Source organism: Streptomyces xanthophaeus (assembly GCF_000725805.1).
In the GTDB taxonomy this organism is placed as follows: domain Bacteria; phylum Actinomycetota; class Actinomycetes; order Streptomycetales; family Streptomycetaceae; genus Streptomyces; species Streptomyces xanthophaeus.
Genome location: NZ_JOFT01000043.1, coordinates 1 through 50,458, shown reverse-complemented (window position 1 = coordinate 50,458; position 50,458 = coordinate 1). Strand labels below are relative to the sequence as shown.

Sequence of the window (50,458 nt, the reverse complement as noted above, 5' to 3'; positions counted from 1 at the left end):
ACCTCACCGGCATCTACGACCTGACGCTCCTGAACAAGGTCCTCAAGGCCGCCGGCAAGCCCGAGGTCTCCGACGCCGGCCTCGGCGCCAAGTAATCCCCAAGTCCAGCAACCCAGGAGGTGACGACCATGGCCACGACGCTTGCCAAGGCTGCCGAGGGCACCGTAGCGGAGCAGCACGCGTACGCCGCGCGCATCGAGCACGTCTCGAAGTCCTTCTCCGGCCCGGCCGGATCGCAGCTCGTCCTGGACGACATCAGCCTCGATGTCGCTCCCGGAGAGTTCGTCACCATCCTGGGGGCCTCGGGGTGTGGCAAGTCCACGCTGCTGAACCTGGTCGCCGGCCTGGACAAGCCGTCCGCGGGGTCCATCGCGACCCCCGGCGGCCGTCCGGCGCTCATGTTCCAGGAGCACGCCCTCTTCCCGTGGCTGACCGCGGGCAAGAACATCGAACTCGCCCTGCGCATGCGCGGGGTGCCCAAGGCCGAGCGCCGCCCGGAAGCCGAACGTCTGCTGGACCTCGTCCGGCTCGGCGGCGCCTACGGCAAGCGCGTCCACGAGCTGTCGGGCGGCATGCGCCAGCGCGTGGCGCTGGCCCGGGCGCTCGCCCAGGACAGCCAGCTGCTGCTGATGGACGAGCCGTTCGCGGCGCTCGACGCCATCACGCGGGACGTGCTGCACGGCGAACTCACCCGCATCTGGGCCGAGACGAACCTGTCGGTCCTCTTCGTCACCCACAACGTGCGCGAGGCCGTCCGCCTCGCCCAGCGCGTGGTCCTGCTCTCCTCGCGGCCCGGCCGGGTCGCGAAGGAATGGACCGTGGGCATCCCGCAGCCGCGCCGCATCGAGGACGCGGACGTCGCCGAGCTGTCCCTCGAGATCACTGAACACCTGCGTGGGGAGATCCGCCGCCATGGCCAGCACTGACACCACCCCGAAGGTCGCGGCCACGGGCAAGCAGGACGACCTGGCCGGCCTGGAGGCGGGCCTGGACGCGCTCGACGCGGTCCAGACCCACCGCACCCCGGTCCGCGAGGTCCTCGTCAAGAAGGTCCTGCCCCCGCTCCTGGCCGTCGGCCTGGTGCTCCTGGTGTGGCAGGGTCTCGTCACGGCGAAGGTCGTCGACGAGACCAAGCTGCCCGCCCTGTCCGCGGTGTGGGACAGCCTGGCCGACATGTGGGCCAAGGGCACCCTGCTGGAGGTCATCTGGACCAGCGTGTCGCGCGGCATGCTCGGCTTCCTGCTGGCCCTGGCCATCGGCACCCCGCTCGGCCTGCTGGTCGCCCGGGTGAAGTTCGTGCGCGCCGCGATCGGCCCGATCCTCCAGGGTCTGCAGTCCCTGCCGTCGGTGGCCTGGGTGCCGCCGGCCGTGCTCTGGTTCGGCCTCAACGACGCCATGATGTTCACGGTCATCCTGCTCGGCGCGGTGCCGTCCATCGCCAACGGGCTGGTCTCCGGCATCGACCAGATCCCGCCGCTGTTCCTGCGGGCCGGACGCACCCTGGGCGCCACCGGCCTGCGCGGCGCCCGCCACATCGTCATGCCGGCCGCGCTGCCGGGCTACCTGGCCGGCCTGAAGCAGGGCTGGGCCTTCTCCTGGCGCTCCCTGATGGCCGCCGAGATCATCGCCAGCTCCCCCGACCTCGGACTGGGCCTGGGCCAGTTGCTGGAGAACGGCCGCAACAACATCGACCTGCCGGGCGTGTTCCTCGCCATCATCCTGATCCTGGTGGTCGGCATCGCCATCGACCTGCTGATCTTCAGCCCGGTCGAGCGGTGGGTGCTGCGCACCCGCGGTCTGCTGGTCAAGAGCTGAGTCCCGTGTACAGCACACCTGCCCTGCTGGTCATCGCCCACGGCAGCCGCGACCCGCGGCACGCGGCGACCGTGCACGCCCTCACCCGGCGTGCCCGGTCGCTGCGGCCCGGGCTGCGGGTGGAGACGGCCTTCCTGGACTTCAACACCCCGACGGTGGGACAGGCGCTGTCCTCCCTGTACCTCTCCGGCGTACGGGAGGTCGTGGCGCTGCCGCTGCTGCTGACCCGCGCCTTCCACGCGAAGTCCGACATCCCGGCCGCCCTGGCCGAGTCGGCCTCGCGGCTGCCGGGCCTTTCGGTGCGGGTGGCGGACGTGCTCGGCCCGTCCCCGCTCCTCCTCTCGGCCCTTGAGCGCCGGCTCGCCGAAGCCGGGCTCTCCCCGGCGGACCGCTCCACCACCGCGGTGGTGCTCGCGTCCGCCGGATCCACCGACCCGGAGGCGATCGCAGTGATCGCTGAAACCGCGCGGGAGTGGCGGCACACCGGTTGGTGCGCCGTGCGGCCTGCGTTCGCCTCCGCTGCTCTGCCCCGTACCGAGGACGCCGTACGGGCCCTGCGCGCCGAGGGCTTCGAGCGGGTGGCCGTGGCCCCGTACGTCATCGCCCCCGGACGCCTCCCGGACCGCATCGCGGCCGGCGCGCACGCCGCGGGCGCGGACGTCGTGGCGGACGTCCTGGGCCCGGCCCCGGAACTGGCCACCCTGCTCCTGCGCCGCTACGACACGGCGGCCGAGGCCCCTGCCCGCCTGACGGCCCTGACTGCTTAGGGACCGCCCGGGCGCGGGCGACGGCCTCCTTATCCCTGGCTGCGGCCCGCGTCAGTCCTCCTGCGGGGGCCCGATGACCTGCTGTCCGAACTGCTCGGCCAGCCACTGCGCGTAGCGCTCCTCGTAGCCGTCCCGGTTGCGGCGCCGGACGTGGACGAGGACCAGGTGCGTGGCGGCGCGTTCGCCGAGCTCCCGGGAGTCGCAGTTGAGCAGGAGCGTCACCTCGGCGTGTTTGTACTCGCCGCGGAGGTCGCGTTCGGGCGCCGGCGGCCATTCCAGTGCGGACCAGTGGATCTCGGCGGGGTGCGGGCCGACCGCTGCCGCGAAGTGGGCTTCGACGCTCCCCACGGGCTGGTCCAGCATGGACACGCTGAAGGGCAGGTGCTCCGCCACGCCGGCGAGGTCGTCGGGAAGCTCACCGGCACGGACCGACCTGGCCAGGTCCGGCTCGACGCCGGTCCCGAACGGCGCGGTGTCGCTCCTGAACCAGGCCTCGGGCAGGGCGTCACGCAGCCGCCCCACCTCGGCCAGGGTGGGCACCTCGGCCTCCACCGACACCTCGGAGTACGGCCGGACGCCGAACTCCACCAGCTGACGGGCCACGCTCAGGGCTGCGTCCGGGTCGGGCGTGCGGAAGACGGGGTAGGCAATGCTGTTGGACATGGCGCCGACCCTGGCACAGCCGCGCGCCGGCCGTCCCCCTTATTTCTGGCTGCGGGCCGCGGCCTCGTCGGCCAGGGCCGTCAGGTCCGCGACCGGCATCGCGCCCGGCGGGAGGGATTCGCGGGCGAAGATGTTCGCCACGTGCCGCAGGACGTCGTTGACCGGGGTCGGTACCCCGTGCAGGCGGCCCAGCAGGCAGACCTCCCCGTTCAGGTAGTCCGCCTCCACCGACCCCGTGCCCCGGGCCAGGCTCTGCCACGAGGAGCCGCCCCGGACGCCCGCCGGCTGCTCGACCCTGCCGTCGCGCGCGGCGGCCTGCTCGGCCTCGGTGGCGCAGTCGATGCCCGCGGCGGCGAACGCGGCCTTCGCCTCGCGCACGGCCCGCAGCAGCAGCGCCGCCTTCGCCGGGTCAGGCTCCGGGCCGGTGGTGGCCTGGACGGCGTTGCCGAGGTTCCCCAGCAGCTTCGCGTACTTCCAGCGCATCACGTCCTCGACGACCGGCGCGCCGAAGCCGGCCTTCTCCAGGTCGGCCGCGATCCGCCGGATCCGGTCGTCCGCGCCGCCCGCCGCCCGGCCCAGGTGCAGGATGCCGGTGAGCGGCGCGCACAGCGCCGAGACCGCGCCCGGTTCCAGGAAGGTCGCGGGCAGCCACACGCACACCCCGTACACGCGGGCGAAGCGGCGCAGCGCCAGCCGTTCGCTCTCCACGCCGTTCTGCGCGCACAGCAGCGGCAGCCGCTGGGCCGCCGTACCGCCGCCCGCGACCTCCGCGTCGCCCCACGCGTCGAGCGCCGCGATGGCGTCCTGCGTCTTGACCGCGAGGAGGAGCACGTCGTCGGGGCGCAGTTCGCCCAGTTCGGCCGGTGCGGACACGACGGGCAGCCGGTGCACCCGGGTCCCGTCGGCCGTGGTGAGCTTCAGGCCGTCGGCCCGCAGGGCGTCCGCGTGCGCGCCGCGGGCGACGAGGACGACCTCGCCGCCCGCCTCCGCGAGCCGTCCGCCGATGGTGGCGCCTACCGCGCCCGCGCCGATGATGATGTACCGCATGCCACGAGCCTGGCACACGCGGGGGCCTGCGTTACCGTCGGGGCATGGTGCACACGACGTTCGCTCTCGGTGGGGACCTTCCCGTACGGCGCCTCGGCCTCGGTACGGGGGGTCTGGTCGGCCCCGGCTACTGGGGTCCGCGCGGCGGGCGCGCCGAGGCCCGGGCGCTGCTGCGCACGGCGGTGGAGCGCGGGGTCACCCTCATCGACACCGCCGACAACTACGGCCCCGACCTGGCGGAGGAGCTGATCTCAGAAGCCCTCCATCCGTACGGGGAGCACCTGGTCGTCGCCACCAAGGGCGGGGTGGTGCGCACCGGGCCGGACCGGTGGCACCTCGCGGGCCGTCCGGAGCAGTTGCGGCAGATGTGCGAGGCGAGCCTGCGCAGGCTGCGGGTGGAGCGGATCGGCCTGTACCAGCTGCACCGGTTCGACCCCTCGGTCCCGATGGCGGAACAGCTGGGCGCGCTGGCCGAGTTGCGGGCGGAGGGCAAGATCCGGCACATCGGGCTGGACACGGTCACGGCGCAACAGCTGCGCCTGGCGCGGGAGTCGGTTCCGGTGGCCTCGGTGCAGAACCCGTTCAACCTGCTGGACCGGAGCTCGGCGGAGGTGCTCGCGCTGTGCGAGGCGCACGGGATCGCCTTCCTCCCGTACTACCCGCTGGGCAGCGGTTCCCTGACCCGGGAGAGCGCGGCGGCGGTCACGGCGGTGGCCGCGGCCCATCGTGCGGGGGCGGGTCAGATCGCCCTGGCGTGGCTGCTGCACCACTCCCCGGTGCTGTGTCCCGCCCCGGGTACGGGTTCCCTCACGCACCTGGCGGAGAACCTGGACGCGGCCAGCGTGCACCTGACCGCTGCCGAGCTGGCCCTGCTGGACGCGCTCGCCTGACCGGGGCCAGGCAGGCCTACTATGGGAACATGCGTACGAATGACGGCGATCCCGGCGCCCCCCGCCCCGCACTGACCCGCGAACTGAGCGGGACCGAGCTGGTGCGCTGGTACTGGACACTGGCCGAACTGACCGCGTTCGCCCGGCAGCTCGGCCTCTCCCCCGCGGGCGGCAAGGCCGCCCTCACGGACCGCCTCGCCGCCGTGCTCGACGGGCGCCCCGAGCCGCGGCCGGTCCGCACCGCCCGGCGCGGCGGAAGGCAGCTGGCGGCGCCGGTGGACGGTGCCACCGTCATCCCCGAGGGCCAGCGGTGCAGCCAGGTGCTCCGGGCGTACTTCACGCAGGAGATCGGGCCCGCCTTCCACTTCGACGCCTTCATGCGGGACTACGTCGCCCAGGGCGCGGGGCGCACCCTCGCGCAGGCCGTCACCCACTGGCACGCCACCCGGGAGCGGGCCGCCGAACCGCAGGAGGTCGGCGCCCAGTTCGAGTTCAACCGCTTCCTGCGCGAATGGCACGCCCGCCACCCGGACGCCACCCGTACCGAGGCCCTGGCCGCCTGGCGGGCCCACCGCGCCCGCCCCAAGGACCGGCGCGACTGAAGCCGGCCGTCCGCGGTCAGCTCCCGGTGAGCTCGACGAGCTTGACGACGGTGTTCCAGTTCCGGGTGGTCACGTCGATGCCCTTGACCACGGCGGGCCTGGCCAGGGCCTCGCCCAGCTTGGAGCGGCCCAGGCCGTCCGGTGCGTACAGGTAGAGGACCCGGTCGCCGACCCGGTACTCCTCCGGGAGGAACGCGGCGGCGTCGAGCGCGGCGAAGCGTTCCGCGCCCGGCTGCTGCGAGAAGAACGTGGCGTGGAGCTGCTTGCCCTCCAGTTCGGCGGCCGGGAAGGGGCAGGCCCGCACGACCGCGCTCAGGTACTCCCCGTCCACCACCAGGCAGGGCACGCGGAAACCGAAGTGGTCCTCGATGGCCGCCTCCAGCTCCCGGGCCAGGGCCGTCGGATCCGCGGCCGCGCTGCTGAAGACGGCGTTGCCGCTCTGCAGGTACGTCTGCACCTCGCCGTGGCCGAGCCCCTCCAGCACGCTCCGCAGCTCCGCCATGGGGACCTTCTTGTTCCCGCCGACATTGATCCCGCGCAGCAGCGCGGCGTACTTCTTGGTCGCTGCCTTCTTCGTCATGGCGGCACCTTAGGGGCTGCCTATGACAGTTCGGCCTCGATGAGGTCGGCGGCCCGCCGCGTGCCCCCCTCGGCAGCCATCTGGGCGCGCAGGGCCCGGCCGCGGGCGGCCACCTCGGGGTCGGCGACGAGCGCGAGGACGGCCTCGCGGAGGGTCCCGGCATCGGCCTGCTCCATCGGGACGTGCCGGGCTACGCCGAGGGAGACCAGCATGTCGGCGTTGCCGAACTGGTCGACGGCCTGGGGGACGGCGACCATCGGCGTGCCGGTGGCGAGGCCCTCCTGGCTGCCGCCGGCGCCCGCGTGGGTGATGAAGGCGTCGGCCTGGCGCAGGATGTCCAGCTGCGGGACCCAGCGGTGGACCTCGACGTTGGCGGGGACGGCGCCCAGTGCGGCCTCGTCGGTGAACTTGCCGATCTGGAGCACGACGTGCCAGTCGGGGAGGTCGCCGAAGGCGTCCGTGCAGGCCCGGTAGAAGGCGGGCTGCTTGGTGAAGGCCGAGCCGAGCGAGACCAGCAGGACCCGCTTGCCCGCGGCGGCCGCGGGCCGCTGCCAGCCGCCCTGCTCCGCCCGCTCGCCCTGGCAGGCCCCGACGAAGGTGTACACGGACGGGTCGACCCGGTCGGCCTGGGGCTGGAGGGCCCTGGGGATCAGGACGAGGCTGCGGCGCGGGCGGCCCTGGAAGCGGTCGACCTGGTCGCCGAGGCCGTTCTCGGTGAGCCACGCGGCGAACTTCGCGTAGTACGCCTGCCCGCGCTCGGAGGCCTTCAGTCCGGCGAACATGGGCTCGGCGACCTCTTCCTCGTACCCCTCCCAGGCGACCAGGTTCGGGGAGAGGGAGACGGCCGGGACCCCCCAGCGGTGGGCGAGGACGGGCGCCGGGTAGGAGGTGATGTCGTGCAGGACGAGGGCCGGCTCGTCCCCGTCGAAGGCGGCCGCGAGCTGGGGCAGGGCCTGGACGGCGTCGTTCAGGAAGGGTTCGAGGTGGTCGATGAGTTCGGTGCCCCAGGCCTCGGGCTCGTCGTCGGTGGGCAGGGTCGAGGTGTAGATCACCGGGGTGGCGCCGGTCTGCGCGACCTTCTCGGCGAAGGCGGCGGGGATGGCGTAGCTCACCCGGTGGCCGCGGGCGACGAGTTCCCGGATCACTTCGATGCTCGGATTCACGTGCCCGTGGGCGGCGATGGAGAACATGGCGATGTGCGCGGGCTTGGCTGAGGTCATGCCACGACCATAACGAGACGATACGTCTCGTGCAAACCAATACCTCGCCCCCTCCCTCAGCGCTGGTACCGGGCCAGGACCCGGTTCCCGTCCCTGACCAGGCGTTCCTCCAGCTCCGCGAGCCCGATCGCACCGCTGTAGAACTCCTGGAGTGCCGGGGTCGCCACCTTGTCCTTCCACTCCGGGTAGCCCCGCACCGCCTGCGCGGGCGCCGGGCGCAGCCCCTGCGCGAGCGCCGCGCCGGTGGCCCAGCCGTGCTCGGCGGTGCGCAGCGCGGGATCGGCCAGGGCCTGCGTCCCCGTCGGCAGCATCCAGTCCCCGAGGGCGAGGCGGACGGTGTTGGCCGGTTGCAGCAGGAACTCCAGGAAGGCCGCGGCCTCCTTCGGGTACGGGCTGTCCCGCGCGATCGACAGGGTCTGCGGGCTCACCCCCTGGAGCAGCCCATCGGGCCCGTCCGCCCCGGCCGGTGGCGGCAGCACCTGCCAGTCGAAGCCGGGCGGTGCCTGCTGCACGATCTGCTGGCGGTAGGAGAACCCGAGCGGGACCATCGCGTACTTGCCGCCGAAGAAGCCGGGCAGGGTGTCCGAACCGCCCGTCCCGAGCGTGGCCGGGGAGGCGCTGCGGTCGGTGTGGATCTGGGCCCGCACGGTGGCGGGGACGACGGAGTCCCCCTGGTCCCAGCGGATCACGGCCTTGCCGTCGGCCGCGCGGTGGAAGAGCCGGCCGCCCGCGGACAGACCGAGGTTGAGGGTCGCGGAGACGGGGTCCTTGAGCGGCCAGGCCACCCCGAACCGGCCGTCGGCGGTGAGCCGCTGGGCCGCGGTGCGGAACTCGGGCCAGCTCCAGGGGGCTTCGGGCGTGGGCACGCGGACCCCGGAGGCGCGCAGGAGGGCCGTGTTGGCCATCAGCACCCGGGGTTCCTGGAGGAAGGGGACGCCGTACACGCCGCCGTCCGGCCCGAAGGTGGTGCTCTCCCAGCTCCGGGCCGGGATGTCGGCCCGGAGCCGGTCGGAGAGCAGCGGCCGCAGGTCGGCGAGGAAGCCGCCGTACGCGAAGTCGGCGAGGTCGTCGGAGGCGTCGTGGATGACGTCGGGGGCCTCGCCGCCCTCGAAGGAGGTCAGCAGCTGGTCGTGGACGCTGCCCCAGGAGCCCTGGACGTACTGCACCTGGACGCCGGGGTGGGCGGCGTTCCACTCGGCGACGAGGGCCTTGGTGGCGTCGACGGACTCCTTCTGCCAGGCGAGGGACTGGAAGCGGAGCCGCACGACTCCGTCCGGGGCACCGCCGCGCGGCGCGGAGCAGGCGGCCAGCAGCCCCGCCAGCAGGGCGAGCACGGTGGCGGCGCGCGCGCAGGCCCGTACGCGGGCGGACCGCCTCGCCGCCATCAGTTCTTCACCGCCCCGGCCAGCATGCCGCCGGTGATCCGCTTCTGTATGACGGAGAAGACGACCAGGGACGGGAGGGTCGCGAGGAAGGCGGCGGCGGCCAGCGGGCCGAGGTCGGCGGCGCCCTCCGCTCCCAGGAAATGGGTCAGGACGACCGGCAAGGTCTGCTGCTCCGGAGTCTTGAGGAGGACCAGGGCGAAGAAGAACTCGTTCCAGGCGGTGACGAACGCGAAGAGCGCGGTGGCCACGATGCCCGGCGCCAGCAGGGGCGCGACCACCGAGACGAGGGTGCGCAGCCGCCCGGCCCCGTCCACGGCCGCCGCCTCCTCCAGCTCGGGCGGCACGGCCCGTACGTAGCCGGTCAGCATCCACAGGGCGAAGGGCAGCGACCATACGGCGTAGACCAGGACCAGGCCCGGCACCGAATTGACCAGGTGCAGGTTCTTCAGCACCAGGAACAACGGGATGATCACCAGCACGAAGGGGAAGGCCTGGCTGATCACGACCCAGCCGCTCACGGCGGTGGACAGCCTCCCCCGGCGGCGGGCCAGGACGAAGGCCATCGGGGTGGCGAGGACGACCGCGATCACGGCGGCGCACAGGGCCGCCACGAGGCTGTTGAACGCGGCGTGCAGCAGGGGCTGTTCGGCGAAGGCCTGGCGGAAGTTGCCGAGGGTCGGGTCCTCGGGGATCCAGGTGGGGTGCAGGCTGCCGAGCTCGCGCGGGGGCTTGAAGGCGGTGGACAGCAGCCACAGGAAGGGGAAACCGAGGAAGACGAGGTAGCCGGCGAGCGCGGCGTACTGCCCGGTCCGCACGGCGCGCCGGGTCCGGTTGCGGCTGCGGCTGTGGTTGCGGCTGCGGCTGCGGCTGCGGCTGCGGCTGCGGCTGGCGTTCATCGGTCCTCCCCTCCCCTGAGCCGTCCGGCCAGGAACACGGCGAGCAGGACCGAGATCACCGCGACCATCACACAGCCCATGGCGGCGGCGTACCCGAACTGGCCGTACCGGAAGGCCTCCTCGTACGCGAAGAGCATCGGCAGCCGGGTGCGGCCGCCCGGCCCGCCGTTGGTCAGCACGTAGACCAGGGCGAAGGAATTGAAGTTCCAGATGAAGTTCAAGGCGGTGATCGCCAGCGCCACCGGCCGGAGCGCGGGCCAGGTCACCGCCCTGAACCGGCGCCAGGCCCCGGCGCCGTCGAGCGCTGCGGCCTCGTGGAGCTCGCGCGGGGTGTTCTGCAGTCCGGCGAGCAGCGCGACCGTGGTCTGCGGCATGCCCGCCCACACGCCGACCACGATCACGGCGGGCAGGGCGGTGGCCAGCCCGCTGAGCCAGTCGGTGTCCCCTGCCAGGCCGAGGCCGGACAGGGTCTCGTTCAGCACGCCCGCGTCGGGGTGGTAGACCAGGCGCCACATGACGGCGACGACCACCTCGGGCATCGCCCAGGGGATGATCGCCAGGGTCCGGGCCAGCCACCGGAACCGGAGCTCCTGATCGAGCAGCAGGGCGAGGCCGAGGGCCAGCAGGAACTGCGGCACGGTGACTCCGGCCGCCCACAGCAGGCCGATCCGGAAGGACTCCCAGAACAGCCGGTCGTGGAGCAGGTCCTGGAAGTTGAGGAGCCCCACCCACTGGGTGGGCGAGGTCCGGCCGGACTGGGAGTCGGTGAAGGCGAGGGCGAGGCCGTAGAGCAGCGGCCCGACGCTGAGCAGCAGGATCGGCAGGAGTGCGGGCAGGACCAGGAACCAGGCCCCGTGATCGGCCCGGCGGCGCGCGGGGGCCTTACCGGCCGAGGTCACGTGCACCCGCCTTCCGGGTGGATCGTCCGGATCCGCCCCCGGCCATCGTGCGGAGGCCCTGATGGCGCGTCAAGGCACTGCGCACCGGGGTGCGAGACTTGGCGGATTCACGACGATCCGGCGAAGGACGAGACGAACGGCATGGACGAGGCGCAGGCCAGGGACGTACTGACGGCAGCGGGCCTCGGCGCGGGGGCGGGACGGGAGCCCGAGCTCCTCGCCTTCGGCGAGAACGCCGTCTTCGCCGTCGGCGAGCTGGTGGTGAAGGTGGGCCGGGAGGCGGAGCTGCTGGCGCGGGCCGACCGGGAGCTGGCGGTGGCGGGCTGGCTCGCGGATTCCGGCGTCCCGGCCGTCCGGGCGGCCGAACCGGCCCCGCGGCTGGTGGACGGGCATCCGGTGACGCTGTGGCACCGGCTCCCGGACGCGGTCCGTCCGGCGGGACCCGCCGATCTCGCGGGGCTGCTCCGCCGCCTCCACGCCCTGCCCGCCCCGCCGTTCGCGCTCCCGGCACGCGATCTGCTGGGCGGGGTCGAGCGCTGGCTGCGGCTGGCCGGGGACGCCGTCGACCCGGCGGACGCGGCGTACCTGCGGGCCCGGCGCGACGCCTACGCGGGCGAGGTCGCCGCCCTGACCCCGCACCTGCCCCCGGGGGCCGTCCACGGCGACGCCCTGCCGCGCAACGTGCACGTGGGACCGGACGGTCCGGTCCTGGTCGACCTGGAGACCGTGTCGGCGGACCTGCGCGAGCACGACCTGGTGGTGATGGCCCTGTCCCGCGACCGGTACGGCCTGCCCGCCGAGGAGTACGGGGCCTTCGTCGCGGCGTACGGCTGGGACGTGCGGGACTGGGAGGGCTGCGCGGTCCTGCGCGGCGCCCGGGAGACGGCCAGCTGCGCCTGGGTCTCCCAGCACGCCCCGGCCAACCCGAATGCACTGGCCGAATTCCGCCGCCGGGTCGCGTCCCTCCGGGACGGGGACCGCGAAATGCGCTGGCACCCCTTCTGACCGGCCCGTAGCATCCGCTCGCCGGAGCCGCGCACGAGCCGCGCCGGAGCAAGGCCAGCCAGGGAGCAGCGTGCCGTCCTTCGTCCACCGCATCACCAAGTACGATCCCGCCGACCGCGACGAGCGCGGCCACTACAACGGCCCCGAGGACACGACCTGCGACCACGGGCCGGTCGAGGCCGCGTACCTGGCGGCGATCGCCGCCTTCGCCGGGGCCACGGGCATCGAGCGGCTGGAGATCCGCGAGCCCGCGGTCTGCGGCCCCGTCAACTTCGGGCTGGAGCCCACGATCGAGGGCGACGGTCTCGCCGGGCTGTTCCCGGCCGGTCCCGACGGCTACCACGACGGGGCCGAGGTGTCCCTCCCCGTCGCCCTCGAACTGGTCCGGGCCATGCTCCGCGACAACGGCGCCTGGTGCCGGCTGGAGGCGGGGGACGCGTTCACCGTGCACGTCGGCTGGGACCAGTACGTGTTCGTGGGCAGCGAGGGGCCCTGTGAGGACGCGGTGGCCCGCACCCGGGAGCTCGGACTGTTCGCGGAACCGCTGTCGGCCTCGCCCTACGCGCCCGACTTCGACGAACCGGGCGAGCAGCGGCCCGCCGACGAGGAGTTCTGGGAACTCGTCCGCGAGAGCGTCACTGCGCGCCAGGCGGTGCTCCTGGAAGAGGGCTACGTCCACAACGCCACCCGCTGGCACCGCGTGACCGAGGACTCCCTCGGCGCGGTGCGCACCCGGCTGGCCCCGCGTGCCCAGCTGCACGTCTGGCCCGACCTGTCCACGGACGTCGCCGCTGTCCTCGCCGGCCTGCCCGAGGAAGGCCTGGTGGAGCTCGTCTGGGAGGCACAGGACGGGACGATCACCAGCACGGAAGCCGACGCGGACGAGTACGGTGAGCTGGCCGCGCTGGTGGCCGGGGCCCGCGCCGCCTCCGCGCTGTCCATGTACGCGGAGGAACGCCTCCCCCTCTTCACCGCCGTCCTGCCCGACGCCGACGGGGTGCTGCGCGCCCGGTGGCGGACGGACCCCACGCCGAGCGACCTGGAGTGGTCCCGCCGGCGCGGCCCCGCGGTCAGCGCGGGCGGGGAATGAGCGGCCACGCGGGCTCGACGACGGCCGCCGGGTCCGCGGTGCGCCGCAGGTAGCGCTGGAGCGAGACCGACTGCTCGGCGGCCGCCCGTATCTGGAGCTCCTGCAGTTCGGCCAGGGCCATCCCCCCGACGGGCCGGTGCCGCTCCGCGAGGCTGCGCACCACCCGGGCGGCGGCCACGGCGTCCGCCCGCGCGTCGTGCGCGTCGTCGAGCTGCACCCCGTAGTGGGCGCACAGCGCGTACAGGGCCCGCTTGCCCTTGCGGTACTTGTCCACGTGCTTGTCGATCACCAGCGGATCGATGACGGGCGCGGGTACCCCGCCGAGCCGCTCGCTGACCGAGGGCACCCCGTGGCGCCGGCACTCGCGGTCCAGCAGGGACAGGTCGTACCGGGCGTTCATCACCACCAGGGGCGTCCCGGAACCCAGCTCCTGGGCGATGGCCCGGGCGATCTCCTCGACCGCCTCGGCGGCCGGGACGCCGTGCGCGCGGGCGTGCTCCGTGGAGATGCCGTGGATCGCCGAAGCCTGTTCGGGTATCGCCACCCCGGGGTCGAGCAGCCAGGTCCGCTCCTGGGCGACGCTGCCGTCCGGTTCCAGCCGCACGACGGCCGCCGTCACGATCCGGTCGGTCTCGACGTCGGTCCCCGTGGTCTCCAGGTCGAAAGCGGTCAGCGGGCCGCTGGTCCAGCTCATCGCACGGCCCCCGGCCGCCCGTGGCCGGTCACGGCCCGCGCCGCCCCGCCCTCGGCCCCGAAAGCCCCACCGCCGTGCAGGTCCCCCATGTCGCGCCCTTCCCCCCGTACCGTTCGGTCAACGGCTTTCAGCCTGCCACGGGGCACTGACAAGCCGGAAGACGCCCCCCTCCAGGGCCGCCGGGGAGCGGCTGGGGACCTGCTGGGGGAACGGTCAGGAGACCGGCCGGGAGTCGTCCCACACGGACTCGAACTCCTCGCGGTACGTCGTGAACAGGCCGTGGTCCGCGTCCTTGGGCACGCCGCGCCCGCCGCCGCGCAGCACGAGCACCGGCGCCTCCATGCCCCGGGCTCGCCGCAGGTACGACTGCACCACCGCGATGCCCGAGGACTCGCCCTCCACCAGGTAGGCGGTGAAGCGCGGGGTCTCGTCGAAGACGTGGATGTCGAAGCGCGAGGGGTCGCGCAGCCCCGCCCGCACCCGGCGCACGTGCAGGATGTTCATCTCCACGGACCGGCTCAGCTCGCCCTTGCGCAGTCCCAGCTCCCGCTCGCGCCGCTTGACGGCACTGCTCGCCGGGTTCAGGAACAGCAGCCGGACCCGGCAGCCCGCTTCCGAGAGCCGGACGAGTCTTCGCCCCGAGAAGTTCTGGACCAGCAGGTTGAGGCCTATGCCGATGGCGTCGAGGCGGCGCGCACCGCCGAAGAGGTCCTCCGCCGGGAGCTGGCGCTGGAGCCGCACCCGGTCCGGGTGGACCGAGATGACGTCCGCGTACCGGTCGCCCACCAGGTCCTCGACGGCGTCGATCGGCAGCCGGTCCGCCGACGGGCTGCCCGCGCCCCCGCCCAGTACCTCCAGCAGCCGCGCCGAGGCACGCTCCGCCTGCTCCAGCACCGCGCGCGACAGCGCCCGGTTGCGGGAGACGACGTTGCGGGTGACCTCCAGCTCGTCGAGGGCCTGCTCGATCTCGCGCCGGTCGTCGAAGTACGGCTCGAAGCAGGGCCAGTGCTGGACCATCAGCTCCCGCAGCTGCGGGAGCGTCAGGAAGCTCAGCACGTTGTCGTCGGCCGAGTCGAGCAGGTAGCCCTTGCGGCGGCTGACCTCGCGCACGGCGACGGCCCGCTGCACCCATTCCTGCCCGGCGGGTCCCGCGGCGGCGACCACCCAGTCGTCGCCGCCGTGCACCGGCTCGTAGATCGGGCGCAGGACCGCCCCGACGACCGACCGCAGCCGTTGTTCGATCAGATTGAGCCAGATGTAGGCCCGTCCGGCCCGCTGCGCCCGGGTGCGGACCTCGCTCCAGGCGTCCGCTCCCCAGTCCAGCTCGGCGCCGGTCCGTGCGCCCGTGGCGCCTGTGGCCGTCGCCGGCCCGCCCGCCAGGGAGACCGCTCCGGCCGGAACCGTCCCGGAGCCACCTCCTGGGGCGTCCGCCGGGCCGCCCTCGTGACCGCTGTCACCAGGGGGCAGCTCCAGACCTCCCGAGCTCACCCGTGCACCGCCTTCTGCGTCTGGACGCCCGTCTCCAGTGATCACGGAAGGGTACTCCGCGCGCACGTCCTGGTGCAGCCCGATGGCCCGTACACCGGCTGTCCGTTGACCCATTATCCGATGCGCACACAGTCCGCTGACCCGCCTATCAGCTCTCCGGGTCACCCGGGAGGAGCATTGCAAGTCCACGCGTGGGGCCCCTCTTTCGGGGAAGATCTGCCAAAGACGTGGTCCACGCCGGATCAGCCGGGCCATCCTCCGACACCGAGGGAAGAGTCGTTGTCTATGCAGGTCTGGCCAGGACAGGCATATCCGCTCGGCGCCACCTACGATGGCGCGGGCACCAATTTCGCGGTCTACTCCGAGGCCGCCCGACGTATCGAGCTGTGTCTCCTGCACGACGACGGCTCGGAGACCGCCGTCGAGCTGCGCGAGACGGACGCCTTCGTCCGTCACGCCTACCTGCCCGGCATCATGCCGGGCCAGCGCTACGGGTTCCGGGTCCACGGCCCCTACGAGCCCGAGCGCGGGATGCGGTGCAACGCGGCGAAGCTGCTGCTGGACCCGTACGCCCGGGCCATCAGCGGCAAGGTGGACTGGAGCGAGGCGGTGTACGGCTACCACTTCGGCCGTCCCGATTCGCGCAACGACCTCGACTCCGCCCCGCACACCATGAGCTCGGTCGTGGTGAACCCGTACTTCGACTGGGCCAACGACCGCCCGCCGCGGCACGAGTACCACCACACCGTGCTGTACGAGGCCCACGTCAAGGGCCTGACCATGCGCCATCCCGACCTCCCGGAGGAGCTGCGCGGCACGTACGGGGCGCTCGCGCACCCGGCGGTCATCGGGCACCTCACCAAGCTCGGGGTGACGGCGCTGGAGCTGATGCCGGTGCACCAGTTCGTCAATGACCACCGGCTGGTCAACGACGGCCTGAGCAACTACTGGGGCTACAACACCATCGGCTTCTTCGCCCCGCACAACGGCTACGCCTCGGGCGACCGGGGCCAGCAGGTGCTGGAGTTCAAGTCCGCGGTGCGGGCCCTGCACGAGGCGGGGATCGAGGTGATCCTGGACGTGGTCTACAACCACACGGCCGAGGGGAACCACCTGGGCCCGACGCTGTCCTTCCGCGGGCTGGACAACGCCTCGTACTACCGGCTGTCGGACAACCAGCGGCACTACACCGACACCACCGGCACCGGGAACTCGCTGCTCATGCGGTCCCCGCACGTGCTCCAGCTGATCATGGACTCGCTGCGCTACTGGGTCACCGAGATGCACGTGGACGGCTTCCGCTTCGACCTCGCGGCGACGCTGGCCCGCCAGTTCCACGAGGTGGACCGGCTGTCGTCGTTCTTCGACCTGGTGCAGCAGGATCCGGTGGTCAGCCAGGTCAAGCTGATCGCCGAACCGTGGGACCTGGGCGAGGGCGGCTACCAGGTGGGCAACTTCCCGCCGCTGTGGACCGAGTGGAACGGCAAGTACCGGGACACCGTACGGGACCTGTGGCGGGGGCAGCCGCGGACGCTGGCGGAGTTCGCCGGGCGGCTGACCGGCTCCTCCGACCTCTACCAGGACGACGGGCGGCGCCCGCTGGCGTCCATCAACTTCGCCACCTGCCACGACGGTTTCACCCTGCACGACCTGGTCTCGTACGACGAGAAGCACAACGAGGCGAACCGCGAGGGCAATCGGGACGGGGAGACCCACAACCGGTCCTGGAACTGCGGGGCCGAGGGGCCGACGGAGGACCCGGAGATCGTGGAGCTCCGGGAGCGCCAGATGCGCAACTTCATCGCGACGCTGATGCTGTCCCAGGGCGTGCCGATGCTCAGCCACGGCGACGAGTTCGCCCGGTCCCAGGACGGCAACAACAACGCCTACTGCCAGGACAACGCCCTGTCGTGGGTGAGCTGGCCGGAGCCGGGCAAGCCGCCGCCCTCGCTGCTGGAGTTCACCCGGCGGATGGTGTGGCTGCGGCGCGACCACCCGGTGTTCCGGCGGCGCCGGTTCTTCCACGGCCGGCCGGTGGAGGGAACGCACGACGAGCTGTCGGACATCGCCTGGTTCACCCCGCACGGCGAGGAGATGCGGGCCCGCGACTGGCAGGCGCAGCACGCGCGGGCGCTGACGGTGTTCCTCAACGGGGAGGCGATCTCGGAGCCGGGGACCCGGGGGGAGCGGATCACGGACGACTCGTTCCTGCTCATGTTCAACGCGGGCGCGCATCCGCAGGAGTTCACGGTCCCGGCGGGGCACGGGGCCCAGTGGCGGATGGTCGTGGACACGGCGCGGCCGGAGGTGCTGCCACCCGGTTCCGGGTCGCAGTTCGCGGCCGGGGACCGGGTGGCTCTGACGGGACGGTGTCTGGTGGTGCTTCAGCGCCCGGCGTAGGCGGTGCTGCCGCCCACCGCCGGTGCGGCGGGCGGCTGCGCGGGGACGGGTGCCGCGGCGTGGGCACGGGTGGCGGGCACCCGGGTGACCAGGGCGAGGGTCAGGCTCAGCGCGGCGGCGCCGACGGCCACCGCGAAGGCCCCGGCGGGCCCGTACCACTCGGCGAGGCGTCCGGAGACGGCGAGGGCGAGGGCCTGCCCGGCGACCAGGGAACTGGCGGCGAAGGCCATCGACTCGGCGAGCCGGGCCGGTTCCACGGCGCGTTCGGTGAGGGCGAAGGCGGTGATCAGGTGCGGGGCGTAGGCGGCCCCCAGGACGGTGACGACGGCGTACAGCGGCCAGAGGCTGTCGGTGAACAGCAGCGGCACCGAGAGCACCAGCGCGGCCGCGGTGGCGGCCCGCCAGCGCAGCCGCAGGCCGAAGCGTTCGGGCAGCGCGCCGAGGGCGAGGCCGACGGCAGCGCTGACCACTCCCATCGAGGCGTAGACGATCCCGGCCTGGCCGGGGACGCCCAACTGGTCGGTGAGGGCGGCGATGCCGGCCTGACAGGCACCGAACATGGCGCCCTGGAGGGCGAGGGAGCCGCGCACGGCGTGCACCACGCCGGGCTGCCGGCCCCGGCCCTTGCCGGCGCGGCCCGCGTCGCCCCGGCCCTGCCGTCCGCGCCCGCCCGCCGGGGACCCGGCCGTGACGGCGGCTGTCGGGTGCAGGGCGTAGGCGCTGGCGAAGACGGCGACGAGGGCGGCGGCTCCGCCGAGGGCGACGGCGGGGTGTGCGACGAGCGCGGCGAGTCCGACGAGGGCGGGGCCGAGGACGAACGAGACCTCGTCGAGGGTGCCTTCGAGCGAGTGGACGGCTCCGACGACGCTCTCGTCGGCCCGGGCGCGGTGCGCCAGCGCCACGGAACGGGTCCGGGCGAGGGGGCCGATCAGCGGTACGGAGGCGCCGGTGACGGCGCCGATCGCGGCGAGCGGGACGGTGGCCAGGCCCCCGAGGGCCCCGGCGACGAGGGCGGCGGTGGCGACGGCGTTGACCGCGGCGGCGGTCAGGACGACGGGCCGCTGCCCGTTGCGGTCGGCGAGCCGGCCCAGGACCGGTCCGAAGACCACCTGGCCGGCCGAGAGGGTGCCACCGACTATGCCGGCGGTGGCGAGGGAGCCGCTGGTCTGTGCGACCAGCAGGACGCTCCCGAACTGGGACATCGCGACGGGCAGTCGGGCGAAGAACGAGATGAGGGGGAGTAGGGGCCCGGTCAGGGCGATGACTCTTCGATAGGTGTTGACGGTTCCAACCACTTGAGGCACCTTAACCCGGTGCAGTCACCCGGATGCATTGGGTAATGGCACGGAATCCGGCAGGCTGGGTACGTACGTTCTCATGAGCCAGTCGCTGTCACGCACGCAATCGGAATCTGATGTTCCGACACCTGTCATTCCGGCGTCGACCTACCGTCTCCAGCTCGGCCCCGACTTCCCCTTCCCGGCGGCCGGGGCGGCCGTTCCGTACCTGGCCTCCCTCGGCGTCTCCCACCTGCACCTGTCCCCCGTGCTGGAGGCGGTGCCCGGGTCGGCGCACGGGTACGACGTCACCGACCACTCGCGGGTGCGCGCCGAGCTCGGCGGCGAGGAGGGCCTGCGGGAGCTGGCCCGCCGGGCCCGGGCGCACGGCCTCGGCCTGGTCCTCGACATCGTGCCGAACCACATGGCGGTGCCGACCCCTCTGCGCCTGAACCGGCCGCTGTGGGAGGTGCTCCGCGACGGGCCGGACTCCCCGTACGCCCGCTGGTTCGACGTCGACTGGGAGGCGGGCGGCGGACAGCTGCTGCTGCCGGTGCTGGCCGGCCCGGCGGAGTCCTGCGAGCTGAAGCCCGACGGGGAGGTCCTGCGCTACGGGGAGCAGGAATTCCCGCTGCGGGAGGGCACCGGCGCCCTGGACCTGCCCGCGCTGCTGGCCGCGCAGTGGTACCGCCCGGCCTGGTGGCGGGAGGCCGGCACCTCGCTCAACTACCGTCGCTTCTTCACCATTTCGGAGCTCATCGGGGTACGGGTGGAAGATCCGGAGGTGTTCACCGCCACCCACGCGAAGGTGCTGGAGCTGGTCCGCGACGGGGTCGTGGAAGGACTGCGGATCGACCACGTGGACGGCCTCGCGGACCCCGAGGAGTACCTGCGCCGGCTGCGGGCCGCGGCGGGCGAGGGCTGCTGGGTGGTCGTGGAGAAGATCCTGGCCCGCCCGGAACGGCTGCCGCCCGCCTGGCCCGTGGCGGGCACCACCGGGTACGACGCGCTGCACCGGGTGGACGGGGTGTTCACCGACCCGGACGGCGCCGCCGAACTGGCCCTGAGCTACACCGCCAGGACCGGAGTCCCCGCGTGGGAGCACACCGCCGACGCCTGCGCCCGCGAGGTGCTGACCGGCGACCTGGCCTCCGAACTCGCCGCCCTGGAACGCCGCGCCGGGCCGGAACTCGCAGGCGCCGTACGGGAACTGCTCATCGCCTACCCCGTCTACCGGCCCTACCCCGGCGACCCGGAGCCCGACCCGCAGGCCCTGGAACGGGCCGCCGCCGCGGCCGGGCCGGCCGCGGCGGCGGGCCTACGGGAACTGCTGCTGCGCGACCCCGCCTTCGCCGCCCGCTTCGCCCAGACCTCGGCCGCCCTGCGCGCCAAGTCCCTGGAGGACCGGGCCTTCTACCGGTACGCGCCCCTGCTGTCGGCCACCGAGGTCGGCGGGGACCCCGGGAGTCCCGCGGTGCCCCCGGCCGAGTTCCACGCCTACTGCGCCGCCCTCGAACGGGACTGGCCGGCCTCCGGGACGGTCCTGTCCACCCACGACACCAAGCGCAGCGCGGACGCCCGGGCCCGCATCTCGGTGCTCTCCCAGGCCCCGCACCTCATGGACGGCGCCACCGGCCCCGATCCCCAGCTCGCCTGGGTGGCCCGGCAGACCGCACTGGGCCTCGGACCGGTCCCGCAGGCCGCGCCCCGGCTGGCCGGGGCCCTGCTCAAGGCGGTGCGCGAGGCCGCCCTGCACACCCGCTGGACCGACCGCGACGAGGCCTACGAGGCGAGCGTGCCCGGATACGCCCCGGCCCCGCTGGACCTCCCGCCCGAGCTGGCGCCGGCCGCCCGGGCCAACCTCCTCGGCATGACCCTGCTGCACCTGGCCATGCCGGGCGTCCCCGAGGTGTACCAGGGCGCGGAGACCGAGTACCGGGCCCTGGTCGACCCCGACAACCGCCGCCCGGCCGAATTCCCGCAGGGGGCGCTGGCCCGGCTGGACGCGGGGGCCGCGCCGGGGGACGCGGCCGAGGAGAAGCTGGCCCTGACCCGCGCACTGCTGCGGCTGCGCCGGGACAGGCCGGAGCTGTTCAGCGGCTACGCCCCGCTGTCCGCCCGGGGCCCGGCCGCCGGGCACTGCCTGGCCTTCGCCCGGCCGCCGGGGCTGGTCGCGGTGGCCACCCGGCTCTCGCACCGGCTGGCCGCAGCGGGGGGCTGGCGGGACACCGTGCTGGCGCTGCCGCCCGGCCGGTGGACGCCGCTGGCGGTGGCCGGCGGGGCGGACGGGGCCGACGGGGCCCCGTACGAGGGGGAGGTGGCGCTGAGCGCCCTGCTGGACGCCCTGCCCGTGGCCGTCCTACTCCGGGAGGAATAGCGCCGCGAAGGCCTCCGCGGCGCCGGTCAGCGCCACCCTGGAGAACACCGCCAGGGGCCGGTGCCACGGGGGGTCGAGGGAGAGCAGCGCACAGTCCTCGCCGACGGCGCCCCGGACCATGTGGGCCGGGGCGACGACGATCCCCACCCCGGCGGCCGCCATCCGCACGGCCGTCGAGGTGTGTTCCGTACGCATCACCGTGCGCGGGGTGAAGCCGGCCGTGCCGCAGGCCCGGTCGATGACCGGCTCGCCCTGGACGGAGGGTTCCATCGCGCAGCGGATCCAGTCCCGGTCCGCGAGCTCGGCGAGCCGGACGGAGCCGCGGCCGGAGAGCGGGTCGTCGAAGGGCACGACCAGCACGAGCTCCTCCCGCCCGGCGGGCAGGACGGGCCCGGTCCACTCCTTCGGCTCCGGCCCCACGGCGAGGTCCGCGACGCCCCGTTCCAGCTGTTCCTCCAGGGCCTCGGTGGACCCGTACTCGCGCAGGACCAGCGCCACGCCCGGGTGCAGGGCCCGCCAGCGGGCGGCCACGGCGGGGAGCATGCCGACGGCGACGGCGTGCACGGTGGCCACGTGCAGCTCCCCCCCGACCGCCCCGGCGGCGGCGCGGGCGGCCCTCTCGGCCTGCCGGGCGCTGCGGACGGCGAGCTGGGCATGCGGCAGGAACGCGCGGCCCATCGGGGTGAGCCGCACCCCGCGCGGCAGCCGTTCCAGCAACTCCCCGCCCACGGACCGCTCCAGGGCCTTGACCTGGTGGGAGAGGGCGGGCTGGGTCACGTGCAGGACCTCGGCGGCCCGGGTGAAGGAGGACTCCTCCAGGACGGCGAGGAAGTACTCCATCTGGCGCAGGCTCATGATCAGGAAGCATAGAGAGCGTGCATGGCAGCGAGAAGATCATTGCCTTGGACTCATGACAACGTGCCGCGCACGCTGGGGACATGGAAAACCACAGCTACGACGACAGCAGCCACGACGGCCGTGACGGCGCCGGCCCCGTGGACGTGATCGTGATCGGCGGGGGGACGGGCGGCTACAGCACCGCCCTGCGCGCCGCGGCCCTGGGCCTGACCGTGGTCCTCGCGGAACGCGACAAGGTGGGCGGGACCTGCCTGCACCGGGGCTGCATCCCCAGCAAGGCCATGCTCCACGCCGCCGAACTCGTGGACGGGATCGCCGAGGCGCGCGAGCGCTGGGGGGTCCGGGCCCACGTGGACTCGGTGGACTGGTCCGCGCTGACCGCCACCCGCGACGACATCGTGGCGCGCAACCACCGTGGTGTGGAAGGACATCTGGAGCATGCCGGGGTACGCGTGGTGCGCAGCGGCGCGCGGCTGACGGGCCCCCGGTCCGTACGGACCGAGGACGGGCGGGAGTTCACGGCCCGGCGCGGGATCGTGCTGGCCACCGGGTCCCGGCCGCGCGTCCTGCCCGGCCTGGAGCCGGACGGGCAGACGGTGGTGACCAGTGACGACGCCCTGTTCGCCGCCGGGCTCCCGGCCTCGGTGCTGGTGCTCGGCGGCGGGGCGATCGGGGTGGAGTACGCCTCGTTCCACCGCTCCATGGGCGCCGAGGTGACCCTCGTGGAGGCCGCGGACCGGCTGGTCCCGCTGGAGGACGCGGACGTGTCGCGCCATCTGTCCCGGGGCCTGAAGAAGCGCGGGATCGACGTGCAGACCGGCGCGCGGCTGGAAGGGGCGACGGTGACGGACTCCGCCGTGCGGGCCCGTGTACGGACGGCCCGCGGCGAGGTGCGCGAACTCACGGCGCAGCGACTGCTCGTGGCCGTGGGCCGGGTCCCGGTCACCGACGGGCTGGACCTGGCCGCGGCCGGACTGGCCGCCGACGCGCGGGGGTTCGTGGAGCCGGCCGACTGGTCCCGGCTGGAGACCGCGGTGCCGGGCATCCACGTGGTGGGCGACCTGCTGCCGCCGCCGTCCCTGGGGCTGGCCCACGCCTCCTTCGCGGAGGGGCTGCTCGTGGCCGAGACCCTGGCGGGGGTGGCGAGCCCGCCGGTGGACTACGCGGCCGTGCCGCGGGTGACCTACTCCGCCCCGCAGACCGCCGCCGTCGGACTGACCGAGGCGCAGGCGCGGGAGGCGGCGTACGACGTGGTGGTGAACACGATGCCGCTGACCGCCGTGGCCAAGGGCATGGTGCACGGGCAGGGCGGCGCCGTGAAGGTGGTCGCGGAGCGGGGCGGGCGGGTCCTGGGCGTGCACCTGGTCGGGCCGCACGTGTCGGAGATGATCGCCGAGAGCCAGCTGATCGTGGGCTGGGACGCCGAACCGGCCGACGTGGCCCGCCACGTCCACGCCCACCCGACCCTGTCGGAGGCGGTCGGGGAGGCCTTCCTGAGCCTGGCCGGCCGGGGTCTGCACCAGCAGTGACCCGGCCCGCCCGCTGCGGCCCCGCTCCGGCGAGCGGCCCCCTCCCGAGGCTTTGGCCAGGGCATTCGCCACAGTTTCACGGGAACTGCAGGGCGCGCGGAGCAGTAGGGGGCGCGTGCGGCGGGCATGGCATCCCTTGTGACTCTCCTCCTGGACATGTGCTACCCCACCCCGAGCGAGCTGGCGCTGGCCGCCCGGGCGCTGGCGGACGAACACCCGGGGGAGGTCCGGCTGCGCCAGGCCGGCACCTCCCGGGCCGGGCAGCCCCTGTGGCTGCTGTCCGTCACCGCGACCGGGCCCGGCACCCGGGCCCGGACGGGCGCTCCCGCCGCGCCCGGCCGCAACGTCCTGGTCGTCGCCGGGGCCCATGCGAACGAACCCGTCGGCGGCGCGACCGCGCTGTCCCTGGCCCGCCGCCTCGTGCGCGCACCGGCGCCGCGGCGCGGCTGCGGCTGGCACTTCCTGCTCTGCGCCGACCCGGACGGCGCTGCCCTGCACCGCACGCCCCGCCCGTACTCGCTGCTCGACTACCACCGCCACTTCTTCCGGCCCCCCGGCCCCGAACAGCCCGAATGGGCGCCGTCCTTACTGCCCCCGGACCGGCTGCCGCCCGAGACCCTCGCCCTGACCGCCCTCATCGACGAACTCCGGCCCGTCCTCCAGGTCTCCCTGCACGCCACGGACCTCGGCGGCAGCTGGGTACAGCTGACCCGCGACATACCCGGCCTCGCCGAACCCTTCGCCACCTCCGCCACGGAACTGCGCATCCCGGTGGAGACCGGCGCCTCCGACGCGGCGGGCTGGCCCTCCCCCGGGCCCGGGATCTACGTGATCCCCGAGCCGGGCAGCGAGGCCGCCGGAGCCTTCCACCCGGAGGACACCCGGCTCAGCACCTGGTACCACGCCCACCGGTACGCCGGGACCACCGCCATCATCGAAGTCCCCATGTGGGCCTCGGACCTGGTGGACGATCCGGCCCCGCACCCCGATCCGCGCCGCGCCCTGCGCGTCCTCGCGGCGCGCCTCACCGACGACGCCGCGCTCGTGGCCGGCGTACGGGCGCTGCTCGGCGCCGAAGCGCCGTCCCCCTACCGGGACCCGGACGCGGCGCCGCTGCTGCGCGCGGTGGACTGGACCCTCGCCCTGATCCCCCGGATCGCCCAGGGGTGGACCGGCAGCGGTGCGCCCCCGGAAGCCACCGCCGCGTACATCGCGGGGATCGACGCCTTCGGGCGCCGCCTGTCGCTGCGCGCCGCCGCGATGCTGCTGCGGGTGCTGCGCACCCGGGGCCACCCGGCCGCGCCCGGGCTGGACCGGCTGGTCACCGGCTGGTGCGAGGAGTTCACGGCCCGGTTCCAGGCGCGCTGGGTACCGGTGGCCGCCCAGGTGGAACACCAGTCCCGCACCGTGCTGGCCGCCTACGAACGCCTCGTGGACCCGTCGGCGCCGCCCGCCCCGGCCGCGCCCGCGCGGGCCGTTCAGGATCCGGCGGGCTCCACGGGCAGGGTGTAGCGGCGCTTGGGGCTGCCGGTGGCGCCGAGGCGGTCGTAGAAGCGGATCGCGCCCTCGTTCCAGTCGGGGGTCTGCCACTGGACCTCCGCGAGGCCGAGCTCCCGGGCGAGGTCCCGTACGCCGTCCACCAGGGCGGCGCCGAGGCCGTGCCCCCGTGCGTCCTCGGCGAGGTAGAGGCAGTCCATGTGGAGGTAGTGGCGGGCGTCCCAGAAGGCGAACTCCCGGGAGCAGGCGGCGTACCCGGCCACCGTCCCGTCCGGGGTCCGCGCCAGCAGCACCCACAGCGGGGCCCCCTCGGCGAAGAGCTGCGGGCCCAGCCGCTGCGCGAGGTCCGGCGGGCGCGGTGCCGACTTCTCGTACGCGACGTGCTCGTGGACCAGTTCGACGAGCCGGGGCAGGTCCTCGGGGCGCGCGCGGCGCACGGCAGGCGTGTGTTCCATGGGCACCATCTTGCGTCCCCGCTCCGTAGGGGCCGCGGCGGCCCCGTACGGCGTCAGTCCGCCGAGAGCCGGAAGGTGACCTTCCCGAAGCCGATCTGGTCCCCGGCCCGGACCACGGCCGAGCCCGTCACCCGACGGCCGTTGACCGTGGTCCCGTTGGTGGAGCCCAGGTCCTTGAGCACCCACACCCCGTCCCGGAGCCGGAGCTCGGCGTGCGCCCGGGAGACGGTCTCGTGGGTGAGGCGCAGCCCGTTGCCGGGGTCGCGGCCGATCCGCAGGGCCCCGCTGCTCGGGTGCGGGAGGAGCAGCTTGGGCAGCTTCTCGGCGGTCCAGGCGCGCCGGACCCCGACGGTGACGGCGGAGGCCCGGCCGACCCAGCCGAACAGCCGGCGGGTCCAGGGGCTTTCGTCCCCGTCACGGCTCTCCAGGTCCGCGGTGAGCACCGCGAGCTCCTCGGAGCGGCGGGCCGCCAGGGCGAGTTCCATCCGGCGCAGGAACGTGTCGTGGGACAGCCGCCCCAGGGCGGCTCCCTCCCTGAGCTGGCCCAACGCCCGGTCGCGCTCGGCGTCGGAGAGCCGCGGCGCGGGGAAGGCGGGAAATTCGAAACTCGACGTCACAGGGTGATTGTCGGCCCGTCGGGGCCGGAGTGTCCAGAACTCCCCCGCCGCGCCCGGAATGATGGGCACGATACGCATGCTGGACACCGCCGGAGACGAGGGGACCGTCCGTGCAGTTCGAGGTGTGGGCACCGCTGACAGGTCATGTCGCCATGCGACTGGACGACACGACGTACGAGATGGCACGCGATCCGGACCGGGACGGCTGGTGGGTCGTCGAGGCCCCGGCCGCCGACGGGAGCCGCTACGGGTTCCTGCTGGACGGCGGCTCCGGCGCGGCGGCCGTCGTGCGTCCCGACCCGCGCGGGCGGCGGATGCCGACCGGGCCGGACGGGCCGTCCGCCGTGGTCGACTTCGCGGCCCTCGTCGCGGAGCCGGTCCCGGCGCCGCGCACCCCGCTCCAGGACGCGGTCCTGTACGAGCTGCACGTCGGCACGTTCACCCCCGAGGGCACCTTCGACGCCGCGGCCGCCCGGCTCGGGCACCTCACCGGGCTCGGCGTCACGCACGTGGAGCTGATGCCGGTCTGCCCCTTCCCCGGCCGCAACGGCTGGGGGTACGACGGGGTCGCGCCCTGGGCGGTGCACGAACCGTACGGCGGCCCGGCCGGCCTCGCCCGGTTCGTGGAAGCCGCGCACACCGCGGGCCTCGGCGTGGTGCTGGACGTCGTCCACAACCACCTCGGGCCCTCCGGCAACCATCTCCCCGCCTTCGGCCCGTACTTCACCGAGACCCACCACACGCCGTGGGGCGCGGCGGTGAACCTGGACGCGCCCGGCTCCGACGAGGTCCGGGCCTACTTCATCGGCAGCGCCCTGGCCTGGCTGCGCGACTACCGGATCGACGGGCTGCGCCTGGACGCCGTGCACGCGCTCGCCGACGGGCGGGCGCTGACCTTCCTGGAGGAACTCGCCGCGGCGGTCGACGAACTGGCGGCGGAGACCGGCCGGCCGCTGTTCCTGATCGCCGAGTCCGACCAGTGCGACCCGCGCACCACCACCCCGCGGGCCGCCGGGGGCCTGGGCCTGCACGCCCAGTGGAACGACGACTTCCACCATGCCCTGCACTGCGCGCTGACCGGTGAGTCCCAGGCGTACTACGCGGACTTCGCCGAGGCCCCGCTGGCCGCCCTCGCCAAGACGATGACCAGGGCCTTCTTCCACGACGGGACCTGGTCCTCCTTCCGGGGCCGCACCCACGGCCGCCCCCTGGACCACCGCCGCACCCCGGCCCACCGATTCCTCGGCTACACCCAGACCCACGACCAGATCGGCAACCGGGCCCTCGGCGACCGCCTCTCGGCCTCCCTCTCCCCCGGCCTGCTGGCCTGCGCCGCGACCGTGGCGCTGACCGGCCCGTTCGTACCGATGCTGTTCATGGGCGAGGAGTGGGGCGCGGGCACCCCGTGGCAGTACTTCACCGACCATCCCGACCCGGAACTCGCCGAGGCGGTACGCAGCGGCCGGCGGCGGGAGTTCGCGGCGCACGGCTGGAAGGCCGAGGAGATCCCCGACCCGCAGGACCCCGCCACCCGCGACCGTTCCTGCCTGGACTGGGCCGAACCGGAGCAGCCCGGGCACGCGCGCCTGCTGGCCTGGTACCGCACCCTCGTCGCGCTGCGCCGCTCGCACCCGGACCTGCGCGATCCGGACCTCGCGGCGGTCCGCGTCGCCCACGACGAGGAGCGGCGCTGGCTGACCTTCCGCCGGGGCGACGTACGGGTGGTGGTGAACCTCTCCGCGCAGCCGGCCACGATCGCGCTGGGCCGCAACGGGGTGCGGGTGCTGGCCTCGTGGGAGCCCGTCCACCACCCGGGCCCGGACGGGCGGATCCACGTGCCGGGCGAGTCCGCGGTGGTCCTCGGCCCGTAGGTGCGCCGCGTCCGGGGGCCTACTCGACGACCGCCAGCTCCCTCGGGGCGTTGTTGAGGCGGCGCACGCCGTCCTCGGTGACGGTCACGACGTCCTCGATCCGGACGCCGAACCGGCCCGGCAGGTAGACGCCCGGCTCCACGGAAAAGCACATGCCGGGGACCAGGGGCCGCTCCTCGCCCTCGACCATGTACGGCGGCTCGTGGGTGGTGACGCCGATGCCGTGGCCGGTGCGGTGGATGAAGCGGTCCCCGTAGCCGAACTCGGTGATCACCGCGCGGGCCACCCGGTCCACCTCCTGGCAGGCGATGCCCGGCCGGACCGCGGCGGTCGCCGCCTGCTGGGCCTCGCGGACGATGTCGTGGACCCGCTGTTCCTCGGCGCTCGGCTCCCCGACGTGCACGGTGCGGGAGATGTCGGAGCCGTAGCCGTGCCACAGTCCGCCGAAGTCGAGGACCACCATGTCGCCGTGCGCGATGACCCGGTCGCCGGCCTCGTGGTGCGGGTTCGCGCCGTTGGGCCCGGAGCCGACGACGGTGAAGTCGACCTGGGAGTGGCCGTGCGCGCGCAGCAGGGCGGCCAGGTCGGCGGCGACGTCGCTCTCGCGGCGTCCGGCGAACGGCAGGTGCAGGACCTGCGCGTAGGCGGCGTCGGCCGCCTCCCCGGCCGCCGCGAGGCGGGCCAGCTCCCGTTCGTCCTTGACGGCGCGCAGCATGGGCAGGGCGTCGGTCAGGGACACGTAGGAGGTGGTGGGCAACTCCCGCTGGAGGCCCAGGAGGTGGAGGGCCCAGGTGTTGTCGCTCACCCCGAAGCGCCCGGCGGCGTCGAGCAGGGGGGTGGCCGCCGCGTACGGGTTCCCTCCGTCGGCCCAGTCCCGCAGGGTGAGCGCGGCGGCGCCGGGGGCCTTGGCCGCGTCGGGGGCCTCCAGCGCGGGCACGACGAGCACGGGGTCCTGCCCGGCGGCGAGCACGAGCAGGGTCAGCCGCTCGGTGTCGGCGGTGACCCGGTAGCCGGTGAGGTGGGTGAGGTCGGGCCCTGGGGCGATGAGCAGGCCGGCCAGTCCCGCGTCGGCGGCGCTCCGGGCGGCGGCGGCCATCCGGGCGGCGTAGTCGGCCGCGGTGAAGGGGGCGGGGTCAGTGGTCATACGGGGATCCTGCCGTGAGGCGCGCGGCGAGGGCAGTGGCCGCGCCGGTCGGGGCGCCGGGCACGAGCAGTTCCGTACGGTGCACCAGGCGCGGCGCCGACAGCGGTACGGCGACCCCGGCTGCTGCCGCGCCGACCGCCCCCGCCCCCGCCCCCGCGGCGGCGGACTCGGCCACGCGGCGCGGCAGCAGCACGAGGCCGTGTCCGGCGAGGGCCAAAACGCACAGGCCGTGCACGTCGGTGCCTTCGTAGCGCACTGCGGTACGGGCCGACGGGCGGCCGGCGAGCGGCAGGCCCACTCCGGGGGCGTCGAGCCAGCGCGCGTCGGCGAGGTCGTCCAGCCGCAGGGCGGCCCGCCCGGCGAAGGGGTGCCCGGCGGGCAGCAGTACGGCCAGTTCCTGCTCACCCACGCCGGTCACGGTGAGCGGGGCCACGTCGGGCAGCCTCAGCGGGTCGCTGGGCGCGGCCGGACCGTCGGCCAGGCCGAGGTCGCAGCCGCCGGTGGCGACGGCGGCGGGCACCTGCGCGGGCGGCAGCACCCGCAGCGTGACCCCGGTCGCCGGGAGGGCCGCCAGCAGCCGGGGCCCGACGGCGAGCGGGGACACCGCGAGCGTGACCCGGCCGGGCGGCGCGGCGGCCAGCCGCAGGACGTCGGCGCGCGCGGCGTCGAGCCGCAGCAGCAGCGGCCCGGCGTGTTCCAGCAGCCGCTCCCCGGCCGCGGTCGGGGTCACCGGCCGCCGGGTGAGCAGCTCGGTCCGCAGGTCCGCCTCCAGGGCGGCGATGTGCTGGGAGACCGCGGACTGGGTGTAGCCGAGCTCCCGGGCCGCGCCGGAGAAGGAGGCCAGGCGGGCGACGGCGACGAAGGTGCGGAGCAGGTGCGGGTCCATGCCCATCAGCATTGCTTATGGATCATGCAGGAACAATCGTTGGTGCTGAAGTGGGACCCGGCCGCAGGATGATCCGCATGACCACCGCACCCGCCGCACGCGCCGCATCCACGGCCCCCACCGCCCCCACCGCACCCACCGCACCCACCGCACCGATCGCGCGGATCGCCCTCGTCGGCGACCGCTCCCCGCACGTCACCTCCCACGCCCGGATCCCGCTGCTCCTCGACGCCCTGGCCGCGCGCGACGGACTCGTCCTCGACGCGTACTGGATCCCGACCGGCGACGCCGCGGCCGAGGCCGCCTCCGGGGCCCTGGCCCGCTTCGACGCGGTGTGGGTGCTGCCCGGGAGCCCGTACGCCAGCGAGGCCGGGGCGCTGGCCGCGATCCGGACGGCCCGGGAGGAGGGCATCCCCTTCCTCGGGACCTGCGGCGGCTTCCAGCACACGCTGCTGGAGTACGCCCGCACGGTCTGCGGCCTGACGGGGGCCGCGCACGCCGAGCAGGACCCGGGGGCCGAGGACCTGCTGATCGCGCCGCTCGCCTGCTCGCTGGTGGGGCACTCGGGCCTCGTCCGGGCCGAGGCCGGGTCGCTCGCCGAGTCCGCCCTCGGCGCGGAGCGCTCGGTGGAGCACTACCACTGCACCTACGGGCCCGCGCCCCGGCACCTGCCGGCGCTCGCCGCTCGCGGGCTGCGGATGTCGGGGCACGACGAGGAGGGGCAGGTGCGCATCGTGGAACTGCCCGGCCACCCCTTCTTCCTCGCCACCCTGTTCCAGCCGGAGCTGTCCGGGGACGGGACCCGTCCGCACCCCGTGATCCGCGCCCTCGCCGCGGCGGCCGTGGCACGCGCCGCCCGCCGTACGGACGGGGTCACCCCACGGCTCGCCGCCGCCCTGGCCGGGAGCCGGTCCGCCGGATAAAGGCGTCGCGGGACCACCCCTCAGATCGGCTATGCTGTGCTTGCACATCGAACGGGTGGTCCGCCGCCCTTCGTGGTGGGTGTAGCTCAGTTGGTAGAGCACCTGGTTGTGGTCCAGGTGGCCGCGGGTTCAAGTCCCGTCACTCACCCTGTAGGTCCCCTGGGGCCGCGAGTCCTCTCGCGGCCCCAGGGGCTTTTTTCGTGCCCTACGCCCGGAGGAAGGCCTCGACCTCGGTGGCGAAGGCGACCGGGGCCTCGTGCGGCAGGTAGTGGCCGGCGCCGGAGAGGGTCTTGACCCGACAGTTCGGGTACCAGGCCTGCCAGGTGGCGCGCATCACGTCGGCGGTGAGCGCGAGGTCGTGCTCGCCGACCAGGACCAGCACCGGGACGGTGCTGCCCTTCACGGCCTGGGACAGGTCGAGGGGCTGCCAGCTCGCGAGGTACGCGGCGAAGGCCTCGGGGCGGGAGACCTCCAGGGAGTGCGCGACCATCCGGGCCAGCCAGTGGCGGCTGGCGCGGTTGCCGGTGACCAGGTCGAGGATGGTCCGGCGCTTCTCCGGGTCCTCGGCGGCGCCGTAGAACAGGGCGTGGGCCGCGTCGTCCAGCTCGTAGGGCGCGGCCGGCACGGGGGCGATCCCGATCAGCTTCTCGATGCGCTCGGGGGCCCGGACGAGGACCTGCTGCACCGCCTTGCCGCCCATGGAGTGGCCCAGCAGGGAGAAGGTGTCCCAGCCCAGCTCGTCGGCGAGTTCGAGGACGTCGTCGGCGATCTCGGGAACGCTGTAGCGGCCGGAGACGTCCCGGCGCCCGCCGTAGCCGCGGTAGTCGAGGAAGGCGTAGGAGAAGCCCTCGGGGTCGAGGTACTCCAGCACGGAACCCCAATTGGCGGAGGTCCCGAACCAGTCGTGCAGCACGATGACACGGACGGGCCCGGTACCGATCCTGCGGTGGGCGATGGCCATACGTTCTCCCTCGGTGGCGATGGCGGTGGCGTGGCGGAAGCTCCGCCGCCGTACGTTCTGCCCACCGGGCCTACCATCACACCGAGCCGCCGCAACCGTCAGGCCACGGTGTACTCGGTGTCGCCGAAGTCGGCCACCACACGCAGGCGTCCGCCGAGCGCCTCCACATAGGAGCGCAGGGTCGCGACCTCCGTGCGGTCGGTCTCACCGTTCTCGATGGCCGACACCCGGGGGGCGGACACCCCCATCGTGTCGGCCACGTCCTTCTGGGTGAGCGCCTGTTCCTGCCGGATCTCGGCAAGCCTGTACGCCCGCACCTCGGCCATGAGCCGGTCCATCGCGGCCTGCTTCTCCGCCGGAGACCGCACCGGCAGCCCGGCAGCCACCCGGCGCTCGCGCACCTGACGCTTGGCCTCCTCCCAACCGACACCGCTCATTCGTACTCCCTGGTGTCCAGCTCACTGACGTGAGCCGCGTACCGCTTCTCGGCAAGCGGGATGTTCACTTCGTACCATCGCTGCCAGTTCCCGGCCTTGTCCCCCGCAACGAGCAGCACGGCGCGGCGAACCGGATCGAATGCGAACAGGATCCGGATCTCACTGCCACCCGAGGATCCCGGCCGGAGTTCCTTCATGTGGTGCTGCTCCGCACCCTTGATGCGGTCGACGAGCGGGCGTCCGAGCGTGGGCCCGAACATCGCGAGCGCGTCCACCGCGTCTTCCACCTGTTCGGCGCTGTCCCAGTCCGTCTCGGCCAGCGCATCGAACCACTCCGCCACCTCGCCCACGAGGATTACTTCCCATTGAGCCACGCCCGGGAAGTTAACGCAAGCGTTAACCCCCCGGGCGGGAGAAGCGGGCGGGATCACCCGTTCGGGCGGTCAGACGGTCTTGATCGCGGGGTCGGAGACGCCCGGGGCGCCCGTCTCCACGTGGCCGGCGAAGCGGCGCAGGAAGGTGGCGTCGGCGTCGGAGACGACCTTGACGTCGTACCAGCGGCCTGTCGTGCGCAGGTCGACCGTGTGGGTCACCGTGGCGCCGGGGTTGACCTTGAAGGTCTGGGCCGCGCCGCCGTAGGCGTTGGTCACCGTGAGGTTGACCGCGGCCGCACCGGAGTTGGTCAGGCTGAGCGTCAGGTTGCCGGTGGCCGCCGCGTGGCGGGCGGTGACCTCGGGGCCGGCCTTCTTCGCCGGGCCCTTCCAGGTGCGCAGGAACCCGTTCGGGCCCCAGACGCTGAGGTCGATCTGGTTGCCGGTGGAGCTGCTGGTGCTCCAGGTGTCCGAGAGGGTCTTGCCCGCCTCGACGGTGTAGGGCCAGGGACCGTCCGTGCGGTTGCCGGAGGTGCTGTGGAAGTGGGCGCCCAAGGTGGGGCCGCTGGCGAAGGTCAGGGTGAACTTGCCGGTGGAGACGGTGGCCTTGCCGTCCACGTACGGGTGGTAGCCCAGGGCCCGGGTGGGCTTGGAGCCCGCCTCCTGCTTCGGGAGGGTGCCCGTGGCCGGCACGGTCGGATAGTAGGACGGGTGGCGGTTCTTGTCCGGCGGCACGTATCCGGCCGTGGAGGGCAGCGCGGCGGGCGCCGCGTCGGCCCGGGTGAAGTCGAAGGCCGAGGTCAGGTCACCGCAGACGGCTCGGCGCCACGGCGAGATGTTGGGCTCCTGCACCCCGAAGCGCTTCTCCATGAAGCGGATCACCGAGGTGTGGTCGAAGGTCTCGGAGCAGACGTAGCCGCCCTTGCTCCACGGGGAGACCACGATCATGGGGACGCGGGGGCCGAGGCCGTACGGGCCGGCCGCGTAGCCGGAGACGCCGCCCGCGTACAGGTCGCCCTTGACGTCGGCCGTGGACAGGCCCCAGGCGGAGGAGGCGGGCGGGTACGGCGGGACCACGTGGTCGAAGAAGCCGTCGTTCTCGTCGTAGGTGATGAACAGGGCGGTCTTCGCCCACACGTCCGGGTTCGCGGTCAGCGCGTCGAGGACCTTAGAGATGTACCAGGCGCCGAAGTTCGTCGGCCAGTTGGAGTGCTCGCTGAAGGCCTCGGGGGCGGTGATCCAGGACACCTGCGGGAGGGTCCCGTTCACCACGTCGGCGCGCAGCCGGTCGAAGTAGCCCTCGCCCGCGGCGGCGTTCGTGCCCGTGCGGGCCTTCTCGTACAGGGGGCTGCCGGGCTGGGCGTTGCGGTACGTGTTGAAGTACAGCAGTGAGTTGTCGCCGTAGTTGCCGCGGAAGGCGTCGTTGATCCAGCCCCAGTGGCCCGCCGCGTTCAGGCCGTCGCCGATGTCCTGGTAGACCTTCCAGGAGACCCCGGCCGATTCCAGCCGCTCCGGGTAGGTCTTCCAGCCGTAGCCCAGCTCCTGGTTGCCGAGGACCGGGCCGCCACCGGTGCCGTCGTTGCCCGTGTAGCCCGTCCACATGTAGTAGCGGTTGGGGTCGGTGGCTCCGATGAAGGAGCAGTGGTAGGCGTCGCACACGGTGAAGGCGTCGGCGAGGGCGTAGTGGAACGGGATGTCGTTCCGGGTCATGTACGACATGGTCGTGGCCGTCTTGGCGGGCACCCACTTGTCGTACTTGCCCTTGTTGTAGGCCTGCTGACCGCCGGCCCAGTCGTGGTTGAGGCCCGTGAGGAACTGCATCCCGAGGTCTTCCACCTGCGGGTTGAAGGGGAGGATGTCCTTCGTCCCGTTGGACTGGTGGAAGACGGACTTGCCGTTGTCCTGGAGCACGGGCCGGGGGTCACCGAAGCCGCGCACGCCCTTCATCGCCCCGAAGTAGTGGTCGAAGGAACGGTTCTCCTGCATGAGGACGACGACGTGCTCGATGTCCTGGATCGTTCCGGTGCCGCCCTGCGCCGCCGGGATGGCGGCGGCCCGCGCGATGCTCTCGTTCAGCATGGCGACGGCCGCGGTGCCGCCGGCGATCTGCAGGAACCTGCGACGGTTCAGCTCTGTCATGGGTGACGACCTCTGGGGGTGAGGGGGGAGTCGGGGGCGCCCCAAGGACAGCGGTCCCGGGGTACCGGACGGGGATCAGCTCGTGACACCGCGCCGTACAGCAGGAGAACGAAAGACCTCCGCAGCGCCCCGGACCTGCTCCGTCGCCCGCTGGGGGGAGCGTAAGGGCAAGTCCCGTGTGCACAACAGGCCCCGGGAGCAGGCTCCTTGCACGGTGGACCGGTCCCGCCCCGGGTACTCAGGCCGCGCCGCAGCACGATCTGAGCATCCGTACTCAGGCCCGGTCCGGATGCGCTTGCCATCGTGTGGACATGCCTTTCCAGCCATGTGACCCGCCGGCGCGCGCCGGGATAACCGCCGTCGGCAGCCTGCTGCCCGAGCAGGTCCTGTCCTCCGCGGACCTCCAGCAGGAGGTGGCCCGCACCAGTGGCCTGACCCTGCCGCCGACGCTGCTGAAGCAGGCCACCGGAATCGTCTCCCGCCGGGTCGCGGCCGAGGGGGTGTACGCCTCCACGCTCGCCGTGGGCGCGGCCCGCCGGGCCCTGGACTCCGCCGGACTGAGCCCGCTCGACGTCGACCTGCTGGTCTTCGCCTCGGCCTCCCGGGACATGGTCGAACCCGCCACCGCGCACATCGTGCAAGCGGAGCTGGGTTCGCGGGCCCACGCCCTGGACGTCACCAACGCCTGCAACAGCTTCGTCAACGGGATCGACCTCGCCCGCTCCATGGTCCTGGCCGGACGCGCCCGCCGGGCCCTGGTGGTCACCGGGGAGACCCCGAGCCGGGCGGTGCGCAAGGATCCGGCCGACTTCGCCGAGTTCCGGAGCGGCTTCGCGGGCTACACCTTCGGCGACGCGGGGGCGGCCGTCGTCGTGGAGGCAGTGGGACGCGGCGGGATCATCGACGTGGACACCGAGACCCACTCGGAGCACTGGGAGGTCGGCGGCATACCGGGCGGCGGTTCCCGGCACCCGCGCGGGGACGAGCACACCTGGTTCCGCGGCGACGGGCACGAACTGCGCGGCGTCTTCGAGAAGGTGGGCACCGCCGTCATCGACCGGACCCTGCACCGCACGGGCCTGGACTGGGGCGGCTTCGCCAGGGTGCTCGTCCACCAGGTGACCGTGCCGTACCTGGAGCGGTTCGCGGAGCTGACCGGGGTGCCCGAGGAGAAGCTCGTGGTGACCGTGCCCGAACTCGGCAACATCGCGAGCGCGAGCATCGGGGTGCAGCTGGACCGCGTGTACGGGGAACTGGCCCCGGGCGAACGGGTCCTGTTCGTCGGACTCGGCGGCGGCATCAGCATCATGACCATGGTCTGGGAGAAGTCATGAGCGAGCGGATGTGGGTGGTCGTGCCCGCGCACGAGGAGGAGGCCCGCCTCGCGGACACCCTGCGCGCCCTCGCCGCGCAGCGGGACCGGGACTTCACCCTGCTGGTCGTCGACAACGCCTCCCGGGACGGCACGGGCGCGGTGGCCCGGCGGTTCGCCGCGCAGGCCCCGTTCCCCGTGGAGGTGATCGAGGAGCCCGAGAAGGGCGTCGGATCCGCCGTGGACACCGGCTTCCGCTATGCCATCGGGCGCGGCGCCGGCCTCCTGGCCCGCACCGACGCCGACTGCCTGCCCCGGCCGGACTGGACCCGCGCCGCGCGCAGCGCCCTCACCCGGCGCCCCGGGCTGGTCTGCGGCCGGATCACCGCCCGCCGCGACGAGCACGGCCCGCTCGGCCGGGCCGGCTTCGGCGCCCTCGTCGCCCTCGCCGCGCTCTTCGGACGGCTGCGGCCCCAGCACGCCCGGCGCAACGGCTACCGGGCCCCGTACCGCATGCACGCCGGGAACAACATGGCGATCACCGCCGAGCTGTACCTGGCCGTCGGAGGCATGCCCCGGCGCCCCTCCCCCACCGACCGGCTCTTCCTCAACGCCGTACGCCGCCACACCGACCGGATCGTGCACTGCCGCGCGATGGTCGTGGAGAACTCGACGCGGCGCCTGCGGGCCTACGGGATCGCGGGCACCGCCCGCTGGTACCTGGACCAGGGCAGCGGCCGCCACGGAACGGACCCCCGCTGATGCTCGACCGTCTCGACCACGCGCTGCGCAGCCGCCCCGAGCAGCCCGCCGTCCTCACCGCCGCCCGCAGCGGCGCCCCCCGCCTACGCGCCACGCGCGGCGAACTCACCGACCTCGCCGACGCGTTCGCCGCCGCCCTGCACGCACGCGGGCTGCGCGCCGGGGACACCGTAGGCGTCGCCGTACGCCCCGGCCCCCGGGCGCTGGCCCTGCTGCTCGCCCTGTGGCGGCTCGGGCTGCGCGGGGCCGTGCTCGACCCGGGCGCGGGGCCCGACGTCCTGCGCGCCCGCCTCGCCCTGGCCCGGCCCGCGCTGGTGCTGGCCGACGCGGCCGCGCAGGCGGTGGCGGGCTGGGCCCGGCCGCTGGCCCGGCGGGCCCGGCTCGCGCTGCCCGACCTCGCGGAGCTGGGACCGGTGGCCACGGTCGGGCCCCGGCTGCCGGGCTGCGCGCCCGCCCTGGACCTGACGGCGCCCCGGGCGGGGGTCCCCGTGCACGGGGACCACGACGGGGACGCCGTGATCGTCTTCACCTCCGGGACCACCTCCCGGCCGCGCGCCGTGGTGCACACCCGGGCGAGCCTGGCCGCCGGGATGGGCACCGTCGCCGCCCTGTTCGACGCGCGGCCGGACCGCCCGGTCCTCGGCGGCACCTTCTTCGTGCTCGTCCCCGCCCTCACCGGCGGCGCCCCCGTCGCCCTCCCGGCCCGCAGCCCCCGGCTGCTGGCCCGGCAGCTGCACCGGCTGCGCCCGCAGGACACGTACCTGACCCCGCCGCAGCTACGGGACGCCCTCGGCGCGGGCGCCCGCTTCCACGGGCGCGTGTGGACGGGCTCCGCCCCGGCCGGCGCCGCCCTGCTGGAACGGGTCCGGAGCGCGGGCGCCGACCAGGCGTGGGGGGTGTACGCGCTCACCGAACTGTTCCCCGCCGCCGCCGTCGAGGCCCGCGAGAAGGCCGCCTTCGAGGGCCCCGGCGACCTGGTCGGAGCCCCGCTGCCGGGCGTCCTCGCCAAGCCCGACGCGGACGGCCAGCTGCTGCTCGCCGGGGACGCCGCCCGCGACCGCTACCTCGGGGAGGACCCCGACCCGTGGGTGCGTACGGGCGACCGGGCGCGCCTGGACCCGGCGGGCCGGATCGTCCTGGAGGGCCGGTGCAAGGACATGGTGCTGCGCCGGGCCGAGAACATCTACCCGGGCCTGTACGAACCCGCCCTGCACGTACCGGGCGTGGAACTGGCCCTGCTCGTCGGGGTCCCGGCGGGCGGGGGCGACGAACGGCTGGTGGCCGTGGTGCAGCCGCGCCGCGGCCAGGCCGAGGGCGCCCTGCGCGCCGCCCTGTCGGAGCCCGTCCGGAGGATGGGCACCGCCCGTCCCGACGCACTGCTGTTCGCGGACATCCCGCTGTCGGGGCGCTCCCGCAAACCGGACCGGGCGGCGACGGCCGCCCTCGCCGCGCGGCGCCTGGCCCCGGGGGGCACCCCGTGACCGCCGCCGCCACCGGGCAGGACCGGGCCCGCCGCCGGGACCGCCGGGTCTACCTGCGCAGCCATCCGCTGCTGTTCGCCCTGCTGGCCGCGACGCGCGGGCGGCCCGTACGCAGGGTGGGCCGGACCGTGCTGGTGCACGGGGCGGAGGCCTACCGCGAGGCACTGACCCGGCTGCCGCTGGACCGTACGGCGGCCGGCACGACGGGCGGCGCCGCGCGCGCCGCGCTGTCGGGACCGGCCGGGGTGCTGTTCGACCAGGAAGGAGCCGGGCACCGGGCGGACCGGCGCACCCTCGCCGGCGGGCTCGGCGCGGCCGGGGTGGAGGAACTCCGCGCGGTGTGGCAGCCGTTGCTGGTACGCGGCCTCGCGCCGCTGGACCGGGGAGCCGAGGTGGACCTGGTGGAGCTCGCCCGCACCCTCGCCGGGTCGGTGGTGTGCGCGCTGCTGGACCGGCCCGCCGATCCGCGGGCCGTCGCGGAGGCGGCCGCCGAGGCCGCGGCCGCCTCCGTACGCAGTCATCTGCCCGGCCCGCGCCGCCCGCGCGCCGAGGCGGCCGCCGCCCGCGCCGCGGACCGGCTGCGGCGGCTGCTCGGCGGCCCGGACGGGGACGGCGGTGCGCAGGACGCCGACGCGCTGTCCGCGATGGTGGCGGTGGCCGCCGTGAACACGACGGTCGCCGCGCTGCCCCGGGCCGTCGCCTGGTGCGCCGACGCGGACCTGTGGGACCAGGCCGCCGACGGGGCGCTGCGGCCGCTGCTGGCCGAGGAGTTGCTGCGGGTCACCGCGGCCTCGCCGGTGCTGCCCCGGGTGGCCGCCGCGGACGGGAGCGTCGGTGGCTGCCCGGTGCGCGGCGGCGACCGGCTGCTGCTGGTGGCGCGGCACGCTGCCGAGGCGCACCTGCGGGACCCGGACGCCCGCGCGCCCGCCGGAGCGGAGCAGGCGCACCTGGTGTTCGGTACGGGGCCGCACAGCTGTCCCGGGGCCCGGCTGGCCCGCGTACAGCTGGCCGACGTCCTGGCGGCCCTCGCCCCGTACCGGCCGGTGGTGACGGGGGCCCGGGTGGACCGGGGGGCCGCCCTGCCCGGCTGGCGTTCGCTGACGGTGCGGGCGGCGGCATGAGCGCCGGGGTCCGCATCGCGGTCACGGGGGCCAGCGGCTTCTGCGGCGGCCACGTGGCCTCCCTGGCCGCCGCGCGGGGGGCCCGCGTGGTGTGCGTGGGCCGCAGGCCGGGTCCGGTGGGGGAACACCGCCCCTGGGACGCGGCGCACGGCTCGCCGGACCTGACGGGGGTGGACCTCGTCGTGCACTGCGCGGCCGCGGTGGGCGACCCGGCACCCGGCTCGCGGGCCGGGGCGCAGATGCACGCGGTCAACGTGGACGGCACCCGGCGGCTGCTCGCGGCGGCGGCCGGGCGGCCGGTGGTCTGGGTGAGCAGCGCGAGCGTCTACGATCCGCGGCTCGACCGGAGCCTGGTGGACGAGGACCACCCGCGGGCCGGCCACCTCAACGCCTACGGGCGGACCAAGGCCGGGGGCGAGGCCCTGGCCCTGGCCGCGGGCGCGGTGGTGCTGCGGCCGCGCGCGGTCTACGGGCCGGGCGACACCCAGCTCCTGCCCCGGCTGCTGTCCCGGGTCCGGGCCGGGATGCTGGCGCTGCCGGGGCCGGACGTCCGGCTCAGCCTCACGGCGGTGGAGAACCTCGCCGACGCCTGCCTCGCGGCGGCCGGCTGGGCGCCGGGGGCGTACAACGTGGCGGACGCCGAGCCGTACGGCCGCGACGAGGCCGTCGGGCAGGTGCTGCGCGCCCACGGGGTCCGGGCCCGCGTCCGCCACCTGCCCCTGCCGCTGGCCGCCGCGGCCGCCCTCACGGCTCAGGCCCTGGCCCGCCTCACGGGTACCGAACCTGCCCTCAGCCGCTACGCGGTGGACCAGCTGGCGCACCCGGTGGTGCTGGACACCGCCAGGGCCCGCGCCCAGGGCTGGGCCCCGGCCCGCACCCTGGAGGACTACCTGGCCTCGGTGGCCGGGCGCGCGGGCCGAGGAGGGCGGCCGTGAAGCGGCGCACGGTCCTCAGGGGGCACGGTCCTCAGGGGGTGTCCGCGCGGCCGGGCGCGGAGCGGCGGCTCGTCGCGGTGCGTTCCGCTTCGGCGTGCCACCAGCGCGGCGGGGACGGGCCGTCGACCTCGGCGGTGGGCTGGCCGGGGTGCAGCCCGAGCCTCCTCAGGGCTGCGGCGCGGACCTGGACGCAGAACCAGCCGTGCCAGCGGCCGTCGGCGCCGATGCCGCAGGCGTGCTGGAACTGGATCGAGTCCTCGCCGAACGGCATCCAGTCGATGCCGCGCTCACGCAGTCAAGCGCGTACGGCCGCCGGGGGCGTGAGGCGGCCCGGCAGGTTCTCGTAGGCGGCGATCGTGATCCATTCGGGGTCCGGCTTCGTCATGCGGTTCATGATGCCGGGCCGCGCTCCGGGGGGCGGCGGATTTTCCGCCGGGTCCGGGTGGCAGGGCGCGGGGGCCGGGCGCACGCTCGACCTATGAGTCGACGGGATCCTCCGGCAGGGCCGCCCTCGGGGCCGCTGCCCTCGGCCGGGAACACGCCCTGGGGGCAGCCTTCCACGACGCCGCCGCGGCGGCGCAGGCGGTGGAAGGGTCTGCTGACGCACGGCGCGGCGGCCGTCGTCGGGCTGCTGCTCGGGGTCGGCATCGGCGCCGCGGGCCCCGAGCCGGACGGGAAGACGTCGGGGCAGCCCGCGGTGACCGCCTCGCCCGTGGAGCGGGCCTCGTCCGGGGACCCCCGCGACCAGTTCGCGGGGGACGGCACCTTCCTCGTCGGGCAGGACCTGCGGCCCGGCACCTACCGCAGCGCCGGGCCCGCGGACCGCGGCGCCCTGTCCGAGTGCTACTGGGCCCGGCTGAGCAACACCTCCGGCGACCTGGCCGCGGTCGTCGCGAACGGCATCGCCCACGGCCCGGCCGTCGTCACCGTCGGCCCGGCCGACAAGGCCTTCGACACCAAGGGGTGCCAGTCCTGGAAGAGGATCGGCTGAGGGCCCTCAGCCCTCGGCGGGGTTGAGCCGCAGCGAGATCGAGTTGATGCAGTACCGCTGGTCCGTGGGCGTGGGGTACCCCTCGCCCTCGAAGACGTGGCCCAGGTGGGAGCCGCACTTCGCGCAGCGGACCTCGGTGCGGACCATGCCGTGCGAGGTGTCGGCGATCAGCTCGACGGCCTCGGTGTCCTTCGGGTCGAAGAAGGACGGCCAGCCGCAGTGCGACTCGAACTTCTCCGACGAGCGGAACAGCTCGGACCCGCAGGCCCGGCAGGAGTAGACGCCCTCCGTCTTGGTGTCCGTGTACTCGCCCCGGAAGGCAGGTTCGGTGCCCGCGAGGCGCAGCACCTGGTACTCGGACGGGGTCAGCTCCGCCTGCCACTGCTCGTCCGTCTTCTGGACCTCGTACGACATGACTCTCCCGCTCCCTCAGTTCGCCAGACGGGCCAGGATCGCCGGACCGAGGTCCGTGACGTCTCCCGCGCCCATGGTGAGAACGAGATCACCGGGCTTGGCCATTCCCGCGATGACGTCGGCGACGGCCGCCTTGGAGTGCTCGGCGGTGACGTCAGCGCCGGCCGCCCGCGCGGCCTCGATGATCAGCTCGCTGGTGATCCCGGGGATCGGGTCCTCGCGGGCCGGGTAGATGTCCAGGACCACGGAGGCGTCGGCGAGCGCCAGGGCCTGGCCCATCTCCTTGCCCAGCTCCTGGGTGCGGGAGAAGAGGTGCGGCTGGAAGACGACCAGGATGCGGGCGTCCCCGGCGGCGCCGCGGATGGCCTCCAGGTCGGCGGTCATCTCGGTGGGGTGGTGCGCGTAGGAGTCGATGACCTGGACTCCGGCCGCCTCGCCCTTGAGCTGGAGGCGGCGCTTGACGCCGGTGTACTTGCCGAGGGCGGAGGCCAGGTTGTGCGCCGGGATGCCGAGGGCGACACCGGCGGCGAGGGCGGCCACGGCGTTGTGCGCGTAGTGGCGGCCGGGCACGGAGACGGTGAAGGTGAGCATCCGGCCGCCGATGACGACGGTGACCTCGCTGGTCAGACCGCGCGGGACGATCTTGACGATCTGGACGTCGGCGGTGTCCTCCTCGCCGTACGTGACGATCTGGAGGTCGGGGTTGCCGCTGACCCGGGCGGCGATCTCGGCCGCGCCCGCCTGGCCGTGGGCGACGACGAGGGTGCCGCCGGGGACCACCTTGGAGACGAAGGTCTCGAAGGACTCGTAGATCTCCTCGATGGACGCGTAGTTCGCGTGGTGGTCGAGCTCCGCGTTGAGGATGATCGCGACCTGCGGAGCGTACTTGTGGAAGGTGCGGTCGCTCTCGTCCGCCTCGGCCACGAAGATGTCGCCCGCGCCGTGGTGGGCGTTGGAGCCGGGGGCGTCCAGGTCACCGCCGATGGCGTACGAGGGGTCCAGGCCCAGCGCCGAGAGGGAGACCGCCAGCATCGAGGTGGTGGTGGTCTTGCCGTGCGTACCGGCGACCGCGATGGGGCGCAGGCCGTCCATCAGGCGGGCGAGGGCGTCCGAGCGGTGCACGACGGGGATGCCGAGCTCGGCCGCGCGGGCCAGCTCGGGGTTGTCCGCGCGGATGGCGCTGGAGACGACCACGCAGGTGGTGTCGGGGGCGAGGTTGCCGGCGGCGTGCCCGCCGTGGACCGTTGCGCCGTGGGCGCGCAGCGCCTCGGCGGTCTCGGAGTCACCACGGCTGTCGCTGCCGGCCACCTGCGCGCCGCGCTGGGCGAGGATCTTCGCGATGCCGGACATGCCGGCTCCGCCGATGCCGATGAAGTGGGGCCGTTCCATCGCGGTCGGCAGGCCGGGCTTCATTCAGGTCGCTCCAGGATCGAGTGCTGTGCTTGTGCGCTTTCGAGCTCTGACGGCCCCAGCCTATTCGTTGTGGGCGAAGAGCTTGAGCACCGGAACCCCGACCTTGTGCCGGGCGCGGGAGGCCCAGTCCCGGTGGAAGAACTCCTCCACGAAGTGCGGGGCGGTCAGGACGATCACCTCGTCGGCCCCCGTCTGCTCCACGACGGCCTTGAGTTTGTCGAGCGGATGGTTCTCGATGATCTCGCCGGTCGCCTTGGCCCCCTTCTTCCGCAGGGCGTTCAGCGAGTGCGCGAGAGCGTGTGCGGCGGGGCCGAGCGCGGCCTCGCCCTCGGGTTCGTGGCCCTCGTGGATGGCCTCGGGGAGCTCACCGAGCGCTACGTCGTCGATGGCGCGCAGCAGGCGGTCCTGGTCACCCCGGGGTTGCATGAGGACGACGAAGGAGACCGCGTCGTCCCCGTGCAGGGTGGTGACGAAGTCCACGTCCACCGGGGTCAACGGCTGCTCGATCATCAATACGCTCGTGAACACGGACGCCCTCTCCTTCATGGGCCGAGGCCGGCTGGCCGGCCCCTGCGGAAACCATCCTGCCCCGCTGTCGCACGGGGCCTGCGCAGGTATATGTGCCCAGCGGAAGCTAAGCGGAACGGCAAATTCCGCCCCTTGTCAGATCCGACGGTAGCTCGTGAAGAGGAACCCGGCCTCTTCCAGTACGCAGGCGGGCACGAGCCGGTGCGGAACCGTGACGGAGGGGCCGCCGGCGATGCGCTGGGCGTCACCCGCGGTGAGCATCGGGGAGATCGTCAGGCACAGCTCGTCCAGTGCGTCCGCGGCCACGAGCTGGCCCAGCAGCCGGGGTCCGCCCTCGGTGAGCTGGCGGCGCAGCCCCCGCCCGGCCAGCTCCCGTACCGCCCGGGCCGGGTCCACCGCGGCGCCGTCGCCCGCCACCACGACCTCGGCCCCCGCCTTGACGGCCTCGGCCACCCGGTCCGCGGGCGCGGCGGCTCCGGTGACCACCAGGGTGGGCACGAGCGGGGAGGTGAACAGGGGAAGCGTGAAGTCCAGGTCCAGGCTCGCGGTGACCACCGCGACCGCCGGGGCGGGACCCTGTCCGGAGGCCGCACGGCGGGCCGCGAAGGCCTCGCGGGCCCGGGCCGGGCGGTACCCCTCCTGGCGAACCGTTTCCGCTCCGACGACCACCACATCGGCCAGCGCCCGCAGGGTGCCGAAGATCCGCATGTCCGTCTCGCCGGAGATGGGCTGGGAACGGCCGTCGTGCTGGGCCGCGCCGTCCAGCGTGGAGACCATGTTGGCCCGCAGCCAGGAGGCCCCCTCGTCCAGCGCGGGATAGGCGTATGCCTCGGCGAGCTCGTCCAGCGACCACTCCCGGCCGGCCTGGGCTGCTGCTGTCTGATCGGTCACAGGGAACAGGCGTCGCATCGGTGCAGTGTGCCACGCCCCGTAGAGTTAAGAGCTGTGTCCACCTCACTCTCCGCTCCCGGCGCCGCCTCCGGCCGGCCCCCGATAGCCGACGCGGGGCCCCAGGCCCTGTGCGCCCGCGAGCCGCGCGTACCGGCCGAACGGCTGGTGGCCGAGATGGTGCCGCCGCCCCGGTTCGACTCGGTGCGCTTCGACACGTACGACCCCGACCCGACCCAGCCGAGCCAGGCCGAGGCCGTGACGGTGCTGAGCGGCTTCGCCGCCGGGCTCGGCGGCGCCCACGCCAGCGGCTCGGGCAAGCGGCGCTGGTTCGGCAGGGCCCCGAAGAACACGGCCCCCGCCGGACCCCGCGGGGTCTACCTCGACGGCGGCTACGGCGTCGGCAAGACCCACCTCCTGGCCTCGCTGTGGCACGCCACCCCGGCCGAGCCCGCGCTCAAGGCCTTCGGCACCTTCGTGGAGCTGACCAACCTGGTCGGAGCGCTGGGCTTCCAGCAGACCGTCCAGACCCTGGGCGGGCACCGGCTGCTGTGCATCGACGAGTTCGAGCTCGACGACCCGGGCGACACCGTGCTGGTCTCCTCCCTGCTCAGCCGCCTCGTCGAACAGGGCGTGGCACTGGCCGCCACCTCCAACACCCTGCCCGGCAAGCTCGGCGAGGGCCGCTTCGCCGCCGCGGACTTCCTGCGGGAGATCCAGGGGCTCTCGGCGCACTTCCGGCCGCTGCGCATCGACGGCCAGGACTACCGCCACCGCGGCCTGCCGGAGGCACCCGCCCCCTTCTCCGAGGAGCAGGTCACCAAGGCCGCCTACGCGGCCGAGGGCGCCAGCCTCGACGACTTCCCCGCGCTGCTGGAACACCTGGCCCGGGTGCACCCGAGCCGCTACGGCGCGCTGACCGACGGGATCACGGCGGTCTGCCTGACCGACGTCGGCCCCGTGCCGGACCAGTCCACGGCGCTGCGGCTGGTGGTGCTGGCCGACCGGCTCTACGACCGCGAGATCCCGGTCCTGGCCTCCGGGGTCCCCTTCGACAGGCTGTTCAGTGAGGAAATGCTGAACGGCGGCTATCGGAAGAAGTACTTCCGCGCCATATCCCGGCTCACCGCCCTGGCGCGCGACGCGAAGCCCCTGGTCTCCCAGTAGGTTTGGCACGGCCGGACTCCTGTCGGCGTCCGGCCGTTCCCACTTCTGCGAAGGGATCCACCATGGCTGCCACACGCAATGCACATGCCGTCTGGGAAGGCGATCTGCTCGAGGGCAAGGGCGTCGTCACCCTCGACTCGTCCGGTCTCGGCAGTTACCCCGTCTCCTGGCCCGCGCGGACCGACGAGGCGGCGAACGGGCGGACCAGCCCGGAGGAGCTGATCGCCGCGGCCCACTCCAGCTGCTTCAACATGGCCTTCTCGAACGTCCTGGCGAAGGCGGGCAACCCGCCGGCCAAGCTGACCACCTCGGCCGCGGTCACCTTCGTGCCCGGCAAGGGCATCACCGGCATCCACCTCACCACCGAGGGCGAGGTACCCGGCCTGGACAGCGACGCCTTCGTCGCCGCGGCCGAGGACGCCAAGGCGAACTGCCCCGTCAGCCAGGCCCTGACCGGCACGACGATCACCCTGAGCGCCAAGCTCGTCTGACCGGCCGGGCGCCGAGTGCGCCGCGTCCGGCCCATCCGGCCGGTCCGTGAGGACCGGCCCGGGCAGGGCCGCGTCGCGGCGCCCCGGGACACCTCCGGGACACCCCGTGAGGCCGCCGCCACGACCCGGTGGTGTGACACCGCGGCCGGCCCGCCCGCGTCGCCGCGGGACGGACGGACCGGCGTGGTACGACGGGCGCGTCCCGTCCCCGCTTCCGCCGCCGGGAGTTGCCGATGTCCGTCCCCCGACGCAGCCTGCTCGCCGCGGGCACGATCGCCTTCAGCGGGGCGCTCGGCGCCCTCTTCACCGGCAGCACCGGCGCCGCCCCGCCGGCCCGGGGCCTCGGGCCCCTCGTCCCCGATCCGCGCGGACTGCTCGACCTGCCCGCGGGGTTCTCCTACCGGGTCCTCTCGCGCTCGGGCGATCCGCTCCGCTCCGGCGAGGGCGCCGTACCGTCCAACTGCGACGGCATGGCCGCCTTCGACGCGGGCGCGGGCCGGGTACGGCTCGTCCGCAACCACGAGAACCGCACCACCGCCGCACTGCGCGTCCCCGCCGTGCCGGGGCTGACCTACGACCCCCAGGCCCTCGGCGGCTGCACCGTCCTCGACCTCGGCCCGGAGGGCCGGGTCACCGGCGAGCGCGTCGGCCTCGCCGGTACGGCCGTCAACTGCGCGGGCGGCCGGACCCCCTGGAACACCTGGCTGAGCTGCGAGGAGACCGAGGACCGCGCGGGCACCTCCGGCTACACGCTGGACCACGGGTACGTCTTCGAGGTGGACCCGGCCGATCCGCACCGCTCCGGCGCCGTCCCGCTCACGGCGCTGGGCCGCTTCGCCCACGAGGCCGTCGCCGTCGACCCGTACCGCGGGACCGTCTACGAGACCGAGGACGCCTTCGTCGCGCCCTTCGGGCTGTTCTACCGCTTCCTGCCGCACCGCCCGCTCGGGGGGCCCGGCTCGCTGCGGGCGGGCGGCACCCTGGAGGCCCTGCGCGTGCCGGGGGTCGCGGACCTGGCGTCGGTGGACGAGCCCGGAGCCGAATTCCCGGCCGAGTGGGTGCGCGTACCGGACCCCTCGGCGGCCGGGACCCCGGTGCGGCTGCAGGACTTCGGGCCGCGCGGGGTCACCCACGCGCAGAAACTGGAGGGCTGCTACTGGGGCGGGGGCGCCGTGCACTTCGTGTCCAGCTTCGCCCGGAGCCCCGAGGGTGCGGCGGGCGACCATCACGGGCAGGTGTGGCGCTACGACCCGCGCACCGGCCGGCTCCGGCTGGACGTGCTCTTCGGCCCGGCCGCCGACGTCCAGCTCCCCGGGGACTCCCCCGACAACATCTGCCTGGCCCCGGACGGCGGGCTGATGGTCTGTGAGGACGGCGGGGGCGCCCAGTACGTCTTCGGGGTGACGCCCGGCGGCGAGGTCTACCCGGTGGCCCGCAACGCGCAGGACATCGGGCAGCCGGGAGCCCCGGAGTGGGGGGAGTTCGCCGGGGTCACCTTCTCCCCCGACGGACGGACCATGTACGTCAACGCGTACTCCCCCGGGACCACCTTCGCGGTGACCGGGCCCTGGCACTGACCCCGGTCGCGTCGCGGCTCCGTTCGAACTCCTGGAGGATCGGACGGAACCGACGCGATTGGGGTGGCCAGCGGTGGCGAGGAAACCGAGCGGCAAGCGGACCGGGTCCAAGGGCAAGGAGAAGGAGAAGGAGCAGCCGAAGCGGCCGGCGAAGGGCCAGCCGAAGGACGGGGCCGAGGCCAAGGGCAAAGGCCAGGCCGAAGACCGTGCCGAGGCCAAGGGCAAGCCCAAGGGCCAAGCCAAGGCCGAGGGCAAGGGCCAGGCCGAGGGCAAGGGCAAGGGCCAGGCCAAGGCCAAAGACCGGACCGAGACCGAGGGCCGGGCCACGCCCAAGGGCCAGGCCAAGGCCGAAGACCGTGCCGAGGCCGAAGACCGTGCCGAGGCCAAGGGCCGGGCCGAGGCCAAGGGCCGGGCCAAAGACCGGGCCAAGACCGGAGACCGGGCCGAGGCCGGGACGAAGGCCGCCGGCCAGCCCCCGGCGGCCGCCGCCGCGGCCGGGCCCCTTCCGGAGGGCGGCCTGCGGCAGCTGCTGCGCGCCCCGGCGGGCGGGCGTCTGGACCTGCGCCGCTTCGACCCCCGCGCGATCCCCTCCGGGCCCCCGGACAAGGCGGCCGCCCTCGCCGCGGCCGGCCCGGCGGGAGAGCGGCTCGCCTCCCTCCAGGACCGGCTCTACGCGGCGAGCACCGCGGGCGACCGCCGCCGCCTCCTGCTGGTCCTCCAGGGCATGGACACCAGCGGCAAGGGCGGCACGGTCAAGCACGTGATCGGCGCGTTCAACCCGTCCGGATGCCGGGTCAGGGCCTTCAAGGCACCCACCACCGAGGAACAGGAGCACCCCTTCCTCTGGCGCGTCACGCAGGCGCTCCCCCGGCCGGGCGAGATCGGCATCTTCGACCGTTCGCACTACGAGGACGTCCTGATCGCGCGGGTCCGCGAGCTCGTCCCGCGCAGTGTGCTGGGCCGCAGGTACGCCCAGATCAACCGGTTCGAACAGGCGCTCGCGGACGACGGCGTGACGGTGGTGAAGGTCTTCCTCCACATCAGCTACGAGGAACAGCGCAAACGGCTGCTGGAGCGGCTCGACAACCCCGACAAGCACTGGAAGTTCAGCCCCGCCGACATCGACGACCGCGCCCTGTGGCCCGACTACCGGCACGCGTACGAACTGGCCCTGGAGCGCTGCTCCACCGAGGCCGCACCCTGGTACGTCGTCCCCGCCGACCGCAAGTGGTACCGCAACTGGGCCATCGCCCAGCTGCTGCTGGAGCACCTGGAGGACCTCGCTCCGCGCTATCCGGAGGCGGACTTCGACGTGGAGGAGTGCCGCATCCGTCTTCTTTCCACATAGTCATATATTTTGCGTACGTGACCATCTCTGTGCGCAAAGTAGCGGCCGCTGCCGCTCTCAGTGCTGCCCTCGGCGCCGTCCTCGCCGGATGCGGGGGCGGCGCCGGCCCCTCGGAAGCAGGCCCTGAAGCCCGTCTGGGCTCGCCCTCGGCCTCCCCCTCAGCCGCCGCTGCCCCGCCGTCGAAGGCCGCGGTGAGCCCGCAGCCCGGTGCGCCCGGCAAGGCACCGACGATGGCTCCCGGCCCGAACGGCCTCACCCCGGTCTTCGAACGGGCGAAGCAGAGCGGCGACAAGACCGTGGCGCTGACCTTCGACGCCGACATGACGGCCGATCAGGGACCGCGCGCCGCGGGCGGGGAGCGGTTCGACAACCCCCAGCTGATCGCGACCCTGCGGACGCTGAAGGTGCCCTCGACGGTGTTCATGACGGGCCGCTGGGCCGAGGAGTACCCGGACCAGGCCAAGGCCATCGGCACCGACCCGAACTTCGAGATCGCGAACCACTCCTACAGCCACCACGCCTTCAAGTCCCCCTGCTACGGACTGCCCGCGCTCGACGGCGAGGCCGCCCGGGCCGACGTGGACCGGGCCTTCGCCGCCTTCCGGAAGGCGGGCGCGGTGAACACCGTCCCGTACTTCCGCTTCCCCGGCGGCTGCTACGACGACCAGGCGCTGCGGGCCCTGTCCGCGGCCAAGGTCACGGCCGTCCAGTGGGACGTGGTCAGCGGCGACGCCTTCGCGAAGGACCCGGACGCGGTGGCCGAGCAGGTGCTCGCCGGGGTGAAGCCCGGCTCGGTGGTGGTCATGCACTGCACGCGCAGCGCGGCCCCGGTCACCGAGGAGGCCATCCAGAAGATCGTCCCCGAGCTGCGCAAGCGCGGCTACCGCTTCGTGAAGGTCTCCGAGCTGATGGGCACCTGAGCCGTCCCAGCTCAGCCGGAGCAGGCCGTGCGCTGCGCGTCCTGCCACTCGCACACCGGGCACAGCACCACGCCCGGGGTCGCGACGCCGTACTCGGTGGGCTTGCCGCACTCCAGGCAGTCGGCGTACGGCGGCCCCGCCACCTGCCCGGCCGGTGCGGCCGGGGCGGGGCAGTACGACGGGGTCTCGTCCGGCTGGTCCATGGGTACGAGGGTACGCACCCCCGGCGTCAGTTCGTCGCGATGAGCTTCAGTTCGGGGTGTGCGGTGCCGCCTTCGATGGCGGTGGAGGAGATGTGCGAGACCACGCGCTCGTCGGCCGGGTCGT

Annotated in this window: 48 protein-coding genes, 1 tRNA gene and 1 pseudogene; 25 read left to right on the top strand and 25 right to left on the bottom strand. The window is 74.3% G+C overall.

Going from position 1 to position 50,458, the window contains the following annotated elements; translation table 11 throughout:
- Nucleotides 1-128 precede the first annotated feature (128 nt).
- From IO30_RS0125150 to IO30_RS0125140, 3 genes are read left to right on the top strand one after another with little or no spacing between them, the layout of a single operon-like run.
- Complete coding sequence (locus IO30_RS0125150; protein WP_031146414.1) at nucleotides 129-926, top strand: ABC transporter ATP-binding protein; 798 nt, start codon at nucleotides 129-131, stop codon at nucleotides 924-926.
- Complete coding sequence (locus tag IO30_RS0125145; protein WP_031146412.1) at nucleotides 913-1,815, top strand: ABC transporter permease; 903 nt, start codon at nucleotides 913-915, stop codon at nucleotides 1,813-1,815. The genes IO30_RS0125150 and IO30_RS0125145 overlap by 14 nt, the downstream gene beginning before the upstream one ends.
- Before the next feature lie 5 nt (nucleotides 1,816-1,820).
- Nucleotides 1,821-2,582 (top strand): sirohydrochlorin chelatase, encoded by a 762-nt coding sequence (locus tag IO30_RS0125140; RefSeq protein WP_031146410.1) that lies wholly within the window; start codon nucleotides 1,821-1,823, stop codon nucleotides 2,580-2,582.
- A 51-nt stretch (nucleotides 2,583-2,633) separates the two neighbouring features.
- Here IO30_RS0125140 and IO30_RS0125135 read toward each other — a convergent pair whose 3' ends face one another.
- Both IO30_RS0125135 and IO30_RS0125130 read right to left on the bottom strand, forming a co-directional pair.
- The gene (locus IO30_RS0125135) at nucleotides 2,634-3,245 is read right to left on the bottom strand and encodes a hypothetical protein (protein WP_031146408.1); all 612 of its coding nucleotides are present in this window, start codon (nucleotides 3,243-3,245) and stop codon (nucleotides 2,634-2,636) included.
- Nucleotides 3,246-3,284: 39 nt separating this feature from the next.
- The gene (locus IO30_RS0125130) at nucleotides 3,285-4,292 is read right to left on the bottom strand and encodes a ketopantoate reductase family protein (RefSeq protein WP_031146407.1); all 1,008 of its coding nucleotides are present in this window, start codon (nucleotides 4,290-4,292) and stop codon (nucleotides 3,285-3,287) included.
- Nucleotides 4,293-4,336: 44 nt separating this feature from the next.
- On the opposite strand from IO30_RS0125130, the gene IO30_RS0125125 reads away from it, so the two are divergent.
- Both IO30_RS0125125 and IO30_RS0125120 read left to right on the top strand, forming a co-directional pair.
- A complete protein-coding gene (locus IO30_RS0125125; RefSeq protein WP_031146405.1) occupies nucleotides 4,337-5,182 on the top strand; it encodes an aldo/keto reductase in 846 nt (281 codons plus the stop codon).
- A gap of 29 nt (nucleotides 5,183-5,211) precedes the next feature.
- Entirely contained in the window at nucleotides 5,212-5,784 is a 573-nt protein-coding gene (locus tag IO30_RS0125120; RefSeq protein ID WP_031146403.1) for a DUF6434 domain-containing protein, read from the top strand.
- A 16-nt stretch (nucleotides 5,785-5,800) separates the two neighbouring features.
- On the opposite strand, the gene IO30_RS0125115 is transcribed toward IO30_RS0125120, so the two are convergent.
- The 5 genes and pseudogenes from IO30_RS0125115 to IO30_RS0125095 form a co-directional block, all read right to left on the bottom strand.
- Entirely contained in the window at nucleotides 5,801-6,364 is a 564-nt protein-coding gene (locus IO30_RS0125115) for a DUF1697 domain-containing protein (RefSeq protein ID WP_031146402.1), read from the bottom strand.
- A gap of 20 nt (nucleotides 6,365-6,384) precedes the next feature.
- Nucleotides 6,385-7,625: pseudogene (mgt, locus tag IO30_RS0125110) on the bottom strand (macrolide-inactivating glycosyltransferase).
- A 15-nt stretch (nucleotides 7,626-7,640) separates the two neighbouring features.
- Nucleotides 7,641-8,969: an ABC transporter substrate-binding protein gene (locus IO30_RS0125105; protein WP_031146399.1), complete on the bottom strand. Its 1,329-nt coding sequence runs from the start codon at nucleotides 8,967-8,969 to the stop codon at nucleotides 7,641-7,643.
- Entirely contained in the window at nucleotides 8,969-9,865 is an 897-nt protein-coding gene (locus IO30_RS0125100; RefSeq protein ID WP_078904813.1) for a carbohydrate ABC transporter permease, read from the bottom strand. The genes IO30_RS0125105 and IO30_RS0125100 overlap by 1 nt, the downstream gene beginning before the upstream one ends.
- Nucleotides 9,862-10,764 (bottom strand): carbohydrate ABC transporter permease, encoded by a 903-nt coding sequence (locus IO30_RS0125095; RefSeq protein ID WP_234321828.1) that lies wholly within the window; start codon nucleotides 10,762-10,764, stop codon nucleotides 9,862-9,864. The genes IO30_RS0125100 and IO30_RS0125095 overlap by 4 nt, the downstream gene beginning before the upstream one ends.
- A gap of 141 nt (nucleotides 10,765-10,905) precedes the next feature.
- Here IO30_RS0125095 and IO30_RS0125090 point away from each other — a divergent pair, with 141 nt between their 5' ends.
- Both IO30_RS0125090 and IO30_RS0125085 read left to right on the top strand, forming a co-directional pair.
- Nucleotides 10,906-11,769 carry a phosphotransferase enzyme family protein gene (locus IO30_RS0125090; protein WP_031146394.1) on the top strand — a complete coding sequence of 288 codons (864 nt, stop codon included), beginning with the start codon at nucleotides 10,906-10,908 and terminating at the stop codon, nucleotides 11,767-11,769.
- A 70-nt stretch (nucleotides 11,770-11,839) separates the two neighbouring features.
- A complete protein-coding gene (locus tag IO30_RS0125085) occupies nucleotides 11,840-12,859 on the top strand; it encodes a hypothetical protein (RefSeq protein ID WP_051859602.1) in 1,020 nt (339 codons plus the stop codon).
- Here the strand turns inward: IO30_RS0125085 and IO30_RS0125080 are convergent.
- Together IO30_RS0125080 and IO30_RS0125075 are read right to left on the bottom strand one after the other, a co-directional pair.
- Nucleotides 12,840-13,553 carry a 3'-5' exonuclease gene (locus IO30_RS0125080; protein ID WP_031146390.1) on the bottom strand — a complete coding sequence of 238 codons (714 nt, stop codon included), beginning with the start codon at nucleotides 13,551-13,553 and terminating at the stop codon, nucleotides 12,840-12,842. The two genes, IO30_RS0125085 and IO30_RS0125080, sit on opposite strands and share 20 nt — an antisense overlap.
- Before the next feature lie 213 nt (nucleotides 13,554-13,766).
- Nucleotides 13,767-15,041 (bottom strand): SAV2148 family HEPN domain-containing protein, encoded by a 1,275-nt coding sequence (locus tag IO30_RS0125075; protein ID WP_031146388.1) that lies wholly within the window; start codon nucleotides 15,039-15,041, stop codon nucleotides 13,767-13,769.
- A gap of 285 nt (nucleotides 15,042-15,326) precedes the next feature.
- Here IO30_RS0125075 and glgX point away from each other — a divergent pair, with 285 nt between their 5' ends.
- Complete coding sequence (glgX, locus tag IO30_RS0125070) at nucleotides 15,327-17,441, top strand: glycogen debranching protein GlgX (protein WP_031146387.1); 2,115 nt, start codon at nucleotides 15,327-15,329, stop codon at nucleotides 17,439-17,441.
- Here glgX and IO30_RS0125065 read toward each other — a convergent pair.
- Entirely contained in the window at nucleotides 17,426-18,736 is a 1,311-nt protein-coding gene (locus IO30_RS0125065) for an MFS transporter (protein ID WP_037895064.1), read from the bottom strand. The genes glgX and IO30_RS0125065 overlap by 16 nt on opposite strands.
- Nucleotides 18,737-18,818: 82 nt before the next feature.
- Here IO30_RS0125065 and treY point away from each other — a divergent pair, with 82 nt between their 5' ends.
- Nucleotides 18,819-21,095 carry a malto-oligosyltrehalose synthase gene (gene treY, locus IO30_RS43745; protein ID WP_078904812.1) on the top strand — a complete coding sequence of 759 codons (2,277 nt, stop codon included), beginning with the start codon at nucleotides 18,819-18,821 and terminating at the stop codon, nucleotides 21,093-21,095.
- On the opposite strand, the gene IO30_RS0125055 is transcribed toward treY, so the two are convergent.
- Nucleotides 21,078-21,950, bottom strand: coding sequence for a LysR family transcriptional regulator (locus IO30_RS0125055; protein ID WP_107065186.1), 873 nt, complete (start codon nucleotides 21,948-21,950; stop codon nucleotides 21,078-21,080). The genes treY and IO30_RS0125055 overlap by 18 nt on opposite strands.
- 83 nt (nucleotides 21,951-22,033) lie before the next feature.
- Here IO30_RS0125055 and lpdA point away from each other — a divergent pair, with 83 nt between their 5' ends.
- Both lpdA and IO30_RS0125045 read left to right on the top strand, forming a co-directional pair.
- Nucleotides 22,034-23,482 (top strand): dihydrolipoyl dehydrogenase, encoded by a 1,449-nt coding sequence (gene lpdA / locus IO30_RS0125050; RefSeq protein WP_051902569.1) that lies wholly within the window; start codon nucleotides 22,034-22,036, stop codon nucleotides 23,480-23,482.
- A gap of 126 nt (nucleotides 23,483-23,608) precedes the next feature.
- On the top strand, nucleotides 23,609-24,994 hold the full coding sequence (locus IO30_RS0125045) for a M14 family zinc carboxypeptidase (protein WP_237403394.1): 1,386 nt from the start codon (nucleotides 23,609-23,611) through the stop codon (nucleotides 24,992-24,994).
- Here IO30_RS0125045 and IO30_RS0125040 read toward each other — a convergent pair.
- The gene (locus IO30_RS0125040) at nucleotides 24,961-25,434 is read right to left on the bottom strand and encodes a GNAT family N-acetyltransferase (protein WP_037895071.1); all 474 of its coding nucleotides are present in this window, start codon (nucleotides 25,432-25,434) and stop codon (nucleotides 24,961-24,963) included. The two genes, IO30_RS0125045 and IO30_RS0125040, sit on opposite strands and share 34 nt — an antisense overlap.
- 53 nt (nucleotides 25,435-25,487) lie before the next feature.
- On the bottom strand, nucleotides 25,488-26,051 hold the full coding sequence (locus tag IO30_RS0125035; RefSeq protein ID WP_031146373.1) for an FHA domain-containing protein: 564 nt from the start codon (nucleotides 26,049-26,051) through the stop codon (nucleotides 25,488-25,490).
- Nucleotides 26,052-26,161: 110 nt separating this feature from the next.
- On the opposite strand from IO30_RS0125035, the gene treZ reads away from it, so the two are divergent.
- Nucleotides 26,162-27,922 carry a malto-oligosyltrehalose trehalohydrolase gene (treZ, locus tag IO30_RS0125030; protein ID WP_031146371.1) on the top strand — a complete coding sequence of 587 codons (1,761 nt, stop codon included), beginning with the start codon at nucleotides 26,162-26,164 and terminating at the stop codon, nucleotides 27,920-27,922.
- A gap of 19 nt (nucleotides 27,923-27,941) precedes the next feature.
- Here treZ and IO30_RS0125025 read toward each other — a convergent pair whose 3' ends face one another.
- Together IO30_RS0125025 and IO30_RS0125020 are read right to left on the bottom strand one after the other, a co-directional pair.
- Nucleotides 27,942-29,066 carry an aminopeptidase P family protein gene (locus IO30_RS0125025; RefSeq protein ID WP_031146368.1) on the bottom strand — a complete coding sequence of 375 codons (1,125 nt, stop codon included), beginning with the start codon at nucleotides 29,064-29,066 and terminating at the stop codon, nucleotides 27,942-27,944.
- Nucleotides 29,056-29,952: a LysR family transcriptional regulator gene (locus tag IO30_RS0125020; protein ID WP_037895069.1), complete on the bottom strand. Its 897-nt coding sequence runs from the start codon at nucleotides 29,950-29,952 to the stop codon at nucleotides 29,056-29,058. The genes IO30_RS0125025 and IO30_RS0125020 overlap by 11 nt, the downstream gene beginning before the upstream one ends.
- A 77-nt stretch (nucleotides 29,953-30,029) precedes the next feature.
- Here IO30_RS0125020 and IO30_RS0125015 point away from each other — a divergent pair, with 77 nt between their 5' ends.
- Together IO30_RS0125015 and IO30_RS0125010 are read left to right on the top strand one after the other, a co-directional pair.
- Nucleotides 30,030-30,875, top strand: a complete 846-nt coding sequence (locus tag IO30_RS0125015; protein ID WP_078904811.1) for a CTP synthase C-terminal region-related (seleno)protein — start codon at nucleotides 30,030-30,032, stop codon at nucleotides 30,873-30,875.
- Nucleotides 30,876-30,950: 75 nt separating this feature from the next.
- A tRNA-His gene (locus tag IO30_RS0125010) sits at nucleotides 30,951-31,023 on the top strand.
- Nucleotides 31,024-31,080: 57 nt separating this feature from the next.
- On the opposite strand, the gene IO30_RS0125000 is transcribed toward IO30_RS0125010, so the two are convergent.
- The 4 genes from IO30_RS0125000 to IO30_RS0124985 all read right to left on the bottom strand — a co-directional run bounded on the left by IO30_RS0125000 (nucleotide 31,081) and on the right by IO30_RS0124985 (nucleotide 34,783).
- A complete protein-coding gene (locus IO30_RS0125000; protein ID WP_031146363.1) occupies nucleotides 31,081-31,836 on the bottom strand; it encodes an alpha/beta fold hydrolase in 756 nt (251 codons plus the stop codon).
- 98 nt (nucleotides 31,837-31,934) lie between these two features.
- A complete protein-coding gene (locus tag IO30_RS0124995) occupies nucleotides 31,935-32,273 on the bottom strand; it encodes an XRE family transcriptional regulator (RefSeq protein ID WP_031146361.1) in 339 nt (112 codons plus the stop codon).
- The gene (locus IO30_RS0124990; protein WP_237403395.1) at nucleotides 32,270-32,647 is read right to left on the bottom strand and encodes a type II toxin-antitoxin system RelE/ParE family toxin; all 378 of its coding nucleotides are present in this window, start codon (nucleotides 32,645-32,647) and stop codon (nucleotides 32,270-32,272) included. Before IO30_RS0124990 ends, IO30_RS0124995 begins: the two co-directional genes overlap by 4 nt.
- A 69-nt stretch (nucleotides 32,648-32,716) precedes the next feature.
- Complete coding sequence (locus IO30_RS0124985; RefSeq protein ID WP_031146358.1) at nucleotides 32,717-34,783, bottom strand: phosphocholine-specific phospholipase C; 2,067 nt, start codon at nucleotides 34,781-34,783, stop codon at nucleotides 32,717-32,719.
- Nucleotides 34,784-35,094: 311 nt separating this feature from the next.
- Here IO30_RS0124985 and IO30_RS0124980 point away from each other — a divergent pair, with 311 nt between their 5' ends.
- The 5 genes from IO30_RS0124980 to IO30_RS0124960 are packed head-to-tail and all read left to right on the top strand — an operon-like array spanning nucleotide 35,095 to nucleotide 40,394.
- Complete coding sequence (locus tag IO30_RS0124980) at nucleotides 35,095-36,117, top strand: 3-oxoacyl-ACP synthase III family protein (RefSeq protein WP_031146357.1); 1,023 nt, start codon at nucleotides 35,095-35,097, stop codon at nucleotides 36,115-36,117.
- Nucleotides 36,114-36,857, top strand: a complete 744-nt coding sequence (locus IO30_RS0124975; RefSeq protein WP_234321825.1) for a glycosyltransferase — start codon at nucleotides 36,114-36,116, stop codon at nucleotides 36,855-36,857. The genes IO30_RS0124980 and IO30_RS0124975 overlap by 4 nt, the downstream gene beginning before the upstream one ends.
- A complete protein-coding gene (locus tag IO30_RS0124970) occupies nucleotides 36,857-38,338 on the top strand; it encodes an AMP-binding protein (RefSeq protein ID WP_031146353.1) in 1,482 nt (493 codons plus the stop codon). The genes IO30_RS0124975 and IO30_RS0124970 overlap by 1 nt, the downstream gene beginning before the upstream one ends.
- Nucleotides 38,335-39,459: a cytochrome P450 family protein gene (locus IO30_RS0124965; protein WP_031146351.1), complete on the top strand. Its 1,125-nt coding sequence runs from the start codon at nucleotides 38,335-38,337 to the stop codon at nucleotides 39,457-39,459. Before IO30_RS0124970 ends, IO30_RS0124965 begins: the two co-directional genes overlap by 4 nt.
- On the top strand, nucleotides 39,456-40,394 hold the full coding sequence (locus tag IO30_RS0124960) for an NAD-dependent epimerase/dehydratase family protein (protein WP_031146349.1): 939 nt from the start codon (nucleotides 39,456-39,458) through the stop codon (nucleotides 40,392-40,394). Before IO30_RS0124965 ends, IO30_RS0124960 begins: the two co-directional genes overlap by 4 nt.
- A 31-nt stretch (nucleotides 40,395-40,425) precedes the next feature.
- Here the strand turns inward: IO30_RS0124960 and IO30_RS0124955 are convergent, their stop codons facing one another.
- The gene (locus IO30_RS0124955) at nucleotides 40,426-40,665 is read right to left on the bottom strand and encodes a hypothetical protein (RefSeq protein WP_031146347.1); all 240 of its coding nucleotides are present in this window, start codon (nucleotides 40,663-40,665) and stop codon (nucleotides 40,426-40,428) included.
- Nucleotides 40,666-40,872: 207 nt separating this feature from the next.
- On the opposite strand from IO30_RS0124955, the gene IO30_RS0124945 reads away from it, so the two are divergent.
- The gene (locus tag IO30_RS0124945; protein WP_051859599.1) at nucleotides 40,873-41,385 is read left to right on the top strand and encodes an Rv1352/Rv1906c domain-containing protein; all 513 of its coding nucleotides are present in this window, start codon (nucleotides 40,873-40,875) and stop codon (nucleotides 41,383-41,385) included.
- Between the two features lie 6 nt (nucleotides 41,386-41,391).
- Here IO30_RS0124945 and msrB read toward each other — a convergent pair whose 3' ends face one another.
- From msrB to IO30_RS0124925, 4 genes are all read right to left on the bottom strand, one after another.
- Complete coding sequence (msrB, locus tag IO30_RS0124940; RefSeq protein ID WP_031146343.1) at nucleotides 41,392-41,799, bottom strand: peptide-methionine (R)-S-oxide reductase MsrB; 408 nt, start codon at nucleotides 41,797-41,799, stop codon at nucleotides 41,392-41,394.
- 15 nt (nucleotides 41,800-41,814) lie between these two features.
- Nucleotides 41,815-43,212, bottom strand: coding sequence for a UDP-N-acetylmuramate--L-alanine ligase (gene murC, locus IO30_RS0124935; RefSeq protein ID WP_031146341.1), 1,398 nt, complete (start codon nucleotides 43,210-43,212; stop codon nucleotides 41,815-41,817).
- Between the two features lie 60 nt (nucleotides 43,213-43,272).
- Nucleotides 43,273-43,740 (bottom strand): hypothetical protein, encoded by a 468-nt coding sequence (locus IO30_RS0124930; protein ID WP_031146340.1) that lies wholly within the window; start codon nucleotides 43,738-43,740, stop codon nucleotides 43,273-43,275.
- A 135-nt stretch (nucleotides 43,741-43,875) separates the two neighbouring features.
- A complete protein-coding gene (locus IO30_RS0124925) occupies nucleotides 43,876-44,649 on the bottom strand; it encodes a pyrimidine reductase family protein (protein ID WP_031146338.1) in 774 nt (257 codons plus the stop codon).
- 84 nt (nucleotides 44,650-44,733) lie between these two features.
- Here IO30_RS0124925 and zapE point away from each other — a divergent pair, with 84 nt between their 5' ends.
- From zapE to IO30_RS0124900, 5 genes are all read left to right on the top strand, one after another.
- Nucleotides 44,734-45,795 carry a cell division protein ZapE gene (gene zapE / locus IO30_RS0124920; RefSeq protein WP_373316522.1) on the top strand — a complete coding sequence of 354 codons (1,062 nt, stop codon included), beginning with the start codon at nucleotides 44,734-44,736 and terminating at the stop codon, nucleotides 45,793-45,795.
- Between the two features lie 62 nt (nucleotides 45,796-45,857).
- Nucleotides 45,858-46,286, top strand: a complete 429-nt coding sequence (locus IO30_RS0124915) for an OsmC family protein (RefSeq protein ID WP_031146334.1) — start codon at nucleotides 45,858-45,860, stop codon at nucleotides 46,284-46,286.
- A gap of 233 nt (nucleotides 46,287-46,519) precedes the next feature.
- Complete coding sequence (locus IO30_RS0124910) at nucleotides 46,520-47,863, top strand: alkaline phosphatase PhoX (protein ID WP_031146332.1); 1,344 nt, start codon at nucleotides 46,520-46,522, stop codon at nucleotides 47,861-47,863.
- A gap of 517 nt (nucleotides 47,864-48,380) precedes the next feature.
- Nucleotides 48,381-49,211, top strand: coding sequence for a PPK2 family polyphosphate kinase (locus IO30_RS0124905; protein ID WP_051902571.1), 831 nt, complete (start codon nucleotides 48,381-48,383; stop codon nucleotides 49,209-49,211).
- Between the two features lie 17 nt (nucleotides 49,212-49,228).
- Nucleotides 49,229-50,131 (top strand): polysaccharide deacetylase family protein, encoded by a 903-nt coding sequence (locus IO30_RS0124900; RefSeq protein ID WP_051902567.1) that lies wholly within the window; start codon nucleotides 49,229-49,231, stop codon nucleotides 50,129-50,131.
- Between the two features lie 11 nt (nucleotides 50,132-50,142).
- Here IO30_RS0124900 and IO30_RS45555 read toward each other — a convergent pair whose 3' ends face one another.
- Nucleotides 50,143-50,334, bottom strand: a complete 192-nt coding sequence (locus tag IO30_RS45555; protein WP_031146327.1) for a hypothetical protein — start codon at nucleotides 50,332-50,334, stop codon at nucleotides 50,143-50,145.
- Nucleotides 50,335-50,458 lie beyond the last annotated feature (124 nt).

Bases quoted from the DNA above. Each gene is read 5' to 3' on its own strand.
- IO30_RS0125150 (WP_031146414.1), top strand. From the start codon at position 129: ATGGCCACGACGCTTGCCAAGGCTGCCGAGGGCACCGTAGCGGAGCAG.
- IO30_RS0125145 (WP_031146412.1), top strand. From the start codon at position 913: ATGGCCAGCACTGACACCACCCCGAAGGTCGCGGCCACGGGCAAGCAG.
- IO30_RS0125135 (WP_031146408.1), bottom strand. From the start codon at position 3,245: ATGTCCAACAGCATTGCCTACCCCGTCTTCCGCACGCCCGACCCGGAC.
- IO30_RS0125130 (WP_031146407.1), bottom strand. From the start codon at position 4,292: ATGCGGTACATCATCATCGGCGCGGGCGCGGTAGGCGCCACCATCGGC.
- IO30_RS0125125 (WP_031146405.1), top strand. From the start codon at position 4,337: ATGGTGCACACGACGTTCGCTCTCGGTGGGGACCTTCCCGTACGGCGC.
- IO30_RS0125120 (WP_031146403.1), top strand. From the start codon at position 5,212: ATGCGTACGAATGACGGCGATCCCGGCGCCCCCCGCCCCGCACTGACC.
- IO30_RS0125115 (WP_031146402.1), bottom strand. From the start codon at position 6,364: ATGACGAAGAAGGCAGCGACCAAGAAGTACGCCGCGCTGCTGCGCGGG.
- IO30_RS0125105 (WP_031146399.1), bottom strand. From the start codon at position 8,969: ATGGCGGCGAGGCGGTCCGCCCGCGTACGGGCCTGCGCGCGCGCCGCC.
- IO30_RS0125100 (WP_078904813.1), bottom strand. From the start codon at position 9,865: ATGAACGCCAGCCGCAGCCGCAGCCGCAGCCGCAGCCGCAGCCGCAAC.
- IO30_RS0125090 (WP_031146394.1), top strand. From the start codon at position 10,906: ATGGACGAGGCGCAGGCCAGGGACGTACTGACGGCAGCGGGCCTCGGC.
- IO30_RS0125080 (WP_031146390.1), bottom strand. From the start codon at position 13,553: ATGAGCTGGACCAGCGGCCCGCTGACCGCTTTCGACCTGGAGACCACG.
- glgX (WP_031146387.1), top strand. From the start codon at position 15,327: ATGCAGGTCTGGCCAGGACAGGCATATCCGCTCGGCGCCACCTACGAT.
- treY (WP_078904812.1), top strand. From the start codon at position 18,819: ATGAGCCAGTCGCTGTCACGCACGCAATCGGAATCTGATGTTCCGACA.
- IO30_RS0125055 (WP_107065186.1), bottom strand. From the start codon at position 21,950: ATGAGCCTGCGCCAGATGGAGTACTTCCTCGCCGTCCTGGAGGAGTCC.
- lpdA (WP_051902569.1), top strand. From the start codon at position 22,034: ATGGAAAACCACAGCTACGACGACAGCAGCCACGACGGCCGTGACGGC.
- IO30_RS0125045 (WP_237403394.1), top strand. From the start codon at position 23,609: ATGGCATCCCTTGTGACTCTCCTCCTGGACATGTGCTACCCCACCCCG.
- IO30_RS0125040 (WP_037895071.1), bottom strand. From the start codon at position 25,434: ATGGAACACACGCCTGCCGTGCGCCGCGCGCGCCCCGAGGACCTGCCC.
- IO30_RS0125025 (WP_031146368.1), bottom strand. From the start codon at position 29,066: ATGACCACTGACCCCGCCCCCTTCACCGCGGCCGACTACGCCGCCCGG.
- IO30_RS0125020 (WP_037895069.1), bottom strand. From the start codon at position 29,952: ATGGACCCGCACCTGCTCCGCACCTTCGTCGCCGTCGCCCGCCTGGCC.
- IO30_RS0125015 (WP_078904811.1), top strand. From the start codon at position 30,030: ATGACCACCGCACCCGCCGCACGCGCCGCATCCACGGCCCCCACCGCC.
- IO30_RS0125000 (WP_031146363.1), bottom strand. From the start codon at position 31,836: ATGGCCATCGCCCACCGCAGGATCGGTACCGGGCCCGTCCGTGTCATC.
- IO30_RS0124995 (WP_031146361.1), bottom strand. From the start codon at position 32,273: ATGAGCGGTGTCGGTTGGGAGGAGGCCAAGCGTCAGGTGCGCGAGCGC.
- IO30_RS0124985 (WP_031146358.1), bottom strand. From the start codon at position 34,783: ATGACAGAGCTGAACCGTCGCAGGTTCCTGCAGATCGCCGGCGGCACC.
- IO30_RS0124980 (WP_031146357.1), top strand. From the start codon at position 35,095: ATGCCTTTCCAGCCATGTGACCCGCCGGCGCGCGCCGGGATAACCGCC.
- IO30_RS0124975 (WP_234321825.1), top strand. From the start codon at position 36,114: ATGAGCGAGCGGATGTGGGTGGTCGTGCCCGCGCACGAGGAGGAGGCC.
- IO30_RS0124970 (WP_031146353.1), top strand. From the start codon at position 36,857: ATGCTCGACCGTCTCGACCACGCGCTGCGCAGCCGCCCCGAGCAGCCC.
- IO30_RS0124960 (WP_031146349.1), top strand. From the start codon at position 39,456: ATGAGCGCCGGGGTCCGCATCGCGGTCACGGGGGCCAGCGGCTTCTGC.
- IO30_RS0124955 (WP_031146347.1), bottom strand. From the start codon at position 40,665: ATGCCGTTCGGCGAGGACTCGATCCAGTTCCAGCACGCCTGCGGCATC.
- IO30_RS0124945 (WP_051859599.1), top strand. From the start codon at position 40,873: ATGAGTCGACGGGATCCTCCGGCAGGGCCGCCCTCGGGGCCGCTGCCC.
- msrB (WP_031146343.1), bottom strand. From the start codon at position 41,799: ATGTCGTACGAGGTCCAGAAGACGGACGAGCAGTGGCAGGCGGAGCTG.
- murC (WP_031146341.1), bottom strand. From the start codon at position 43,212: ATGAAGCCCGGCCTGCCGACCGCGATGGAACGGCCCCACTTCATCGGC.
- IO30_RS0124925 (WP_031146338.1), bottom strand. From the start codon at position 44,649: ATGCGACGCCTGTTCCCTGTGACCGATCAGACAGCAGCAGCCCAGGCC.
- IO30_RS0124915 (WP_031146334.1), top strand. From the start codon at position 45,858: ATGGCTGCCACACGCAATGCACATGCCGTCTGGGAAGGCGATCTGCTC.
- IO30_RS0124910 (WP_031146332.1), top strand. From the start codon at position 46,520: ATGTCCGTCCCCCGACGCAGCCTGCTCGCCGCGGGCACGATCGCCTTC.
- IO30_RS45555 (WP_031146327.1), bottom strand. From the start codon at position 50,334: ATGGACCAGCCGGACGAGACCCCGTCGTACTGCCCCGCCCCGGCCGCA.